46 protein-coding genes and 1 tRNA gene (1 of these 47 running past the window's edge) are annotated in these 57,671 nt (G+C 62.1%); 24 read left to right on the top strand and 23 right to left on the bottom strand.

What is annotated here, in order from left to right; genetic code table 11:
• A protein-coding gene (locus HMPREF2912_RS12145; RefSeq protein ID WP_070562924.1) for a DNA primase crosses the window boundary here: on the top strand, window positions 1-470 show its 3' portion. Its footprint begins 379 nt before the window's first position; only the last 470 of its 849 coding nucleotides appear in the window; its start codon lies beyond the left edge, outside the window; it ends in the stop codon at window positions 468-470.
• 63 nt (window positions 471-533) lie between these two features.
• Window positions 534-1,385: an ECF transporter S component gene (locus HMPREF2912_RS12140; RefSeq protein WP_070562927.1), complete on the top strand. Its 852-nt coding sequence runs from the start codon at window positions 534-536 to the stop codon at window positions 1,383-1,385.
• Window positions 1,386-1,421: 36 nt separating this feature from the next.
• Here HMPREF2912_RS12140 and HMPREF2912_RS12135 read toward each other — a convergent pair whose 3' ends face one another.
• A complete protein-coding gene (locus HMPREF2912_RS12135) occupies window positions 1,422-1,943 on the bottom strand; it encodes a hypothetical protein (RefSeq protein WP_245168466.1) in 522 nt (173 codons plus the stop codon).
• Between the two features lie 106 nt (window positions 1,944-2,049).
• On the opposite strand from HMPREF2912_RS12135, the gene HMPREF2912_RS12130 reads away from it, so the two are divergent.
• The gene (locus tag HMPREF2912_RS12130) at window positions 2,050-3,285 is read left to right on the top strand and encodes an MFS transporter (RefSeq protein ID WP_070684356.1); all 1,236 of its coding nucleotides are present in this window, start codon (window positions 2,050-2,052) and stop codon (window positions 3,283-3,285) included.
• 354 nt (window positions 3,286-3,639) lie between these two features.
• Here the strand turns inward: HMPREF2912_RS12130 and HMPREF2912_RS12125 are convergent, their stop codons facing one another.
• From HMPREF2912_RS12125 to HMPREF2912_RS12110, 4 genes are read right to left on the bottom strand one after another with little or no spacing between them, the layout of a single operon-like run.
• A complete protein-coding gene (locus HMPREF2912_RS12125; protein WP_070597108.1) occupies window positions 3,640-6,756 on the bottom strand; it encodes a DUF3427 domain-containing protein in 3,117 nt (1,038 codons plus the stop codon).
• A complete protein-coding gene (locus HMPREF2912_RS12120; RefSeq protein WP_070524965.1) occupies window positions 6,753-7,145 on the bottom strand; it encodes a (deoxy)nucleoside triphosphate pyrophosphohydrolase in 393 nt (130 codons plus the stop codon). Before HMPREF2912_RS12120 ends, HMPREF2912_RS12125 begins: the two co-directional genes overlap by 4 nt.
• Before the next feature lie 33 nt (window positions 7,146-7,178).
• Entirely contained in the window at window positions 7,179-8,147 is a 969-nt protein-coding gene (gene hutG / locus HMPREF2912_RS12115) for a formimidoylglutamase (protein WP_070597107.1), read from the bottom strand.
• 2 nt (window positions 8,148-8,149) lie between these two features.
• Complete coding sequence (locus HMPREF2912_RS12110; RefSeq protein ID WP_070531231.1) at window positions 8,150-9,532, bottom strand: amino acid permease; 1,383 nt, start codon at window positions 9,530-9,532, stop codon at window positions 8,150-8,152.
• A 367-nt stretch (window positions 9,533-9,899) separates the two neighbouring features.
• On the opposite strand from HMPREF2912_RS12110, the gene HMPREF2912_RS12105 reads away from it, so the two are divergent.
• The 7 genes from HMPREF2912_RS12105 to HMPREF2912_RS12075 all read left to right on the top strand — a co-directional run bounded on the left by HMPREF2912_RS12105 (window position 9,900) and on the right by HMPREF2912_RS12075 (window position 20,403).
• Window positions 9,900-11,246 (top strand): YjiH family protein, encoded by a 1,347-nt coding sequence (locus HMPREF2912_RS12105; protein ID WP_070684348.1) that lies wholly within the window; start codon window positions 9,900-9,902, stop codon window positions 11,244-11,246.
• Between the two features lie 37 nt (window positions 11,247-11,283).
• Complete coding sequence (locus tag HMPREF2912_RS12100; RefSeq protein ID WP_070684346.1) at window positions 11,284-12,012, top strand: IclR family transcriptional regulator; 729 nt, start codon at window positions 11,284-11,286, stop codon at window positions 12,010-12,012.
• A 190-nt stretch (window positions 12,013-12,202) separates the two neighbouring features.
• Window positions 12,203-13,756 (top strand): histidine ammonia-lyase, encoded by a 1,554-nt coding sequence (gene hutH / locus HMPREF2912_RS12095; protein ID WP_070684344.1) that lies wholly within the window; start codon window positions 12,203-12,205, stop codon window positions 13,754-13,756.
• Between the two features lie 254 nt (window positions 13,757-14,010).
• Window positions 14,011-14,910, top strand: coding sequence for an endonuclease domain-containing protein (locus tag HMPREF2912_RS12090; protein ID WP_070684342.1), 900 nt, complete (start codon window positions 14,011-14,013; stop codon window positions 14,908-14,910).
• Window positions 14,911-15,223: 313 nt separating this feature from the next.
• A complete protein-coding gene (locus HMPREF2912_RS12085) occupies window positions 15,224-16,900 on the top strand; it encodes a urocanate hydratase (RefSeq protein WP_070531219.1) in 1,677 nt (558 codons plus the stop codon).
• Between the two features lie 21 nt (window positions 16,901-16,921).
• Window positions 16,922-18,100, top strand: a complete 1,179-nt coding sequence (gene hutI / locus HMPREF2912_RS12080; RefSeq protein ID WP_070684340.1) for an imidazolonepropionase — start codon at window positions 16,922-16,924, stop codon at window positions 18,098-18,100.
• A 290-nt stretch (window positions 18,101-18,390) separates the two neighbouring features.
• Window positions 18,391-20,403 carry a DEAD/DEAH box helicase gene (locus HMPREF2912_RS12075; RefSeq protein ID WP_070597102.1) on the top strand — a complete coding sequence of 671 codons (2,013 nt, stop codon included), beginning with the start codon at window positions 18,391-18,393 and terminating at the stop codon, window positions 20,401-20,403.
• Between the two features lie 112 nt (window positions 20,404-20,515).
• Here the strand turns inward: HMPREF2912_RS12075 and HMPREF2912_RS12070 are convergent, their stop codons facing one another.
• From HMPREF2912_RS12070 to putP, 3 genes are all read right to left on the bottom strand, one after another.
• Window positions 20,516-20,959, bottom strand: a complete 444-nt coding sequence (locus tag HMPREF2912_RS12070; RefSeq protein WP_070597101.1) for a DUF2269 domain-containing protein — start codon at window positions 20,957-20,959, stop codon at window positions 20,516-20,518.
• A 47-nt stretch (window positions 20,960-21,006) separates the two neighbouring features.
• Window positions 21,007-21,549: an HNH endonuclease family protein gene (locus tag HMPREF2912_RS12065; RefSeq protein ID WP_070597100.1), complete on the bottom strand. Its 543-nt coding sequence runs from the start codon at window positions 21,547-21,549 to the stop codon at window positions 21,007-21,009.
• A 313-nt stretch (window positions 21,550-21,862) separates the two neighbouring features.
• Window positions 21,863-23,425, bottom strand: coding sequence for a sodium/proline symporter PutP (putP, locus tag HMPREF2912_RS12060; RefSeq protein ID WP_070597099.1), 1,563 nt, complete (start codon window positions 23,423-23,425; stop codon window positions 21,863-21,865).
• 243 nt (window positions 23,426-23,668) lie between these two features.
• Here putP and HMPREF2912_RS12055 point away from each other — a divergent pair, with 243 nt between their 5' ends.
• The 8 genes from HMPREF2912_RS12055 to HMPREF2912_RS12020 all read left to right on the top strand — a co-directional run bounded on the left by HMPREF2912_RS12055 (window position 23,669) and on the right by HMPREF2912_RS12020 (window position 33,385).
• Window positions 23,669-26,755, top strand: a complete 3,087-nt coding sequence (locus HMPREF2912_RS12055) for a DEAD/DEAH box helicase (protein WP_070684338.1) — start codon at window positions 23,669-23,671, stop codon at window positions 26,753-26,755.
• Complete coding sequence (locus HMPREF2912_RS12050; RefSeq protein ID WP_070684335.1) at window positions 26,756-27,589, top strand: SWIM zinc finger family protein; 834 nt, start codon at window positions 26,756-26,758, stop codon at window positions 27,587-27,589.
• A 62-nt stretch (window positions 27,590-27,651) separates the two neighbouring features.
• Window positions 27,652-28,776 (top strand): metallophosphoesterase family protein, encoded by a 1,125-nt coding sequence (locus HMPREF2912_RS12045; RefSeq protein WP_070597096.1) that lies wholly within the window; start codon window positions 27,652-27,654, stop codon window positions 28,774-28,776.
• A 2-nt stretch (window positions 28,777-28,778) separates the two neighbouring features.
• Window positions 28,779-31,352: an AAA family ATPase gene (locus tag HMPREF2912_RS12040; RefSeq protein ID WP_070684333.1), complete on the top strand. Its 2,574-nt coding sequence runs from the start codon at window positions 28,779-28,781 to the stop codon at window positions 31,350-31,352.
• A 24-nt stretch (window positions 31,353-31,376) separates the two neighbouring features.
• Window positions 31,377-31,886, top strand: a complete 510-nt coding sequence (locus HMPREF2912_RS12035) for a MarR family winged helix-turn-helix transcriptional regulator (protein WP_070531202.1) — start codon at window positions 31,377-31,379, stop codon at window positions 31,884-31,886.
• Between the two features lie 66 nt (window positions 31,887-31,952).
• Window positions 31,953-32,246 (top strand): molecular chaperone GrpE, encoded by a 294-nt coding sequence (locus HMPREF2912_RS12030; RefSeq protein WP_070684331.1) that lies wholly within the window; start codon window positions 31,953-31,955, stop codon window positions 32,244-32,246.
• A gap of 182 nt (window positions 32,247-32,428) precedes the next feature.
• The gene (locus HMPREF2912_RS12025; RefSeq protein WP_154737117.1) at window positions 32,429-32,635 is read left to right on the top strand and encodes a hypothetical protein; all 207 of its coding nucleotides are present in this window, start codon (window positions 32,429-32,431) and stop codon (window positions 32,633-32,635) included.
• A gap of 309 nt (window positions 32,636-32,944) precedes the next feature.
• A complete protein-coding gene (locus HMPREF2912_RS12020) occupies window positions 32,945-33,385 on the top strand; it encodes a hypothetical protein (RefSeq protein ID WP_070624856.1) in 441 nt (146 codons plus the stop codon).
• Window positions 33,386-33,587: 202 nt separating this feature from the next.
• Here the strand turns inward: HMPREF2912_RS12020 and HMPREF2912_RS12015 are convergent.
• The 6 genes from HMPREF2912_RS12015 to HMPREF2912_RS11990 all read right to left on the bottom strand — a co-directional run bounded on the left by HMPREF2912_RS12015 (window position 33,588) and on the right by HMPREF2912_RS11990 (window position 40,398).
• Window positions 33,588-33,661: transfer RNA gene (locus HMPREF2912_RS12015), tRNA-Arg, on the bottom strand.
• Between the two features lie 137 nt (window positions 33,662-33,798).
• A complete protein-coding gene (locus HMPREF2912_RS12010) occupies window positions 33,799-35,400 on the bottom strand; it encodes an alpha/beta fold hydrolase (protein ID WP_070684329.1) in 1,602 nt (533 codons plus the stop codon).
• Window positions 35,401-35,504: 104 nt separating this feature from the next.
• Complete coding sequence (locus tag HMPREF2912_RS12005) at window positions 35,505-36,134, bottom strand: LutC/YkgG family protein (RefSeq protein WP_070684327.1); 630 nt, start codon at window positions 36,132-36,134, stop codon at window positions 35,505-35,507.
• Window positions 36,131-37,636: a LutB/LldF family L-lactate oxidation iron-sulfur protein gene (locus HMPREF2912_RS12000; protein WP_070684325.1), complete on the bottom strand. Its 1,506-nt coding sequence runs from the start codon at window positions 37,634-37,636 to the stop codon at window positions 36,131-36,133. The genes HMPREF2912_RS12005 and HMPREF2912_RS12000 overlap by 4 nt, the downstream gene beginning before the upstream one ends.
• Window positions 37,636-38,421 (bottom strand): (Fe-S)-binding protein, encoded by a 786-nt coding sequence (locus HMPREF2912_RS11995; RefSeq protein ID WP_070525136.1) that lies wholly within the window; start codon window positions 38,419-38,421, stop codon window positions 37,636-37,638. The genes HMPREF2912_RS12000 and HMPREF2912_RS11995 overlap by 1 nt, the downstream gene beginning before the upstream one ends.
• A gap of 324 nt (window positions 38,422-38,745) precedes the next feature.
• Window positions 38,746-40,398, bottom strand: coding sequence for an L-lactate permease (locus tag HMPREF2912_RS11990; RefSeq protein WP_070684323.1), 1,653 nt, complete (start codon window positions 40,396-40,398; stop codon window positions 38,746-38,748).
• 236 nt (window positions 40,399-40,634) lie between these two features.
• Here HMPREF2912_RS11990 and argS point away from each other — a divergent pair, with 236 nt between their 5' ends.
• The 4 genes from argS to thrB all read left to right on the top strand — a co-directional run bounded on the left by argS (window position 40,635) and on the right by thrB (window position 46,060).
• A complete protein-coding gene (gene argS / locus HMPREF2912_RS11985) occupies window positions 40,635-42,296 on the top strand; it encodes an arginine--tRNA ligase (protein ID WP_070684321.1) in 1,662 nt (553 codons plus the stop codon).
• A 12-nt stretch (window positions 42,297-42,308) separates the two neighbouring features.
• Window positions 42,309-43,646 carry a diaminopimelate decarboxylase gene (lysA, locus tag HMPREF2912_RS11980; protein WP_070684319.1) on the top strand — a complete coding sequence of 446 codons (1,338 nt, stop codon included), beginning with the start codon at window positions 42,309-42,311 and terminating at the stop codon, window positions 43,644-43,646.
• A gap of 151 nt (window positions 43,647-43,797) precedes the next feature.
• Entirely contained in the window at window positions 43,798-45,120 is a 1,323-nt protein-coding gene (locus HMPREF2912_RS11975) for a homoserine dehydrogenase (protein WP_070684317.1), read from the top strand.
• Between the two features lie 16 nt (window positions 45,121-45,136).
• Complete coding sequence (thrB, locus tag HMPREF2912_RS11970) at window positions 45,137-46,060, top strand: homoserine kinase (protein WP_070563217.1); 924 nt, start codon at window positions 45,137-45,139, stop codon at window positions 46,058-46,060.
• On the opposite strand, the gene HMPREF2912_RS11965 is transcribed toward thrB, so the two are convergent.
• The 4 genes from HMPREF2912_RS11965 to HMPREF2912_RS11950 are packed head-to-tail and all read right to left on the bottom strand — an operon-like array spanning window position 46,057 to window position 49,567.
• A complete protein-coding gene (locus tag HMPREF2912_RS11965; RefSeq protein WP_070563220.1) occupies window positions 46,057-46,764 on the bottom strand; it encodes a helix-turn-helix transcriptional regulator in 708 nt (235 codons plus the stop codon). The genes thrB and HMPREF2912_RS11965 overlap by 4 nt on opposite strands.
• A gap of 58 nt (window positions 46,765-46,822) precedes the next feature.
• Window positions 46,823-48,553, bottom strand: a complete 1,731-nt coding sequence (locus HMPREF2912_RS11960) for an ATP-binding cassette domain-containing protein (protein ID WP_246816553.1) — start codon at window positions 48,551-48,553, stop codon at window positions 46,823-46,825.
• A gap of 9 nt (window positions 48,554-48,562) precedes the next feature.
• Window positions 48,563-49,285 (bottom strand): molybdate ABC transporter substrate-binding protein, encoded by a 723-nt coding sequence (modA, locus tag HMPREF2912_RS11955; RefSeq protein ID WP_070684311.1) that lies wholly within the window; start codon window positions 49,283-49,285, stop codon window positions 48,563-48,565.
• A gap of 21 nt (window positions 49,286-49,306) precedes the next feature.
• On the bottom strand, window positions 49,307-49,567 hold the full coding sequence (locus tag HMPREF2912_RS11950; protein ID WP_070563016.1) for a DUF2249 domain-containing protein: 261 nt from the start codon (window positions 49,565-49,567) through the stop codon (window positions 49,307-49,309).
• A gap of 93 nt (window positions 49,568-49,660) precedes the next feature.
• Here HMPREF2912_RS11950 and HMPREF2912_RS11945 point away from each other — a divergent pair, with 93 nt between their 5' ends.
• The gene (locus tag HMPREF2912_RS11945) at window positions 49,661-50,860 is read left to right on the top strand and encodes a beta-carotene 15,15'-monooxygenase (protein ID WP_070563019.1); all 1,200 of its coding nucleotides are present in this window, start codon (window positions 49,661-49,663) and stop codon (window positions 50,858-50,860) included.
• Window positions 50,841-52,214 carry a multicopper oxidase domain-containing protein gene (locus HMPREF2912_RS11940; protein ID WP_070563023.1) on the top strand — a complete coding sequence of 458 codons (1,374 nt, stop codon included), beginning with the start codon at window positions 50,841-50,843 and terminating at the stop codon, window positions 52,212-52,214. Before HMPREF2912_RS11945 ends, HMPREF2912_RS11940 begins: the two co-directional genes overlap by 20 nt.
• Here HMPREF2912_RS11940 and HMPREF2912_RS11935 read toward each other — a convergent pair.
• From HMPREF2912_RS11935 to HMPREF2912_RS11915, 5 genes are all read right to left on the bottom strand, one after another.
• The gene (locus tag HMPREF2912_RS11935) at window positions 52,201-52,767 is read right to left on the bottom strand and encodes a molybdenum cofactor guanylyltransferase (RefSeq protein ID WP_070563026.1); all 567 of its coding nucleotides are present in this window, start codon (window positions 52,765-52,767) and stop codon (window positions 52,201-52,203) included. The two genes, HMPREF2912_RS11940 and HMPREF2912_RS11935, sit on opposite strands and share 14 nt — an antisense overlap.
• A 5-nt stretch (window positions 52,768-52,772) precedes the next feature.
• Window positions 52,773-53,258, bottom strand: a complete 486-nt coding sequence (moaC, locus tag HMPREF2912_RS11930; protein ID WP_070563029.1) for a cyclic pyranopterin monophosphate synthase MoaC — start codon at window positions 53,256-53,258, stop codon at window positions 52,773-52,775.
• Between the two features lie 128 nt (window positions 53,259-53,386).
• Window positions 53,387-54,604: a molybdopterin molybdotransferase MoeA gene (locus HMPREF2912_RS11925; RefSeq protein WP_070684308.1), complete on the bottom strand. Its 1,218-nt coding sequence runs from the start codon at window positions 54,602-54,604 to the stop codon at window positions 53,387-53,389.
• 10 nt (window positions 54,605-54,614) lie between these two features.
• A complete protein-coding gene (gene moaA / locus HMPREF2912_RS11920; RefSeq protein WP_070684306.1) occupies window positions 54,615-55,748 on the bottom strand; it encodes a GTP 3',8-cyclase MoaA in 1,134 nt (377 codons plus the stop codon).
• Window positions 55,749-55,798: 50 nt separating this feature from the next.
• Window positions 55,799-57,550, bottom strand: a complete 1,752-nt coding sequence (locus tag HMPREF2912_RS11915) for a long-chain fatty-acid--CoA ligase (protein ID WP_070525166.1) — start codon at window positions 57,548-57,550, stop codon at window positions 55,799-55,801.
• Between the last annotated feature and the right edge of the window lie 121 nt (window positions 57,551-57,671).

The following is a 57,671-nucleotide window of genomic DNA, read 5'->3' as shown; positions in this document are numbered from 1 at the left end:
ATTCGGAACTGCGCGTGCTGGTGGAGACCATCGACGGTGTTCCGAGCGCGGTCGTGCGTTTCCTCTCCTTCGACTTTGATGAGGAAGAGCTCGATGAGCTGGAGGATGAGGCAATCAGCAAGCTCTGGGACATCGAGACTCCAGAGGACTTGAGCGAAGAAGAGCGCGTTGCCATCTTCGGCGACGCGGAAGACGTGGACGGCGGGCTAGCCCCCATCATCGAGGTTCCTGCCGAGGCCCTCGAACTGGGCACCTACACCGATTTTGACCGTCTCTTTGACGTGCTGAGCCTTGTCTCCGATCAGGCCTTGGATTGGGAAGCCCAGCTGGTCAGCATCGATGATTCCGATATTGACGAGCCTGAGGTCTATGACATTTTCGGCGCCGATGATGAGGACGAGGATGACGTTCTTTTCGACGACGATGATGACGATGACTCCGACATCGAGGAAGGCGACGCCGACGACTAAAAGCGTCCGGGGTAGGGTAGGAGCGTACTTTTCCCTGGCGTTGAAGAGGAGCAACCAAGACAAATGCCGAATGACAAGGCATCGCTGTACCAGCGTCTGTGTGTTGGCTCAGCGCTAGTGTGTGTGGCTTTGTCTTGGGTGCTGTCGTTGAATCCGGACTATGGCCATCGGGATTTTGTCTTTTCCTCCGTGCTTTCGACCGGCGTGTGGTGCCTGAGTCTGCTCGGCGCAATTTTCTTCATTGCTGCACAGTGGCGGTCCTTGGGTAACCACGCACTGTTCAACCCTTTGCTTGCAGTGGCGGCAAACCTCCTCTTGTCGTCGTTGATCTTCAACATCAACATCCCCTTGTACCTCGACATGATGGGCACGGCTTTCATAGCAATCGTTTACGGCCCTGTCTTGGGAATGGGCACCGCAGTTTTGAGCGCTTGCCTGGCTAGTATCAATAACCCGTCGCTCTTGGCGTATTTGCCAACAGCCGTGGTGGTGGCCTATTTGTTTGGCTGGCTTGCGCGCCGTGGTGCGTTTAAACGAACGCTGGCCATGATGCTTGCTGGTACCGGGCTGGGCATTGTCGCAGGATTGTTGTCCGCAGTTTCTACGTGGTTACTTCCCAGCGATTACGGCCAGCGCGGCCCCGCTGAACTTATAGCGCTGTGGGAGCTCATACTGCACGATGAACACCTCGCCATACTGCTTCAGAACCTGTGCTCTGACGTCATTGACAAGACGTTTACGGCGCTTGTGGTGTGCATTGCAATCCGCTTGGCGCCGAAACCCATCCTCCGCCTTTATGACTACCCGGAGACGCGCCCAGCATTGGATCGCGTGCTGACGGAGGATAGGTTCTCACTTTCTCTTGATGAGGAACCGCCCAAAGGTTTCCTGGACCGGATCCAGCGCTACTTCTAGCGGCTGAGCATCTCGACCTGATGAGGCCCACCGGTACTAGGCGGCCTGACTAAGCCCTTCGAAAAGGGAAAGCGGGGAATGCACCGGTGTGTAGGTGCTATCCACCAGCCACACAAACGTAGCTGCGCTGCTGCTGGAAATCTCATGCACTGCGGAGACGAGTTCTTCAGGAACTAGGGCCCGCACCCACGCTTCCGCTAGTGAGGGGGCGACGGGGCGGCCAGTGGGATCAGTAATGCGCACCGTAACGAGGTAGGAGGGCACGCGCTTTTCGCCATACCCCAGAACGCGGGCCTTAGCCCGCTCACCCACGCGGTGGCGCGAAATGGTAAGCGTCAGCGGGAGTGCTTCACCGCCATATGTCTTTACCGGTGGCAGCACTTTTGATGGTGGGCGCCACTGTGGCGTCGGCCGCGCAAGCGAGCGCGGATGGCGGATGATGCTCTCTATGGAGCGAAGCGTTTCGTGGTGGTGGTAGAGGATATCCGCGGTGAGTTCACCGGTGCTGAGAGCGGACGGGGACTGAACGGAAGTGTGAATGCTGCTGTAGTTCTTCATGGCCCACACACTAGAAATCCACGCGGACATCACCGAACCTTTAAGGGAACATATGTTCGATGTAGCGTTCGACGATTTGACGGGGTGGGATACAGTGAATGGCGATATGAAAAGTACTGCAGCTCCGCAGGTTAAGATCCCGCGGGAATTTTGGGTCATGGTCACCGCCGGGTTCATCATCGCCTTGGGGTACGGGCTCATTGCGCCGCTGCTTCCACAGTTCATCGTTAGCTTCGACGTCTCGATGGCCGCAGCCGGCCTCGTTGTCTCCGTCTTTTCCGCTAGCCGCCTAGTCTTCGCCCCGGCTGCCGGCTTCCTCATTGACCGCGTGGGCACGCGCCGCGTGTACGTGACAGGTTTGTTCACCGTGGCGCTCACCACCGGCTTGGTGGGGATGGCGCAGGAATACTGGCAGATCGTCGCCTTGCGGGCTATCGCCGGCATTGGTTCGACGATGTTTACTGTCGCAGCAATGGGCCTCATCGTGCGCCTGGCACCGCCCAGCATCCGCGGGCGCTGTTCGGCCACCTACGCCACATCCTTCCTTCTCGGCAACGTGATTGGTCCGCTCGTGGGTGCGAGCCTTTCCTTCCTGGGGTTCCGGTGGCCCTTCTTTATTTACGGCACCGGTGTGGCCATCGCCGCGCTGGTTGTGTGGATCCTCATGCCGTCGGTCAATCGCGCCGATGAGCGCCGGCGCCAACTCCGTCCGATGCACTTGGCGGAAGCCTGGGAGGATACCGCCTACCGGGCGGTACTGACGTCGAATTTTGCCCAAGGCTGGATCAACATGGGCGTGCGCGTGGCTGTCCTCCCTCTGTTCGCAGCCGCCATTTTTGCCAACGGCGCCTCGACGTCGGGCGTCGCTCTGGCGGCCTTCGCCGCCGGCAACGCCATTGTCCTGCAGTTCTCCGGATCATGGTCTGACCGGGTCGGACGTCGCCCGCTCATCATTGCAGGACTGGTGGGTTCCGCATTGTTCGTTGGCACGCTGGGCTTGGCGACGAACATCGTATCCCTCCTCATCCTCTCCGCCCTGTCCGGCGCGGCATCGGGCCTCATCGCTCCGTCGCAGCAAGCAGCCGTGGCGGACATCGTCGGCTCGCAGCGCTCGGGCGGACAGGTGCTGTCGACGTTCCAGATGGCGGGTGACTTCGGGCAGATTTTAGGCCCGATTTTCATCGGGCTGCTGGCGGATAGGTACGGATTTGAGACCGCTTTCGGGTTCTGCGCGCTCGTGGCTGCGGCCGGCATTGTTGCGTGGGCATTCGGCCGCGACACCTTGGGTGAGCGGAAGATCATTCTGCGTGGGTTGCGCCGCCGCTACCACCCGCGGCGATAGAGAGCAGAATAGTCCGACTGCGAATTGCTAGCGGAGTTGTGCTGACGGAGTTTCGGGGCGGGACTAATGCTACTTAGCTCGTGTGGCGCGCTTTCTTGCTGCATGCAGCCCAGCGTGGGGTGGTGCCAGTCTTGAAGCTGCGTTCCCTAAAACGCGTAAACCCATACACGGAAGTTTCGGAACCGGTATCTGGGCGGTTCCAGCGCTTTTGGCTACGCTCGCTCGCGGCTCCCATAACCGACCTCCATTTTTCTGCACCAAGGCAACAGAGATTAATTACTTCTTAATCTGCTAAGAAAAGATTAATTTATGGTGGTTACGGCGTCAACTTCCTGGTTTAACTCAATGTGAGGTTTAAGCCACAGTGCGCCCGGCTGCATAAAGCTGCTTGGGCATGTCACGGCGGAGGCTCCATTCGAACTGGATCGGCTTCTCACCGCTGTGCGTGACGTAATCGACGTTTCCTAGGAAGGTATATGCCGAAGCCGTATCCACCTTGTTCTTCTTATTAAAACGGGTTGCGATGATGATGTTGCCGTTGAGCTCATGGTGGTGGATGTAGCGGCGGGCCATCGCGGACTTAAGTGATGTGGTGGATTGGGATTCCCAGTGCAAACGATCCGGTGCTAGCGGGTAATCGCGGTAGTTTGTCGAAGCACTAACGTTCTCATCCTTTTGGAAAGTAACCAGGAAAAGATCAGTGTTAGAGGCATCGAAGCGGCGTACCCCTTCGCGTGGGAGGTTGGCGAGCTTGCGCAGAGAGCCGTCGTCCAAAGCGCCGACGAGTTCGGCGAGGCTGTAATCCGCGTGTGTTTCCAAGACACTATTCGTCGATTTCTCTGGGATGACTCGGGAGCGGTCGAGTGTGAGCCGCATAACCTGAGTTACTTCGGCGACGAAGGCAGGGCAGGCGCGGATGATGCCCAGGGCCTGGTCAATGGTCTCTGGGATTGCCGTATTTGAGTTCGCCCACAGAGCCAGCACAAGCATGGTGGCGTACCGGACTTGCTCGGGAGTCATATCGTTCTCATATGGCCCATCCGGAGAAACCAGGAGACTGTAGGCCGCTACGCGGTTGAGATCGTTGATGTGTAGCAGCACCCGGATTCGGCTGAGTAGAAACTCTTCGTGCTCGCTCGCAGGGCCGAAGGGCAGCAGGTTCTCGTCGCGAAGCAGCGTGGTCCACGTAATGCCCTTGCGACGGTAGATGTCTTCCACGGGGACGCCAGAGCTATTTATGAAGCTTGCGAGGTCGGTCGAGCCGTAGTCAGTAATGAGTGCTCGTATCTTCTTAACGGTGTTCCGGGCCAAGCGTTTGATGTTCTTTAGAACGCGCTCGGTCGTCACGCGGTCCAAGGTGATGCTAGAGCCAGGCGGGGCAGTAGGGAATCCTTGCTCTACCTCCTTGGCGAGGTTCTTTCCGCGAGCGGCGGTAAGCACCTTGAAGCGCTCTTCGAAATCGAATTCCTCGTGCTGGAGACCTAAGAAATCAAAGACGGTACAGGCGTTCTTTCCTTCGTTGAGGCGCAGACCTCGGCCAAGCTGTTGGACGAAGAGCACCGGGCTTTGCGTCGGGCGCAGAAGCAACAGCGTGTTGACCGCTGGGATGTCGATGCCTTCGTTGAAAATATCGACCGCGAAGATGATCTTGATCGTGCCTTCGCGAAGCTGCTCGATGGCGCGACGACGCTCATCAATGTTGAGCTTGCTGCTGACCGCTAGGGCAGGGATACCGAAAAGGTTGAATTGCTCCGCCATGTATTCGGCGTGGGCGATGGTCACACAGAAGCCAAGGGCTTTCATCTCGGAGAGATCGAAAATGCGACGGTTGAGCTCATTGATGATGAACCTGGTGCGCTTTTCTCCGGCCTTGATATAAAACTCGCTCAGCTCCGAAGCTTGATAGTCCTTCTTTCCACGGTTCCAGGTTAGGCTCGTCAGGTCAGTAGCATCGTCGACTCCGTAGTAGTGCAACGGTGCGAGGAGCTGGAGGCGCAACGCATCCCAGAGGCGAAGCTCATGGGCTACGCGATAATCGAAATACTTCTGGACGTTCTCACCGTCACCGCGCTCCGGTGTAGCCGTGAGGCCAAGGAGCTCACGCGGCTGCAGGTAGTCCAGAACAGCGCGATACGTTGCGGCTTCGGCGTGGTGGAACTCATCAATGACGACGACTTCAAAATGGTCCGGCGCAATCTGGGCCAGGCGCTTGCCATGCAGCGACTGGATGCTCGCGAAGACATGGTCCCACTGGGCGGGCTGATCACCGCTTAGGAGGAGCTCGCCAAAGCTGGCAGTGCGAAGAACCTCGCGGTACGTCCGCTGGGCCTGGGTGAGAATCTCACGCCGGTGGGCAATGAAAAGTAGTCGTGGCCTTCGCCCCAGTTTCTCGCATAGGCGGCGGTAGTCAAGTGCAGCCACGACCGTCTTGCCTGTACCGGTGGCGGCAATGAGGAGGTTGCGGTGACGACCGTGAACTTCGCGCTCGGAGTCTAAAGCTTCGAGCATCTCCTCCTGATAAGGATAGGGCTCGACGCGAAGGCCTGATAGCTCGAGCTTTTCGCCGGGCTTTGATTCGAGGAATTTGGCGCTGCCTAGCGCGTCCTTGAGGCGCTCGTAGTCCTTCTCGGGATCAAATGCTTTGAAGTGGGCATCGTACCAATAGCTGTCGAAGGTTTTGATGAACTTCTCAATGATCTCCGGCGTGGAGGAACGAGAACCTCGGACGTTCCACTCCCAGCCGTCAACAAGCGCTGAGCGCGAAAGGTTTGAGCTGCCGATGAAGGCGGTGTCGAACCCGGACTTTCGCCGGAAGAGCCAGGCCTTGGCATGCAAACGTGTGCTCTTGTGTTCGTAGCAAATGCGGACTTCAGCACCGTAATCTTCCACGAGTCGGCGCACTGCGGCTGCTTCGGTCGCCCCGCAGTAAGTGGACGTAATGACTCGCAACGGAATCTGGTGATCCCTGAGGTATTCCAGTTCATCGCTGATGATCGCAATGCCCGAGCTCTTGATGAAAGCGCACAGCAGATCGACGGAGTCCGCCGTTCTAATCTCACGGGCGATCTCAACCGACATATTGGTGTCGTCCACGCTGTTGGTGAACAAGGCACTGGTGTTGAGCGAGACTTCCGGAAGCTCCGGGGCCTCCTCGAGCTCTGATCGATAGATGGCGTAGAGCAGCTGTTCTGCGGCGATAGACTCATCCGCACCAAGATGTTGTGCTAGCGCATTGATGAGGGCAACGCGGTCTTCCGCCTTCGTCATCTCGGTGAGTTTTTGTTCAAGTGCTTTGGCGAAATGCTGAGACACTGCCGCGGCGAAGCGCGGATTGACGTCCTTCGTGGACTCGTGAGCGATGCCAGTAGCAGCCGTGGGGCGAGCCCGTTTGGTCTCCTCGATCCGCTCCTGAATACGAGCGGTGACCGGGGTTTCGTAGATGCCGAAGGGCAGGATGGATTCGGAGCTCATAGGCGCGAAGAAATGAGTTTGACGGTGGGAATGTCTGCGGGAGCCCAGTCGAGTTCCCGTGCCTCAGGTGAGGTCACCCAACGCGTCTCGTCGTGATCACTAAGGGTTAGTTCACCGGACTCGATGCGGCACAGGAATGTAGTTAGCTCAATGGTGGCGAAGTCATACTCGTACAAGGTCGAGGTGACCTTGTCGCCAACGGTTGCGGTTACGGAAAGCTCTTCCTTGATCTCACGCGCCAGCGCCTGCTCCGGGGTTTCGCCCGACTCAACCTTGCCGCCCGGAAACTCCCACATGCCGGCGAGGGACTTTCCAGGAGCCTTTCGACAGGCCAGGAAACGATTGCCGTCTGTGAAGACGGCGCCGACAACACGAATCGGTGAACTCATGGGGACCAGTATGCCGGCTAGCCCCGGTCTTATCTAGGAATTCGCGCCCGTGGCAGCAGAAATATGCGCAGTCACAATGTCATCAATCAACCGCGCGGCCAGCTTGGCGGTGTGGGCGTCGATGTCGAAGGTGGGGTTGAGCTCGACGACGTCGACAAGCGCCAGGCGTCCCGTGGCGGCGATGGTGAGTGCGAGTTCTCGGATGATGTTTACCGGGACGCCGAGGCCTGCGGGGGCGGAGACGCCAGGGGCTTGGTCGGCGGGCAGAACGTCCAAGTCGATGGAGAGGTGGATGGGTGTGGTACCGGCGCAGATGCGCGCGGCGGTGTCGCGCACCTGGGCGAGGTCCATGCTGAGCAGTTCCTCGTCGAGGACGACGGTGACGCCGAGGGCGGCGGCTTCGTCGAAAAGCACGGGCGTGTTGTTGGGGCGGGAGATTCCCAGGACGGAATAGTCGAAGTCTTCGCGGCCGACCAGCTCAGAAATCTGCTTGAACGGGGTGCCGGAGGTGGGCACGTCCGCGGTGCGGAGATCGAAATGCGCGTCCAGGTTGATGATCTGCAGTGGGCCCTGGGCGCGGAAGGCGCCGCGGTGGGAGCCGAAGGCCGTCTCATGGCCGCCGCCGAGGATGATGGGCAGGTGCCCGGCGCGCGAGAGTGATTCCACTGCATCGGAGAGGCGCTCGTGGGAGCCCTCCAGGTCGGTGCCTTGAGTGGTGATCGTGCCGGCGTCGTAAAGCGGGTGCGTATGGTGCAGCGCCAGGGAACCCAGGGCGCTGCGCAGGGCGGCCGGGCCTGCAGCCGCGCCGGGGCGTCCATGGTTGCGCTCAACGCCCTCGTCGGAGGCAAAACCAAGGAGTGCGACGCCGGGTTCTGCCTGGGGCTTGGCGACGTCCAGCGGGCGAACCACGCTGTGCCACCGCGCATGCTCGGGGCCCGGGCCATCGGAGCGGCCGGACCACTCGGGGGCGGGGGAGTAGGCGGGGGCATCAACGGTGTTCATGGTTATCCTTTCGCGTCTGTTCCTTGCGTGGTACCTGCGGCGGTGCGGCGGCCGGTGAGGTAGAAGATGGCAGTCATGAGGAGGATGAAGATAACGCCCGTGGCGAGTGCCGGGCGGTACTGCTCCTGCCATACCATGATGCCAAAAGTGAAGATGATGAAGACGATCGAGAAGTATTGGCCCCAGGGCCAAAAGGGGACGGTGTATTCCAGGCTGGCACGCTCTTCGGTGGGCATCTGGCGGCGGGAGGCCACGTGGGCCAGGAGGATCATCAACCACACGTAGATGGTGGCGAAGGTAGCCAGGGAAGCGATGATTTCGAAGACATTCTCCGGGATGAGCGCGTTGAGCGCGGTGCCGATGATCATGACGATGAGCAGGATGATCATGGTCATGACGGGCACACCCCGAGTCTTCTTCGCCATGATCTGCGGCGCGAGGTTCTGGCGTGCCAAGCCGGTGAGGACGTTGCCGGCGCCGAAGAGATCGGCGTTGATGGCAGAAACCGCCGCGGTGATGACGACGACGTTGAGGGCGGCCGCGGCCCAGGTGACGCCGAGGGTGGAGAAGATTTGGACGAAGGGGCTTTCCTCGCCGGTGATGCTGCGCCAGGGGTTGATCATCAGGATGACCAGGATAGCCAAGACATAGAAGAGCAGGATGCGCACCGGGATGGTGTTGACGGCCTTCGGCACGGACTTGGCGGGGTCCTCGGCCTCCGCGCTGGCGACGCCGACGATCTCCGTGCCGCCGAAGGCGAAGAGGACCAGGATGAAGGAAGCGACCATGCCGGAAATACCGTTGGGGAAGAAGCCGCCATCGTTGACCAGGTTGGCCGGGCCGGTGGTCTCCGCTGTGGAGAGGCCGAAGACGAGCACGGCCACGCCGCCTAAGATCATGGCGATGACGGCGCCGACCTTGACGATGGTGAAGGCGAATTCCAGCTCACCGAAGGCCTTAACCGTGGCGAGGTTGGCGCCGCCGACGAGGAGCAGCGTGGCCGCAACCCAGACCCATTTGGGCGAGCCGGGGAACCAGAATTGCATGTAGACGCCGATGGCGGTCAGATCCGCCAGGGCCACGATGACCATCTCGAAGGCGAACATCCAGCCGGTGATGTAACCCGCCCAGGGGCCTAGGAAGGCGCGGGCGTATTCGGCGAAGGAGCCGGTGACGGGGTGGTGCACGGACATCTCACCGAGCGCGCGTAGGAGGAAGTAAACCACGGCGCCGCCGAGGAGGTAGACCAAGAGGACCGAGGGGCCGGCGGCTTGGATGGCGCCGGCGGAGCCGTAGAACAGGCCGGTGCCGATGGCCGAGCCCAGGGCGATGAAGTGCAGGTGCCGGTGTTTCAAGCCGGGGCGCTTGGCGGTGGTTTCTGCCACGGGGATGCGTCCTCCTCAGTTCCCCTATGCGGTGCTCGTTGGTTCCGGCGCCGCGGATGAAGGGGAGTGGTTGGTGCGGGTGGGTCTGGGAGTTACTTTCCTCTAGTTCAGACGTGGGGTCAATTTTGTGGTGGGGGTGGCACGGTTGGGCTCTATGGCGGGGGACTCATTCCGCTTGTGGGGGTGACGTGCGTGACAAGTGTGTGTGGTGCCGCTAGTATGTGGAAGACCTGCGTGTGGCTGTCGCGTGGGCACGGCTTCAAGCAACCGCCTTTTCTTGGCGTGTGCTTGATCGGCGCGATCATTTAAGAGAACGCGTTTGTGGCCGTGCTAATGACGTGTAGTTTCCACCACCGTGAGGTAGAACATGAACTCTGAAGACGCAATCGTTGACGCCTTCTACGAGAGCGACGACGATGTCCCCTCCAAGAAGGGCATCTGGCGCCTCTTTGTCTACAGCGCTATTGGCGCTTTCGTATTCTTCTTTCCCATCAGCTATGACGGAAAGAAGTCCATTCCGCTTGACCACATGGTCACCATCATCCGCACCTATGCCGATGCCTTCGTGCCCTGGTTCATCCTGGCGCTGGCGCTCTATGGCACGGTGCGCAGCATCGTGAACAAGAACTGGCGGGAGGGTCCGCTGCAAGCGGTCTTTACAGTTCTCAACGTGGTGGGCCTGGTGGTTTCCTTCCTCATGGTCATCGGAACTCTGCCGGGAGTGCTGGGCAATGAGGACATCGTGCCCTTCCTGTGGAATTCCATTGCCACCCCGGTGGGCCTCATCGTGCCGATTGGCGGCGCCTTCCTGGGCCTGCTGATTGGCTATGGCCTCCTGGAATTCGTGGGCGTGTTCATGCAGCCCATCATGCGCCCGCTGTGGCGCACGCCGGGGCGCTCCGCCATCGACGCTGTGGCTTCCTTCGTGGGCTCCTACTCGCTGGGAATCCTGATTACTGACCGCGTGTATCAGCGCGGCGGCTACACCGCGCGTGAGGCATCCATCATCGCGACGGGCTTCTCGACGGTCTCGGCGGCCTTCATGGTGATCGTCGCCAAGCAGCTCGACCTGATGGGCATGTGGGGGACCTACTTCGCGGTATCCCTCGTGGTGACCTTTGTGGTTACGGCGATTACCGTGTGGATTCCGCCGCTGAGCAGGATCCCTGATGAGTATGTGGACGGTGTGCAACCGGACCCGGAAAAACCGGTCAAGGGTAACTTCATCAAGGCCGCCTGGCGCGAGGCGCTGCTGGCGCTGGACCGCGCGCCGTCCTTGGGTGCTGCCATCTGGGAGAACCTGCGCGATGGCGTGCGCATGGCGGCGGCAATCGTGCCCTCCATCATGTCCGTGGGCCTGATTGGCCTTCTGCTGGCTAACTTCACCCCGCTCTTCGATTGGTTGGGCTACCTGTTTTATCCCTTCGCGTGGATTGTCCAGCTGCCAGAACCGGCACTCGCGGGCAAGGCAGCCGCCATGGGAATCGCGGAAATGTTCCTGCCTGCCACCGTGGCGGCTGGGTCCTCGAGCATGGTGCTCAAGTTCGTTATCGGCGTGGTCGCGATTTCCGCCATCATTTTCTTCTCCGCGCTGGTGCCCTGCATCCTGGCCACCAAGATTCCTATCAAGCTGTGGCAGCTCGTGGTCATCTGGTTCGAGCGCGTGGTGCTCACCATCATCATTACGACGCCGATTGCCTTCTTGGTGACCTAAGGAGGACTTAAACGAGGGCTCACTAGAATGTGGGCCCATGAGTACCTCCCGAGTCCCGGCGGCGCGCAACGCGCTGGAAATCCTCAGGCTGCTGTCCACTATCGACGTGCCGATTTCCGCCGCGCGCATTCGCAGCGAGCTGAACCTACCGCGCTCGTCCACCTACCACCTGCTCAAGGAGATGGTGGACGCAGGATTCGTGGTGCACCTGCCGGAGAACCAAACCTATGGGTTGGGGCTCGCTGCCTACTCCATGGCCGCGGCTTATGCCACGCAGCAGCCCCTCGTGAAGGCAACGCAGGGGCATCTTGAACGCATCGCCAGCACTGTGGGCGGCTCGGGGCACCTGTCACGTTTGGCGGGGTCGGAGATCCTCTACCTCAACGAGGTGCGCGCGCCGGGGGCGCTGTCACTGGTCACGGAGAGGGGAGTGCGCCTGCAGGCACAAAAGACGGCCTCCGGGCGCGCCATGCTGGCGCTGCTACCAGAAGCGGAATGGCGGGCGGCCTATTTCCCTGGTTCCTTAGGTTTTGGGGAGTACAAGGAGATACTGCGCCAGGTACGCGAGCGTGGTTGGGCCGAAGAAGTTGAGGTGGTGGCGCGGGGGCAGGCGTCGGTTGGCGTGGCGGTGGTAGACCACGTTGGCAGGCCCGCGGCGGCGTTGGCGGTGACTTTTCCTGTGGGCACCGTTGATGCCGCCGGAGTGGCGCAGAAATTACACGCGGCTGCGCAGCAGGTGGCGGCGAGGATGTACGGGCGCCGTTAGTGCGCGTGGGTGTGCGAGGTGCTTGCGCGCCGGGGAACCTGTTGTACTATGAGCGCAGCGCGTAAGGCTGTCGCGCGTATCACTATTTTTCTAAACTTGTGAAAGCAAGTACGTATTTTCACGTGCCTTTTCTACCCCTTATTGAAAGGGGTGAGGTGCGGGTAATGCAGTGACGTCGAAGGAGCCTTACATGTCCAATTCTTATCCCTCCACCGTGACCGTGGGTATCGGTGCGCTGAGCATCGAAGAGGTTGTAGCTGTAGCGCGCTATGGCGCAAAGGTAGAAATTTCTGAGGATGCCCTGGCGGAAATCGCCTCCACTCGCGAGCGCGTCGAGGAGCTGGCCCAGGACCCGACTCCGGTCTACGGAATTTCTACTGGTTTCGGTGCGCTGGCCCGCCGTCATATTCCGGAGGAGATGCGCGCGCAGCTGCAGCTCTCGCTCGTGCGCTCCCATGCTGCGGGCACGGGCCCGGAGGTAGAGCAAGAGGTCATCCGCGCGCTCATGTTGCTGCGCCTGTCCACCCTGTGTACTGGCCGCACCGGCGTGCGTCCGGTGGTGGCGCAGACCTATGCCGCGGTGCTCAATGCGAACATCCACCCGGTGGTCCGCGAGTACGGTTCCTTGGGCTGCTCCGGCGACTTGGCGCCGCTCGCGCACTGCGCGCTGGCGCTGCTGGGTGAGGGCGAGGTGCGCGTCGACGGCGGCGACATCATCCCTGCCGCCGAGGCCTTGTCGGCTGCCGGCATTGAGCCGCTCAAGCTGCGGGAGAAGGAAGGCCTAGCACTCATCAACGGCACCGACGGTATGCTGGGGCAGCTTTGCCTTGCTATTACAGATCTGCGAGAACTGGCCAAGACCGCGGATATCGCTACCGCAATGACGGTGGAAGGCCTGCTGGGTACGCTGGTGGTCTTCGCGGATGACCTGCAGCAGCTGCGCCCGCACCCGGGCCAGGCCGATGCCGCGGCCAATATTCTGACGGTGGCGGAAGGCTCGGAGATTCTCGAGGCGGCCCTCGAGGACTTCAAGAAGAAGCAGGTCCAGGACGCCTATTCGGTGCGCTGCGCCCCGCAGGTGGCCGGTGGTTTCCGCGATACTTTGGCGCACACCGCCTTGGTTGCGGAGCGGGAGCTTGCTGCGGCCGTCGACAACCCGGTTGTGGCCAAGGATGGGCGCGTGGTTTCCAACGGTAACTTCCATGGCGCGCCGGTGGCCTATGCGCTGGACTTTTTGGCCATCGTTGTGGCTGACCTGGCTTCCATTTCTGAGCGCCGGACCGACCGCTTCCTCGACGTCGCTCGCAACCGCGGACTCAACGCCTTCCTGGCCGATGACCCAGGCGTGGACTCCGGCCACATGATTGCGCAGTATGCGCAGGCGGGTATCGTCTCTGAGCTCAAGCGCCTGGCCAACCCGTCCTCGGCGGATTCCATCCCGTCTTCGGCGATGCAGGAAGACCACGTTTCTATGGGTTGGTCGGGTGCCCGCAAGCTGCGTAAGGCAGTCGATGGCCTGCAGCGCGTGCTCGCCATCGAAATTCTCACCGCCGCCCGCGCTATTGATATGCGTGAGGGCCAGCCGGCCAAGGGTACTGGCGCGGTCATCGACGCTCTGCGCCAGACTGTCCAGGGTCCGGGCACCGACCGCTACCTCTCCCCGGAGATTGAGGAGACCGTGCGCCTGGTCAAGGAAGGTGCGCTGGTGGATGCGGTAGAGGGGGCCGTCGGCACGCTGCGCTAACTCCACCCCAGCCCCATGGTCCACACGGTCCATGGGGCTTTCTCGTGCGCCCTTGATTTCAAAAGTGCAGACCTAGAAGTACAGACCTGCTGGTCGTCGCAAAGCACTGCCTTGGCGCTTCACGACGCCCACCTGCATGAATGCACTTCCAGGTCTGCACTTTTGGCTGGCACCGGATTGCAGGTAGTGCGGCGGAGGCGAAGTACGGAAGCCTATCTGTGGCGAGGCGCACAAAGCTGGGTTATGAGTAGTGCATGAACAATGAACAACTCTTTAACTTCTTAGACCAGCATCTTATCGACCTTCGCAAGCTACCCAATGATGATCCCCGGTGGAAGAAGGTGCATGCTGGCAAGGTGGCCAAATTGGCGTGGTGCTTCGTACTGCCGATGATGTATTGGCACGAACTCAAGCCGTGGCAGAAGGAGACCACGAAGGCATATGTGCTCGGGTTGACCTTGCCCAAGGCAACATTAGTGGGAAAATCCGCCGCCCTTATTCACGGAATTCCGCTGGTTGTGCCGCCGACCGAATGGGAGGCAACGTTGCCTTCGAACTCGGTACCTCCACGATCTAAAGCCACTGTCCGTTATCGCCGCATGGACTTGCGCGGTAAAGAGACGGTGGTTCACGGGATTCGCGTGTCAACCCTGGAGCGCACGGCCATTGATATTGCGCGGTTCTATGGATTTGAGGAGGGACTCGTTGCCGTCGATGACGTGCGGGCGCGCAATGCTGGCCAGTTCTGGATCAGTGAGACGCTCGGCGCTATGGGGAGAGTTAAGGGTGTTGCCGCCGCGCGGCGGGCGGTTGCTGAAAGCGTCAATTGCGCGGAGTCACCGTGGGAATCCTATGCCCGTGCCTTGATTCTTGCGGCGGACTACCCGGAGCTGCGCTGGGTCAAGGCGCAGTATGTGATTGAGAACTATCGAGCAGATCTGGTCATCAATGGGTGGCTCGTGATTGAGATTGACGGGAACGTCAAGTACAGGCACGAGGTTGAAGAGGTGATTCGCGCGGAACACCGGCGCCAGCAAGCCATCCTCAATAAGGGCTACATCGTTTTGAGGTTTAGCCCAGAACAATTAAGCGCGCGCCCCGACTACTTTCAGGAGACGGTCGGCAAGCACTTGGCACGCGGCCCGCGCTTGTAAAAGTGCAGACCTGGAAGTGCAGACCTGCTGGTCGTCGTCAAGCACTGCCTTGGCGCTTCACGACGCCCACCTGCATGAATACACTTCCAGGTCTGCACTTTTGGGTTTGATGGAGGCGGGCAGCGCTCCGTGGCAGTACTGGTCGTGTGACAGTCTTGTATCTGAGACAGCTAGGCTAAAAGTGTCCTGGCTCATGGTGCTGCGTCACAGTAACTTGTCCTGTGTGACGCTGACCAAGCCTTAAAGGGACAGCCCCGGGAAACCGGCCTTGGGGGTTTGGGAGGGCGTCGAAAAGCACGAGCGAAAGGAAGTCATGTCTGAACCCCGCGAAGTACGCGCCCCGCGCGGAACCGAACTGAACGCCAAGTCTTGGCAGACCGAAGCCCCGCTGCGCATGCTCATGAACAACCTCGACCCCGAGGTTGCCGAGCGCCCCGAGGACCTCGTGGTCTACGGCGGCACCGGACGCGCTGCCCGCAGCTGGGAAGCCTTCGATGCCATCGTGGAGTCCCTCAAGGACCTCGAATCCGATGAGACCCTGCTGGTGCAGTCCGGCAAGCCGGTGGGTATTTGGAAGACCAACGAGTGGGCACCGCGCGTGCTCATTGCGAACTCCAACCTGGTCGGTGACTGGGCCAACTGGGAGCACTTCCGCAAGCTCGAGGACGAGGGCCTGATGATGTACGGCCAGATGACGGCCGGTTCCTGGATTTACATCGCCACCCAGGGCATCCTGCAGGGTACTTTTGAGACCTTTGCGGCCGTGGCCAAGAAGCGCTTCAACGGCACGCTCGCCGGCACCTTCACCCTGACCGGTGGCTGCGGCGGTATGGGCGGCGCGCAGCCGCTGTCCGTTACTTTGAACGGCGGCGCCTGCCTCATTGTCGACGTGGACGAGACCCGCCTGAAGCGCCGCCAGTCCAAGCGCTACCTCGATGAGGTCGTTACCGACCTGGATGAGGCCCTCAAGCTGGTGCTCGACGCCAAGGAAAACAAGAAGCCGCTGTCCGTGGGACTCGTGGGCAACGCCGCCGAGGTCTTCCCGGAGGTGCTGCGCCGCCAGCGCGCGGGCGAGTTCACCGTGGACATCGTCACAGACCAGACCTCCGCGCACGACCCGCTGAGCTACCTGCCAACCGAGATCACCGTCGAGGATTGGCACAACGAGGCCAAGGCGGACCCGACCACCTTCACCAAGAAGGCCCGCGAGGCCATGGCCGCCCAGGTCCAGGCCATGGTTGAATTCCAGGACGAGGGCGCCGAGGTCTTCGACTACGGCAACTCCATCCGCGACGAGGCCCGCAAGGCCGGCTACCAGCGCGCCTTCGAGTTCCCGGGCTTCGTCCCGGCCTACATCCGCCCGCTCTTCTGCGAGGGCCTTGGCCCGTTCCGCTGGGCAGCGCTTTCCGGCGACCCGGAGGACATCAAGGTCACCGACCAGGCGCTCAAGGAGCTCTTCCCGGACAACGAGCACCTGCACAACTGGCTTGATGCCGCTGAAGAGTACGTGGAGTTCGAGGGCCTGCCGGCACGTATTTGCTGGCTGGGCTACAACGAGCGTCACAAGGCTGGTCTGCTCTTCAATGACTTGGTCAAGGAAGGCAAGATCAAGGCCCCGATCGTCATCGGCCGCGACCACTTGGACTCCGGCTCCGTGGCCTCCCCGTACCGCGAGACCGAGGCCATGCTCGATGGCACCGATGCCGTGGCTGACTGGCCGCTGCTCAACGCCATGACCGCTGTGTCTTCCGGTGCCACCTGGGTGTCCATCCACCACGGCGGTGGCGTGGGCATGGGCCGCTCCATCCACGCGGGCCAGGTCACCGTCGCCGATGGCACCGAGCTGGCCGCCGCCAAGCTGCGCGCGGTGCTCACCAATGACCCGGGCATGGGCGTTATCCGCCACGTGGATTCCGGTTACACTCGCGCCAAGGAAGTCGCCGACGAGCGCGGCGTGCGTATCCCGATGGAATTCAAGGCCCGCGACTAGACACGAGAGGAAAAGAAGATCATGTCCACCCTGTTTACTGGAATCTCAGAGCTGCGCACGGTGTCGGAGGCAGGTACGCTTGCCGACGCCTCCCTCATCGCCAACACCGACGGCACCATCGCCTGGATCGGACCGGCCTCCGAGGCGCCAGCCGCGGACGAGAAGGTCGACCTTGGCGGCCGCGCAGTTCTGCCGGGCTGGGTGGATTCCCATACCCACATGATCTTCGATGGCGACCGCTCCGCCGAGTTCGAAGCCCGCATGGCGGGCGAGTCCTACCAGGCTGGCGGCATCGCCGTGACCATGGACGCGACCCGCTCGGCGGGGGAGGAGCGCCTAGAAAAACTTCTGGTCGAGCGCATCGCCGCTGCCCGCCGGGGTGGAACGACGACGCTGGAGACGAAGACCGGTTACGGCCTTAATACCGAATCCGAGGTGGAGGCCGCTCGCGTGGCGGCCCGCCACGTCGATGATGTGACCTTCCTCGGCGCGCACCTCGTGCCGCCGGGAGCAGAGGCCGAGACCTACCTCGACGAGGTGGTTGGTCCCATGCTCGATGGGGTGGCCGAGCACGTGCAGTGGATTGACGTCTTCTGCGAGCGCGGTGCTTTCGATGAGGCGCAGTCGCGCCGCGTGCTGGAGGCCGGCAAGGCCCGCGGATTGGGTGTGCGCGTGCACGGTAACCAGCTCGGCGAGGGGCCAGGCGTAGCACTCGCGGTGGAGCTGGGTGCTGCCTCCGTGGACCACGTCAACTACCTCAGCGATGCGGACGTTGAGGCGCTGGCGTCTTCGGATACGGTGGCGACCTTGCTGCCTGCCTGCGACCTTTCGACGCGTGAGCCGCTGGCACCGGGCCGCAAGCTTATTGATGCCGGCGCGACTGTCGCCATCGCCTCCAACCTTAACCCGGGCACGTCCTACACCTCCTCGATGAACTTCTGCGTGACTACGGCCGTGCTCCAGCAGCACCTCACCCTCGATGAGGCCATTGCCGCCGGCACGCTGGGCGGTGCCACCGCGTTGCGCCGCCAGGATGTCGGTGAGGGCAAGGACGCGAAGGGCCGCCCGGCCAAGGGCTCGCTGGTGGTCGGTGCAGCCGCGGATCTGCATGTCCTCGATGCCCCGAGCGCCATCCACTTGGCCTACCGCCCGGGCATGCCGATGACCTGGAAGACCTTCGTGGGTGGCCGCGAAGTCTAGGCCGGGGCAAAGGCACCATTTGAGGGGCACCTTATAAAGAAACCGACATGCATTGACGTGGGGTTTTAGATTTCGGAAGCCGCAAATGGTGCCTTTGGGTTTGGTACCTTCGCTCTTTTCGGGCCTTCGCGGACGGGGACTAAGTGTGATTCAAAGGGCTGGGTCAAAGGGGGGGGCTGAGTTAAAGGGCCTTGGCTGAAGTTCGAGGTGCCGGGGTGCCGCGTCGGGAAGAGACAGGTCGTGGGGAGAAATAGCTAATCTCACCTCAGTGCCGTACTCTGGTTTGAGCAATGAGCATTACCGATAACGCCACCGGCGGCGTCAACGAGCCGGAAGAATTCAATAAGTCGGAATCTCAGGAAAACTCGCAAGGTGGCGAAGCATTGGACGCTTCGCAGGTGTCGAACCATGACACCGGGGCTGCGAATAACCCTGAGGACACCGGCGCTGAAGAAGCTTCAGCCAACGACAACTCCCAGGGTTTTGCACACCTCGGCCTTCCCGATGACGTTCAGGAAGCCGTGTCCAAGGTGGGCTTTACCAAGCCATCCCCGATTCAGGAAGAAACCATCCCGATCCTCATGGAGGGCCGCGACGTCGTCGGCCTCGCCCAAACGGGTACGGGTAAGACCGCAGCCTTTGCGCTGCCGGTTCTCTCCCAGATCGATACCGAGGCTCGCTATCCGCAGGCCCTTGTCCTTGCGCCCACGCGCGAGCTGGCTCTCCAGGTTGCGGACTCCTTCCAGTCCTTCGCCGACCACTTGGGTCGCATCGAAGTTCTGCCTATTTACGGTGGCCAGGCTTATGGCATCCAGCTCTCTGGTCTGCGCCGTGGTGCCCAGATCATTGTGGGTACCCCGGGCCGTGTCATCGACCACCTGGAGAAGGGCTCCCTGGATATCTCCCAGTTGCGCTTCCTCGTCCTCGATGAGGCAGACGAGATGCTCAACATGGGCTTCCAGGAAGACGTTGAGCGCATTCTTGAGGACACCCCGGAGGACAAGCAGGTCGCACTCTTCTCGGCCACGATGCCGAACTCCATCCGCCGCCTGTCCAAGCAGTACCTCAACAACCCTGCCGAAATCACGGTGAAGTCGGAGCGCCGCACCAACGACAACATCACGCAGCGCTTCCTCCTGACGCCGCACCGCCATAAGATGGATGCCTTCACGCGCATCCTCGAGGTCATTGACTATGACGCCATCATCGTCTTCTGCCGCACGAAGCATGCGACCGAAGACGTGGCCGACAGCCTCAAGGAGGCCGGCTACAACGCCGCTGCCATCAACGGCGATATCGCGCAGCAGCAGCGTGAGCGTACCGTCGATCAGCTCAAGGATGGCCGCCTGGACATCCTGGTGGCTACCGACGTTGCTGCCCGCGGCCTCGACGTCGACCGCATTACTCACGTGGTCAACTACGACATCCCGAATGACACCGAGTCCTATGTGCACCGCATTGGCCGTACCGGCCGTGCTGGCCGCACTGGCGAGGCCATCCTCTTCGTCACCCCGCGTGAGCGCCGCATGCTGCGCTCCATCGAGCGCGTGACCAACGCCCGCCTGGAGGAGATGGATCTCCCGACCGCGGATGAGGTCAATGCCAAGCGCAAGGAGAAGTTCTTCGCGGCCATCGGCGCCTCCCAGCAAGACAAGCAGTTCGACTTCTTCCGTGACATGGTGCGCGAATACTCCGCGGCAGAGAACGTGGCGATGGATGACATCGCGGCCTCCCTGGCTGTGCAGCTGCAGGGCGGAACGGACTTCCTGATCAAGGAGCGCCCGGTGTCCAAGAAGGACCGCCGCGAGCGCGATCGCTTTGAGCGCGATGGCCGCGGGCGTGACCGCGACCGTGATCGTGGTGGCCGTGACCGCGATAGGGGCCGTGACCGCGGCCCGCGCCGCCCGGACGGGGACTTTGAGACGTACCGGCTGGACGTCGGCAAGCGCCAAGGCGTGCGCCCCGGCGCCATCGTGGGTGCGTTGGCCAACGAAGGTGGCCTGACCTCCAAGGACTTCGGCCGCATCACCATCGCCGTGGGGCACACCCTGGTGGACCTGCCGAAGAACCTGGACCCCGCAGTGCTGGACCGTCTCAAGGACACCCGCATTTCTGGCCAGCTCATCAAGATCCAGAAGGATACCGGACGCCCACCGCGCCGGAACTTCGACGATGACCGCGGCCGCGGCGGTTACGGCGGGCGCGGACGTGGTGGACGCGGTGATCGTGGCGGATACCGTGACCGTGACCGCGGTGGACGCGGCCGTGATCGTGGTGGACGCCGCGGCGGCTGGCGCGACTAGCCTCCGCTCGGCGCCGCAGCGGCGTTAGAGCAACACAAGAAAACCTCCCAAACTCGTTCACGCATCGTGCGAGCTTGGGAGGTTTTCGCTATTGGGGCCTAAACCGGAAGGATTAGACGTACATCAGGATGGCGCACACAACCCACAGCAGGTTGAAGATGCCGGAGAACATAGCCAGCTGCTTCTTTAGCTTGGCAACATCGGCGCTGCCTGGGGCAGCAATCGCGGACATGGCCTGGTTCTGCTTCGGGATGACCACGACGAGCAGGATAACCCAGGCGATGACGGCCAGAAGAAGAGCGATGTGGAACTGGACCTGGGACTTGTAGGTATTGAGGTCAGTAAGGAAGACAGCTAGACCAATGACCGGAACAATAGCGGAGATATAGCCATACGTCGAGGTGATCTTGTTGAGGACACCGGCGGCACCAGCTGCAGAAGCATCACCGGAGGCCGCCTTTGCCAGCTGACCGGGGAAGGCGGAGGTGGAGATGCACACGGTACCGACCAACAAGATAGCGGCGAAGGCGTGGAGGAAGATGAGCAAGCTAGTCATGGGAGGGTGCTTATACCTTTCTGTACGGGGCTTTTCCCTGCGAGAGTCTAACGGCGCGGTGAGATGAAATCGAATCGACACTGGTGGCGCATGACCACGTAGTCGCGGGAGGGCAGCGGTAGTTGGTATTTGCGGGCCACTGCGGCAAGCCGCTGCGAGTAGTCGCAACGGTCGGCGGGCGGGAGCCAATCGGCCGGCAGAGAATCGGACTTGGCCTGGTTGAGGTTGCGGGCGGTGGCGACGAGGTTGAGCGGATCGTTAGCAAAGGCCATCTTTTTATCCGGCGGCCAAACTGATGCCCCAAGGTCCCAGGCCGCCGCGAGCGGGAAGACGTGGTCAACTTCCACGCGGTCCGGCGCGGGCGCGCGGGCATAGGGATCGTAGAGGGCCCCGTCGATAGTCTGCGCGGCCTTGACGTTGTCCCGTGTTCCAGGTGCCCATCCGCCGAAGTCTTCCCGTTTATAGCCGGGGACCTCCACGCGCGCGGGCACGGTTGCCACGCCCAGATCAGGTCCGGGGAGGAGGTGATAGCCGCCGTAGACAACGGTTGCCACGGAGAGGAAGCCTATATAGACCGTGCGCAGGTTCATGCACTTTTAGACTGCGCGGGGGTGTTCGCGGTTCCCGTATGAGCAGGAAGCCTGTGAGTGCGCAGAGGGGCTACATGGATGCAGTCAAAAGGCACTTCCCAGAAGGCATTAGTAAGAAGGTTTCTTTGGGGGGGGCAAAGACACCTTTTAGAGGCTCGGACACGGCGTTCTCGAAGCAAAGGCACCTTTTGGGAAATGCCTTTTGAGTAGCGACCATGTAGAGCCATCCGATCCAATCACAAGCGAAACCCCGCCACAGCAGTAACTGGACTGCTGGAGCGGGGTTCGCGCGTGAGGGGAGAGGGGGAGAGGCCTACTTCTGAACCTGCTCCGCAGCCTCCTCGAAGTCCAAGTCATCGTTCTTCTCAACGAGCTTGGCCAGGCGGGATGCCTCCTCGAACTCCTGGGTGACCTTCTCATCCGGAGCCTTGGTGGCCAGGGAAACGCCGACAGTCACGAGCAGAGCGGAGATGAAGCCAGGTACCAGCTCGTAGAGGGTATCGCCCAGCGGGCTCATGCCCCAGCCGATGGCCACGATGGCACCGGTGAGCATGCCGGCGATGGCGCCGGTGGAGTTGAGTCGCTTCCAGTACAGCGACAGCAGCACCAGCGGACCGAAGGCGGAACCGAAGCCGGCCCAAGCGAAGCCAACCAGGCCCAGAATCGAATCCGACGGGTTAATGGCCAGCACAGCAGCGATGACGGCGATGGCCACGACGGCGGTGCGGGACAGGTTGATCAGGACGTTCTGGCTCGGCTTTTTCTTGGCGAAGATGAGGTAAAGGTCCTCAATCAGGGAGGTGGAAACAACCAGCATCTGGGAGGACATGGTGGACATGATGGCCGCCAGAACGGCGGTCAGGACCAGACCTGCGAAGAGCGGGTGGAACATAACCTGTGCCATGTCCAGGAAGATGGTCTCGTAGTTCTCCTGGTCAGTAATGGAGTGGCTGGTCTCAGTGAAGAAGACCGTGCCGGAGAGCGCGACGAAAATAGCACCGATGAGGGAGATACCCATCCAGCTGACACCGTAGAAGCGGCCTGCGCGGGCGTCGGAAGGCTTACGCAGCGCCATGAAGCGCACGATGATGTGCGGCTGGCCAAAGTAGCCCAAGCCCCAGGCCAGGTTGCCGATGATGACGGCGGCAGACACACCAGAGAACAAGGAGAAGTAGTCAGGGTTCTCAATTACACCACCGGTGGCGTACGGGTTCTCAGCGGCGAAGCTGAAAATCTCGCCCGGGTTGTCCAAGGAGAAGAGCACCATGATCGGCACGATGATGAGAGAGGCGAACATGAGCAGGCCCTGGACGGTATCGGTGTAGGACACCGCGAGGAAACCGCCGACGAAGGTGTAGAAGACCGTCACGGCAGCCACGACGAGCATGCCGACCAGGTAGTCGCCACCGAAGCTGGACTCGAAGTAGCGGCCGCCGGCCACCATGCCGGAAGAGACATAGAAGGTGAAGAAGAAGATGATGATCGCCGCCGCGATAATGCGCAGCAAGCGCGACTTATCGTGGAGGCGGTTTTCAAAGAAGGAGGGAACAGTAATCGAATTGCCGGCGATTTCGGAGTAGGAACGCAGACGCGGCGCGACCCACTTCCAGTTGGCCCAAGCACCGATGAGGAGGCCGATGGCCATCCATAGCTCGGACATGCCGGTCAGGAACAAAGCGCCCGGCAGGCCCATAAGCAGCCAGCCGGACATATCGGAGGCGCCGGCGGATAGGGCGGCTACGAACGGGTGAAGGCCGCGGCCGGCGAGAACGTAGTCGTCGTACTCATCCGTCTGCTTGTAGCTCCAGAAGCCGATGGCGGCCATGGCAAGCAGGTAGATGATCATCGCAACGACATACCAAGTGGAGTCTTGCACTGATCTCTCCTTGAGATTGAGATTAAAGAATAGGACTCACCCACGCTAACGAGGCAAATGCTCCAACCCAACTGAAAATTGGCTGGTTGACCAGTATTTGGTTACCTTGGTCACAGATTAATGCACGGTCTTACTGGTGTTACGCCGTTATGTAACGAGACTGTAACAATTGCGTATTTGGGCAGGAATCGGGAACTTTCTGCAACCCTTTCCCCACAAAGGTGTGCTGCTAAACTGGCCCCTATGGCTTCTTACCTGCTGCATGGCCTCTGGCTGCCCGTCTCCGGCCTGAGTCTATGGATCGAACAGGTCGAAGGGCACAAGATCGTCATGCCCTCAGCAGTCCCGGAGGGAACCTTTCCGGATGTGGTTGATACCATCCTGAGCAAGAAGACCTTCCGCAACCGAGCGCGCGTCTCCCTCCGCACACCGAAGGGCAAAGATGTCTCCCTCATGGTGCCCATGGCGATGTTCGCCCCGGATGAGGCAGTGGAGACGCTGGCCAAACTGGAATACCTCGATACAGACAGCCAGGCGGTTTCGGCGGAACAGCGTGCAGCTATTGCGCCGGACCTCCTGTGGCTCATCCGCGCCTATCGCGGCCTGTACCGTTTCGTCCGCGCCGGCCGCGTGACCATCCGCCTGTCCTATCAAGCAGGCGAGTGGTACCCGATGTGGCAGCTGGCATCCGGTCTGGGCGAGCGCAGCTGGCTGGCGGAAATGCTGGCTTCTGCGCCCGGCATCCTCTCCATTAATAACCGGGCGCTTTCGGATGATTTGGCCGATGAGCTTACGCACTGGATTGCCTATACCCAATTGCGCCCGCAGATCGATGCCCCACGCGCCGCGCCCTGGCATGAATTCGCGCAGGCCTTGCTGAAAACCGCGCCGGTCAAGAAGGGGCGCGCCCAGCTGCTGCGTGGGCTCAATGAGTGGAAAGATTCCATTACCTCCGTTGACCTGCAGCTCGTCTTCCTCGTGGAGGAGCCGCCAAATAGTACTGACTCCGTCGAGGATGCAGCGTGGCCCATTCGCCTGCTGGTGCGCTCCGGTACGGATTCGCCGCTGCCGGTGCGGCAGGACCAGTTGGATCGGGGGAGCGTCGAGAAGCTGCGTGAGGCCCGCCGCCATGCCTTCGACGTGGCTCCGCGGCTGAAGTACAACTCCGCCCCGGCGAGCCGGAATGCGGGGGACTGGGACGTCTACCTGACCACCGAGCAGCTCGTCGATTTTGTTACCCACGACGCCGCTGCCCTGCGCAAGGCCGGTTTCACCGTGCTGCTGCCCAAGTCTTGGTCCCATATGGAGACCAAGGCCAAGCTGGAAACCACGGAGGTCCGTGATCCGGCCGATGCTGCCACCAAGGCGCACATTGGTATGGAGAAGCTGTTCAGCTATGACTGGAAGCTCTCGGTGGGTGACACGCAGCTTACCGACGCCGAAATGCAAGAGCTCATCACTTCTAAGTCCGGGCTGATTCGTTTGCGCGGCGAGTGGGTCATGGCGGATACCCAGGCCTTGAACAAGATCTCGCAGTACATGCGCGAGTTGGCCGATACCGCACGAAAGCGCGCCCTGAAGGAGTTGGAGCAACTCGCCGCTACCGCAGAGATGGCGCGCCAGCTGGAACAGCCCGGCTGGGAAGAATTGGTGGCCGAGGTGGAGCGCCGCCGCAAGGAATTCAATGAGGGTGAGCAAGAAGAAGCGGTAACGCTTGCAGACCTGCGCGAGATGGCCTTGAAGTCCATGGCGGAGGACCCCGTGGCCTTCACCGGATCCGAGTGGCATACCTCGCTGCTCGGCGGGCTGGATAGTACGGCACCTGACCGCGTGGAGATCCCCGATACGGTCCATGCCGAGCTGCGCGAGTACCAGCGCCGAGGCGTCGACTGGCTGTACTGGATGTCCCGCAACAACATCGGCGCGGTGCTGGCAGATGACATGGGTTTGGGCAAGACCCTGCAGCTGCTGTCTTTGCTGGCGGTGGAAAAGGCTGCCCACGAGGACGCGCCGGACAAGGAAGATGGGGAGGCTGAAGCCTGGAAGCCCACCCTCGTCGTCGCGCCGACCTCCGTGGTGGGCAACTGGGCTAGGGAAGCTACGCGCTTCGTACCGGACTTTAAGGTCATGGTGCAACACGGCACTGGGCGCCTGAAGGGCGAGGAATTGGTCAGCGCAGCTCAGGAGGCCGATATCGTCATTACCTCCTATGGCACGGTGAGCCGTGACTTCCTCACATTGAGCAAGGTGGAGTGGGACCGCGTGGTCCTCGATGAGGCTCAAGCGATCAAGAACGCCTCCACGCGCTCCTCCAAGGCGGTTCGCGCCATCCCGTCACGTCACCGCGTGGCGCTGACCGGCACGCCGATTGAGAACCGGCTGTCAGAAATGCGCTCCATCCTGGACTATTGCAACCCCGGAATCCTGGGCTCGGCCTCTTTCTTCCGCAACCACTTTGCCAAGGCCATCGAGCGCGAAGGCAGCGATGTCATGGCGGAGCGCCTGCGCCTGCTCACCGGCCCGTTTATCCTGCGCCGCCTGAAGACGGACCCTAATATCATCGATGACCTGCCGGAGAAGTCCGAGCAGATCATCACCGTGCGCATGACCGATGAGCAGGCCGCCCTCTATAAGGCCCTGGTCAATGATGTGGAACAGGCCCTGGCGAAGAAGAAGGAGGGCATCTCGCGCCGCGGCCTCATCTTGGCATCGCTGACCCGCATCAAGCAGATCTGCAACCACCCAGCGCACTTCTTGGCCGATGGCAGTCCCGTGACCATCAAGGGCAAGCACCGCTCCGGCAAGGTTGAAGAACTCATGCGGATCATCGACCAAGCCATCGAATCTCAGGAGCGCGTGCTGATCTTTACTCAGTACAAGGCTTTCGGTGACGTTCTCCAGCCTTACCTGTCTGAGCAGCTGGGCTGTGAGATTCCCTTCCTCCACGGCGGGGTGAGCAAGAACCGGCGCGACCAGATGGTGGAGGAATTCCAGGCCGAGGATGGCGCACCCGTCATGCTGCTCTCGCTCAAGGCCGGCGGTACAGGCTTGAACCTCACGGCGGCGTCGATTGTCGTGCACATGGACCGCTGGTGGAATCCGGCGGTGGAGAACCAGGCCACGGACCGCGCCTTCCGCATTGGCCAGCAGCGCAACGTGCAGGTGTACAAGATGATTACCGCCGGTACCTTGGAGGAATCCATCCAGGACATTCTTGATGGTAAGACGCAGCTGGCCGGGGCCGTCGTGGGCGAGGGCGAGGGCTGGCTCACCGAACTGAGCCCCGAGCAGCTGGCGGATCTCATGAGCTATAGGGAGCAGGAGAAGTAAATGGCACCGAAGAGTCCTGAGGACAACAACGTCATCTACGCCAACTTCGGCACCCGCAAGCGCGTGAGCACGCCTGAGGAGGTCAACCGCGTCGATCGCGTGCGCACCATGCAGCCGGCGGCCACGCGCCTGCTCAACTTTGTCAACCAGCAAACGGATTCCGGCCGCATTCGCCGCGGGCGCCAGTACGCCACCGAGGGTCATGTCGTGGGCCTCGACGTGCGCAATGGTGCTGTGCACGGCAAGGTTGCGGGCTCTCAGAATGAACCTTTCGCGGTGCTCATCCAGGTGCCTTACCGCAACAACGAGGACATCGGGCGGCTGTCGGAGATGTTCGCGCGCACCCCCAACTCCGTGGCGAAGGCTAGGGAGGGCATGCTTGCCGACGCCTCCCTCGACATCCTCATCGCCGAGTACCCCGACGACCTCCGTTTCTCGTGCACCTGCCCCGATCCGGAGTACGTGTGCAAGCACGTCGTGGCGGTGGCGGACCGACTGGCCGCGCGCATGGACGCTGACCCGTCCGTCATCTTCGCCTTGCGCGGCCTCGACTTCGCGCGGCTGGAGCAAGCGGTCATGGAGCAGGCCAAGGCGGCCTCGGAGGACTCTTATTCCGCTTCCGCGGCCTCTGAAATCTCGGCCGAGGAGCGCAATGCCTTGTTCTGGGAGGGGCGAGAACTCCCGCCCTTGCCGGAGCCGAAGACCGCTCCCGCCGTCGATGATTCCGACCCGGAACTGCTGCGCAAGGCCATGAGGTCTGTCAGCCATACGAACATAGATTTGCTTCGGGCCGTCTCCGATGTCGAGGACCTTTACTATCATCTGACGCACTAGACATTGCCACCCCAGGGGAGAGGCTCAAGCGCCAGCCCTGGACCACGTTGTAGGGAGTTTGCATGGCCGCGGTTACGTTCATCCACACCTCAGATTTCCAGCTGGGAATGACACGCTGGTTTTTAAGTCCCGCCGCGCAGTCGCGCTTTGATGATGACCGCGAAGCAGCGGTCCTGCGGCTAGGGGAGTTGGCCACCGAGACAGGGGCGGAGTTCATCGTCGTGGCCGGTGATGTGTTTGAGCACAACTCCTTGAACAAATCCACGCTGCTGCGTGCCAAGGACATGTTCAAGCGCCTGCCGGTGCCGGTCTACCTGCTGCCCGGCAACCACGATCCTCTCGTGGCGGATTCCATCTTCTTCAACTCCTTTGCGGATAACGTGCACGTCATCGCGGATTCAGAGCCCATCGAGGTGCGCCCAGGCGTGGAAATCGTCGGCGCTCCCTACCTGTCCAAGCGGGCTAATTATGACCTGGTGCGCCGCGCGCTGGAGCCGCTGCAGCCTGCCGATGAGGGCACGGTTCGCATCGCGGTGGGGCATGGCCAGGTGGAGTCCCGCGCGGGCGAGGGCGAGGACTCGGACGCTGATACTATCGACCTCTCCTTCGTGGAGGAGTGCCTGGATAAAGGCGTTATTGATTATCTGGCCTTGGGGGATACGCACTCCACGGAATCGCTGGGCCGTACCGGCAAGGTGTGGTTCTCCGGCAGCCCGGAGACTACGGCCTTCGACGATAGGGAGCGCGATTCGGGCAATGCCTTGGTGGTGACCGTTGAGGGGGAGCGGGTGGACGTCGCCAAGCACCGCGTCGGTCGCTGGGACTTCCGGGCGATTGATGCGGACGTTGACTCACTCGAGGAGGTCGAAAGCTTCCTTGCGGAGCTCGAGGCCGTGCCGGAGAAGATTCGTACCGCGGTGAAATACAGCCTGCGTGGCACCGTGGGTTTGAGCGCGCAGGCTCGTCTGGAGCAGGGGCTGGCGGAGCTGGAGGAGGTCTTTGCCTCCCTCAAGCCGCGCGAGAGAACCATGGACCTGCATCTGGCGCCCTCCGAAGAGGAGCTCAGCGAGTTGAGTTTGAGCGGTTATGCCGCGGATGCCCTGGCGGAGCTGCTTGAGGACTTAGATGATCCCACCGCCCGCGACGCCGCCAACCTGCTGTTCCGCCTCAGCGCGAAGGGAGCTTAATCATGATGCAGCTACATTCTGTTGAACTCAATAATGTCCGGGGCGTGGATCACCTGGAGGTCAAGGACCTTCCAGAAACCGGTGTGGTGGTCATCGGCGGGCCGAATGAGGCTGGCAAATCCACATTGGTGGAGTCTATTGATTTTGTGCTGACGCAAAAACACACCGCCAACTCTAAGGCGGTGAGGGCGCTGCAGCCCGCCGGCCGCGATGTGGGTCCAGAGGTCACGCTGGAGGCCACCGTGGGGCCCTATCATTTCCGCATCCACAAGCGGTGGGTGAAGAAGCGCACCTCGGAGCTGCATGTGTTCTCCCCGCGCCCGGGCCAGTGGACCGGTGCGGAAGCGGATGGGGAGCTCGAGCGCATTCTCAGTGAACATATGGACCGCGCGCTTGTCGACGCCCTCTTCGTCCGCCAAGACGATAGCCACGAGGGCATCGCCGCCGTGGGCATTCCTTCCCTTACTGCGGCGCTAGAGGAGCAGACCGGGGCGAATGCCGTGGCGGAAGACTCCGAGCTGCTCACGCGCATCGAGGCGGAGTACAAGGAGTATTTCACCGCGAAGAAGGACAAGCCGGCGGGAGACTATAAGGCCGCAATCGCCGCGCTGTCAGAGGCGGAGGAGGAGCACGCGAACGCTGAGTCTGCGCTCCGTGAGCTCGACGGCGTGGTGGAGCGCTATGAAGCCGCCGAGCTGAAGAAGTCCGAGGCCGAAGCGGCTTTGCCGGAGGCCGTAGAAGAGTGCGAGCGCCGTGACGGCGAACTAGTCGCCGCCCGGGCCGCCCAGGAGAAGGTCACCGCGCAGGAGGCAGCAGTGACCCGGGCAGCGGAAGCTGTGACGCGCGCGGAGGAGGAATCGGCGCGGCGCAAGGCTGTGATTGCTGAGCACTCCGCAGCGGTTGAAGCGGCCGAGCGTGCTGCAACTGCTGTTAGCGAAGCCCGCGAGCGCGCCGAGGAAGAGTCCGCCGCGCGCACGAAGCTGGAAGAAGAACGCGCCGAGGTGCACACGCGGTACGAGGCCGTGCGCGAGGAACGCCAGCGCGCCCGCCGCGCGCAGCGGCGAGCCGAACGTGAGGCTTTGGGCACCCGCCTCGAAGCGTTGACCAAGCTGGAAGAGACCTTGGCGTCGCGCCGTCGTGAGCTGGCTGCCGCTCCAGACGTGCCAAACTTGAAAGCACTGGAAGAGGCGGCTCGTGAGGTCACTGTCCAGGAGCGCCTGCGAGCGGCGGCTGCTGCCAAGCTGTACTTTTCCGGGAAGGGCTCCGTCGCCGTCGATGGCGAGGAACGCTCTCTGGAGAGCGGTGAAGAACTTGCAGTCGAGTTGCGTGAGGGCACGACCCTTCAGGTAGGCGAGGTCACCGCCCGCTATGCCGCAGGTGCCGGCGAAAGCGGCGAGGAAGGCGTAGAGCAGGCTCGCGCTGAGCTCGCGCGCCTGCTGGAGGATGCCGGGTGCGAAGACCTCGAGTCGGCCCGTGCCGCTCACGAGAAACACACCGAACTCGCATCCGCCGCGGATTCCGCGGCGCGCGAACTGGCTGCTGCGTTGGGAGGGGAGGACCTCGGTGAATTGCGTGCGCGTTTTGAGGCCGGCGCAGAAGAGGCTGAGGACGTCGAGGGCGTTGAGGAGGCCGCGGAACCGCGAGAGCTAGACGTGGTGGAGCAGGAGGAAGAAGAGCTACGCAGGAAGCTCGATGAGCTCGACCGCGCTGTGGCTCCCTACCGTGAAAACAAGGCTGGCGCGGCATTAGAGGTAGCCACCGTGCGCGCGGAGGAGGCAATCACGCAGCGTGATGCCAAGGCCGCAGCCGTGGAGGCCGCCCGTGCTCAACTCAGTGATGCCGACGTGACCACGGCTATCGAGGCAGCACAGGCCAAGCTGCAGGAAGAAAGAGCAGTGCTGGCGGAGATGTCCGCGGTAGACGTGGACACCGCCGAGCATCTTGCCAAGGGAGCGCGTACACACGTGGATTCCCTGAAGGCAGCGGTGAATGCAGCGGTCGGTGACATGCGCGAGTTCCGGGGACTCATCGATATGCATTCCGGTGCGGCTGAGGATGCGGAGAAAGCCGCCGCCGAGCTCGAGGTTGCTCGTGAGCGCCACGCCGCTATCGAGCGTCGCGCGGAGGCTGCGCGTTATCTGCGCACACTCATGCTGCGCCACCGTGACGCCGCGCGCCAGCGCTATGCCGCGCCGTTTGTCACAGCGCTCAATAGCTTGGCGCGAACAGTCTTCGGTGGGGATGTGGACTTCGAGCTGTCGGAAGAGCTCAAGGTCGAAGCTCGCAGCCGCGACGGTGAGACCGTGTCTTTTGACGCGCTCTCTGGCGGTGCCAAAGAGCAGTTGAGCATCCTGACGCGCTTCGCCATAGCTCAGCTGGTGTCCGATGAACCGGTGCCTGTACTGATCGATGATGCGTTGGGTTCCACGGACTCCCAGCGCCTTCAGCTCATGGCGGCGCTGTTTAGTAAGGCAGGGAAAAGCACTCAGGTCATCGTGCTGACCTGTATGCCGCAGCGCTATTCCTGGGTGCCTGGGCGCATGGAGCTAGATATGGAGAAACTTACAAGGGCCTAAGTCCCGGAGTGTAGGGTATGAGCCATGACAGCGGACACTCGATGGCTCACCGAAAGCGAACAGGACCTGTGGCGCCACATTCTAGCTAGCATTCGCAAGATCAATCGCGGTATGGAGGAGACCCTTCTGGCCTGCGGCGATATCTCAGCCGCGGAGTTTTCGGTGCTTGTTTCTCTTTCGGAAGCACCCGCGCACACGCGGCGCCTGCGCGAACTCTGCACGGAGTTGGAGTGGGACCGCTCCCGCGCCTCCCACCAAATCACCCGCATGGAAAAACGGGGTTTGGTGCGCAAGGAAAAGTGTGCGGGCGATGCGCGCGGCGTGGAGGTCGTCATGACGAAGTCCGGCCGGGAGCGTCTAGAGGCGGCGGTACCTGAGCACGTCGAGTCCGTGCGCCGCATGGTTTTTGATCACCTCGATCCTGCCGACGCTCCGGCGGTCCTGCGTTTCTGCGAGGGCGTTCTTTCAGAAAGCAACCTTCCGGGATATGACGGCTTCGTGCCGGATGAGCGCTTGGGTATTCACACCGACTAGTTGTGCTTCGTACGGGTAGTGTAAGTTTTCGACCGTTTACTCACCAGGAGGTGATCTGTCCGCACCATGATGGGACAAGAACTGTTTGAGCATCCCGAGCGCCAGTACGCTACGTACGGCATTACTCCGCTGAAAGAGCTCAGCGCCAAAGTCGGCCCGGTCGATGATCTGGATGAGCTCACCGAGGAACAAGCCACAGCGCTTGAGGCGGCCCTCGAGCAGCACCCGGAGGGTGCGATGACCTTCGATGACGCCTCGCAGCTGTGGATTATCGGCGCGGATGAGGATATTGAGCGTATGTTCCAAGACCGCGAGGGATTCATCGAAGCGCTCAATAACAACGAAGACCCTGGGGTCTAGCCCACAGTCGGTGTCATACTAAAGGTGGATGGCGGCTAGATTTACTGGGTTTAACTACGGGCGGTTCTGTTTAAACTGCTAAGATACTCTGTGTTAAAGGGCGAGCATCCCCGCGCTTTTCAGAGGCAGCTTGAGCGAGAGCGCCATCTGGCTAGGGGAGCTAAGTGAAAGGACAAAACATAATGGTCGAGCGCGATTTGGCTCAGGAACAGCGCGAAGCAGCTGCACGTGACAAGGCTGACGGCTGGGTATCCGTCTTCGTTCAGTGGATTCCCTCTATGCTTCTCTCCGTGGTGATGCTGGGCGCCATGATGTTCGGCATGTACTACATCGAGCACGGCACCTTGGACATCACCCAGCCGATCGTCAACCAGTACATCACCCAGTAACCTGGTTCGCTCCCTCGCTGCCGCCTGGCAAAGGGGAGAACAGCTTGACTTTAAGCCCCAGCAGATTTGCCTGCTGGGGCTTCCTCTTTATCACCAGGCTCATCTCTCTAACTCGTGCCGTGGATCCATCAGGCGGCTTGAGCCACTGCTAAGCCTGAGAATTAATCTCCGAGTGCGATGTCTCGAGGCGTGATGACTCCTACGCCCTTCGCGCTCACCGTCGTTCCATGATCAGCCGCCGCCCGTCCTTTCGGTGAGCGCGAAGGGCGTATTCGTCCGGGAGAGCGTTAATCCGATAGCCTGAACTCCATGGACTCTCGCATCTACATTCGCTATCTCAACGGTCCGCTCCTGTGGATGGGAATAGTCGTTGGCCTTGCCGTTGTGGCAGCGGTGGTGCCCACGATGATTGATTCCACGTGGGCAGCAATCCTATTTGGTGCCCTGGTCATCATTGCAACCGTGGCCTGCCTTCTGATGCGGGTGAAGATCGTCGTCAACGATGGCGAGGTTGCGGTGTCCGTCTTTGGCGTCTTCACAAAGAGAATTCCCCTGCGCGAGATCACCGGGGTGAGTATCGGTCCGGAGACGGGGCTTAAAGAAGGTGCGGGCCCGCGCATCGTCGATGGCGCACCAGCCTATATCGTCTCTGGGCCGACGGTGCGCTTCGAGTACGGCTCAAACGCTCTTGTTGCCTCGGCGAAGAATCCAAAGCAAGTGGTCGAGGATGTAGAGGCGCGCTTGCGATAGTTCCATATCCCCAGACCTCGATCCCGAAACCTCCTGGTGGGTGGTGGGGCGTTGGTAAGCGCTAGGCGACGCCCACCTGCAGGTTGCGGGTTTCAGGTCTGGGGAGATGCAAAATGAGACAAGCCGCCCACCCGCAAACGTGGCGTCGTAAAAAATGGGCCGGGGCGTACTGGCCGATTCGAGGTAGGCGGGCATGAAAAAGTGCCCCTGACAGGGATCGAACCTGCGACCTTCGGTACCGGAAACCGATGCTCTAATCCGCTGAGCTACAAGGGCATTGCTGGCGAAATGCCAACGATGCGATTCTAACCTATAAAGGCTAGAGCGCAGTAATTGGCCTAGCGCCGATGGGGGTGTGGTGGGAAAGAAGGAGTGCTAGGACAGCCACTCCTTCATGGTTCCCGCCGTTCCTACTACTGGGCGGGCTGCTCCTGAGCCTGGGGCTGGTCAAAGAAGCCCGGCGCATCCGCGGTGTGGACTTCACCAGTGCGCAGGTAGTCCACCACAATCTGGTTCACAGCCTGGTTGCCCATGGCGAAGTGGCCGTGGCCTGGACCGTGGACGGTGACCACGTGGGACTGCATCGGGTCAGACAGCCCGCGGTAGTAGGCGTACGGGGTCTGTGGGTCGCCGGTGGACTGAATCTGCAGCGGCTTGGTGGCCAGCTGCGCGCCGCTAACTTGTACCGGCTTGGTGATGGGCGCGCGTCCACCGCAGCCGACGCCAGAGGCATACATGGAGTTAAACAGTGTGAAGGGGTCAACGGTGACGTAGTTGGACCACAGGAAGGCCGGGATGCGCGTCGGATCCATCGGGGCGGTGTTCTCGTTGCACATGATGATGTTCTGCATGCTCTGGGTATTCACCAGGCTCTGCATCGCAGCTTCCTGGTCCGCTTCGCTAGCCTGCGGCTCGACTGCATTGAAGTCGAGCGGTTCGATGCCACCGATGTGCTTGGCCATCGCGTCCCAGGCCTCTGGGCGCGGGACTACCTGGTCGCGCGTTACCTGGAGGGTGGGCGAGGTAGCCTGGATGCCCTGCGGGTTGGATGCCTTGCCCGCGAGGTGCTCGGCCTGCACGCGCAGTTCGCCCGTGGCGGTCATGATATTTGCGCCCGGCTGGCCGGCGAATTCGAGGCCCGGCGGGAGATCACCAATCTCGGCGTCCGGCGGCAATACGGTGGGGCGCACGCCGGCCTCGGCGGCGACAATCTGGGACCAGCGCTCGTAGGCCTTCAGCGGAGTCTTGCCCGCGTGGTAGGTGTCATCGTTCTTCGCCACGAAGTTAAAGAAGTCATGCAGGGCATTTTCGTAGCCTGCCTGCTGGGATGCGAAGATCTGGTTCCAGGCCATGCCCGGATTCATGCCGGAATCCAGCACCACCTTGTCGGTGTGCTGCGGGAAGAGAGTGGCGTAGGTCGACCCCAGGAAGGTGCCGTAGGACAGGCCAGCGATGTTAATGCGTTCATCGCCGAGTGCCTGGCGTACAACCTCCCAGTCGCGGGCGGTGTTCTCTGTGGTAAGGGAGTCGGTGTAGCCCGGGGTGTTCTTCTCGCAGTCGTTGCGGGTAACGGCACCTGCCTTCGTGAGAATCTCTAGCGGATTGCCTGTGGCCGCGGTCATGGAGCAGTTCAGCGCGCCGGAATCGCGCAGGCCGCGCGGCTGGACGCCGATGATGTCGAACTCCTGCTCAATCTCGTCTGGCCAATTCGCGTTGTTCACCCAGGCGTATGCATCGCCGCTCGGGCCGCCCGGGTTGGTAAACAGGCTGCCCTTGCGCTCGCCGGTGGCCTTGAGGCGGATGAAACCGACGTCGATGGTGCCCTTGTCCGGTGCGTCGTAGTACTTCGGCACGGTGACGTGGCCGCACTCGGCGCGCTGGTGGTCCACTCCCTCCGGGCACGGGCCCCAGTTGATGACGGGCTGGTCAGCGTGAGCAACGGCAGGTGCCGCAACCAAGCCAGCGGCGATGGCTACAGGTCCTAGAACCGAACCTAAAACGCGAGAAAGACGCATAGAACAAGGCTCCTAAAATCGTAAATTGGTACGAGCTTTATCCTATGCGTCAGGGGTGATGTGAGCCGAGCTCTCATACAGGGCGGGTGCCCCCGAAAGCCTCACTACTTAACAATCACCACAATGAGATCGCGCGGGCCGTGGACACCCTCCACGCGGGAGAGCTCAATATCCGAGGTAGCGGACGGCCCCGAGATCCACGTTGCCGGGCGCTCAGGGTTGATGCGGGAGACCATTTCTGGGACGCCGTAGACAATCTGGTCCTTGCGCACGATGCACACGTGACGGTCCGGCACCAAGGTCAGCGCGCGGCGGCCGCACGTCTCATTGGATTCGAGCACGATGGTGCCGGTCTGCGCGGAGGTGACGTGGGATTCGGTCACCACGGCGTCGACGGCGTCGAGCTCACGCGGGTCCTTGGCATTGTCATCAGGGGTGATGGTGCCCTCGAAGCCGGCGAGAAGCCCAGCGTCCATGCCAGGTGCGTAGACGACATTCGAGCAGCCGCGCTCCTTGAGGATGTCCACGAGGGTGGAGTTCAGGCCGGACTCATCGGTGACGTGCACATCAGCCTTGTAGTCTTCGAGGCGGTCCACCAGCATCTCGCGCAGCTCATCTTCGTTGAGCGTGCCTTCCTTCTGGTACTCGCGCGGGATTTCTACGTGCTCCGGCAAACCGGCCTGCTTTTGGGCGGCGGCAATGCGGTTGAGGATTTCCTCTTTGGCGGTGGTCACTTGATGCCCTCCTTCTTGGCTTGGGCGAGGAGTTCTTGAGCTTCGTCAGAGTTGAACCATTGGCGGAAGGACTTCTTCGGCGGAACGGCAGTATCGCGTACCTCGGACCAACCAGACATGAACAGCGGTAGCTTGTCGATGACTCCGTTGAAGCCACCGAGGACACGGCCGAGCGCCACCATGTGGGTGATCTGGTTCCAGATCTTCGGGTTCTTCCACACCAGCTCCACGACCTGGAAGAGCTTTTCCTCCACCGGCGGGGTGGCGTTAGTGACCTTCTGGTAGCGGTTCTCCAAAATGACTTGGGAGAGCGGGATGCGCACCGGGCATACCTCGTCGCAACGGCCACACAGGGAGCAGGCATAAGGCAAGCTTGCCGACGGATCGTTGTGGTCCTTCATACCAGTCAACTGCGGCGTCAGGGAGATGCCAATTGGGCCCGGGTAGACAGAGCCGTAGGCGTGTCCGCCGGCGCGCTCGTAGACCGGGCAGACGTTCAGGCAGGCAGAGCAGCGAATGCACTTGAGTGCTTCGTGGCCCTTGGGGGAGGACAGGGCTGCGGTGCGGCCATTGTCCAGAAGCACGATGTGGAAGTTTTGCGGGCCGTCGCCTTCGGTCACACCGGACCACATCGAGGTGTACGGGTTCATACGCTCAGCAGTGGAGGAGCGCGGCAGCAGCTGCAGGAAGACCTCGAGATCCTGGAAGGTCGGGACCAGCTTCTCAATGCCCATCACGGTAATGAGGGTCTCCGGCAGGGTCAGGCACATGCGGCCGTTGCCCTCGGATTCCACGATGTTGATAGTGCCGGTTTCTGCCACACCAAAGTTAGCGCCGGAGATGGCGACCTTGGCCTTCATGAACTGCTCGCGCAGGAAGCTACGGGAAGCCTCAGCCAACTCCGCCGGCTCGGCCTTGAGGGAGTCATCGGTGTTCGGCATCTTGTTGACAAAGATGTCCCGAATCTCCGCGCGGTTGCGGTGGATGGCCGGGACCAGAATGTGGGAAGGCTTATCCTCACCCAGCTGGACGATGAGCTCCGCCAAGTCAGTCTCCTGGGCGTGGATACCGACCTCTTCCAGGTGCTCGTTGAGCGCGATCTCCTGGGTGGCCATGGACTTGATCTTGACCACGTCGGTCTCACCGGTTTCGCGGATAAGGCCCTCAATGATCTTGTTGGCCTCTTTGGCATCGCGTGCCCAGTGGACAATGCCGCCGCGCTTGGTTACCTGCTCTTCGAACTGGACTAGTAGTTCGCCCATGCGGACAGCAACGTCATCCTTGAGGGCGGAACCGGCGTCACGCAGCTGCTCCCAGTCTGGGGTCTCCTCCACGGCGTGCTGGCGCTTGTTGCGAATGGTGGTGGTGGCGTGGTGCAGGTTGCGGCGCTGGGTGGCGTTATTGAGGCCAACGTGTGCCAGCGGCACGAACGCCTTCGAACCGCGCAGGTTGCCGTAGCCTTCTGGGGCGCGGGGAGGGGTGGTGTCGAGGAAGGAAGTCATTAGAGCATCTTCTCCTTGGAGTAGGCCGCGGAGGTGGGAGTCCACGGGTGTTCCTTGGTGGAGGCGAGGATTTCCGCCAGGTGGATAGCGCGAACACCGGAGCGCTGGCGAGCCAGAGCGCCTCCAATGTTCATCAGGCAGGAGGAGTCACCGCCGGTAATATATTCGGCCTCGGTTTCACGGATGTGGCGGGTCTTGTCACCGACCATCGCTGCAGAAACCTCGGCGTTCTTGAGGGCGAAGGTGCCGCCAAAACCACAGCACTCTTCGGCATTAGGCAGCTGGACGAGGTCGATTCCTTCGACCTCCTTAAGAAGCTGGTAGGGGCGGTCACCCAGTTTGAGGAAGCGCAGGCCGTGGCACGAAGGGTGGTAGGTCACGCGGTGGGGGAAGAAGGCACCGACGTTGGTGACACCGGCGACGTCGACAAGAAACTCCGGCAAGTCCAGGGTCTTGCCGGCGGCCTTCTTGGCGCCGTCCACATCGGCGGAAGTGCCGAAGCGGTTTGCGATCATCTCGTGCTGCTCGCGCACGGCGCCCACGCAGGAGCCGGAGGCAGAAACCACGTAATCAATGGAGGGATCCGCGAAGGCGTCCGCATAGGTGCGGATCATGCCCAAGGTCTGCTCCTGGTAGCCGGTGTTGATGTGCATCTGGCCGCAACAAGTCTGTTCCTCGGGGAAGACGACGTCGTAGCCCAGGCGGGAGAGGATCAGGGCCGTGGCCTTGTGGGCATCGGGGAAAAGTGAGTCACCGATGCAGGTGGAAAACAATGCTATTCGCATTTGTGAGCGCTCCTTAATCTGCCTCCATGTGGCTTGTCCCGTGCTGTGCACAGCGGAGTTGTGCTCGGATGCGCGCTACCAGGACAGCCGCACTGGGCATTTTTCGAGTGTGTACCTTTGAGCCTACCGCCCAAAACTCACATTATCGACACAGGATTACCCCTCCTACCTGGCTTTTTATCGCAACACTAATGTTGTGAAATTCCTAACGTGCGGTGATGGTCGCAGCGGTCGCGGCCGATATGAGGCAACCCCCAGACTGGGCGATGAAGACGCCCGAATCTGGGGGTAGTTAGTGGTGTAGAACTTTATGGCTAAACCCTTTTAGGGGACCAAGAAGCCCAGCACGTTGGTCATGAGGAAGACGATGACGCACACGACGGCGAGGAAGGCCACGGAGTAGCCCACGACCGCCTTGAAGATGCGGGATTCCTCGCCCTCCATCTGCACGGCGGTGGCGGCGATGGCCAGTGACTGCGGGGAGATCATCTTGCCCACAACGCCACCGGAGGTATTGGCGGCCAGCATGAGGTCCGGATTGACGCCGATGCGCTCGGCGGCGGTGACCTGCAGGTTGGCAAAGAGTGCGTTGGCGGAGGTATCCGAGCCGGTGACGGCGGTGCCGATCCAGCCCAGGACGGGGGAGAAGAGCGCGAAGATGCCGCCGACAGAAGCCACGAACTGGCCGATGGAGATGGTTTGGCCGGAGTAGTTCATGGTGTAGGCCAGTGCGAGGACCAGGATGATGGTCAGCGCGGAGAACTTCATGCGGGAGACAACCTCGCCGAACTTGGTCAGCGGCGCGGAGGCGTCCAGCTTGTAGCGGCCGTTCTCGTTGAAGGTCATGTAGATAAGGGCCACGATGATGCCGGAAATCAGCAGTAGGGTTCCCGGGTTGCCCAGCACGTTGAACGTGAAGGCGGTGTCCATGGCGTGGCCTTCGGCGTCGAAGACGGTGCCGTCGAGAAGCGGCCAGGCAACGTTGACCTGGAGGAAGCCGAAGATGGCCGGCCATGCGGTGGCGATGGCGAAGACAGCGGTGACCACGGCATAGGGCAGCAGGGCCATCCAAATGCGGCTGCTGTTGAGATCCGTGACCTCCTCCTGGGCGGGCAGCTCCATGCGCTCGCGCAGGCTGTCGACACCCTTGGGCTTCCACACACGCAGGAAGATGAAGCCCGCGCCGAGGGAGACGATGCAGGCCACGACGTTGGTGAGCTGGTAGGCGAAGAAGGTAGCCGCGGCCCACTGGGCAATGGCGAAGGAGATGCCGATGACGGCCGCGGCGGGGCCGGCCTCCTTAACACCGCGCATGCCGTCAAGGATAAAGAGGATGAAGAAAGGCACGACGGCCGCGATGAGTAGGACCTGGAGGGAAATCAACGCGGCGATGTCAGCGGTCTGCTCGGCGGTGCGCCCGCCGACCGAGCCCGCGGTGGTGACTGGGATGCCCACCGCGCCGAAGGCCACGGGCGCGGTGTTGGCAATGAGCACCGTGGTGGCCGCCTTGAGCTGCTTAACACCCAAGGCCAGGATCATGGTCGCCGTAATCGCCACGGGGGCGCCGAAGCCGGCGAGGGCCTCCAGCAGGCCGCCGAAGCAGAAGGCGATGAGGATGGCCTGGATGCGGATATCGCCATCGCCCAGCAAGTCAAAGGTCTTGCGCAGGTCATTGAATCGTCCGGAAGCCACGGTCACTTCGTAGAACCAGATGGCGGTGATGATCACCCAGACGATGGGGAAGAGGCCGAAGAGCCCGCCGCGCACCGCGGAGGACAAAGCCATGCCGGTTGGCATGCCCATGCCGAAAATGGCGATGAGAACCGCTACGAGAAGCGCTACCGCACCCGAGGTGTGGGCGCGGGCCTTGATCCCCAGGAGCATGATGAAGAACGCGATGAGCGGCAGCGTGGACACCAGCGCGGTAAGCCCCACGTTGCCAGCTATGGCGTCGGTGGTGATTGTGAATGTAGACATAACGCTCACTTCAGGTTGAGTCCCGCCGGCGTCCCTGCGGTGGTCCCCGCGGTGTGGCACCACAAGTTTCGGCCGGGCGAGAGAGGCGAAAGAATAAATCGGTTCAGATATCAAGTTTAGGGTAAAACCATGCGAGTGCTTGTGTCGCCGGATTCACACTACGGGGGTGGGTGACCTTGCTAACGTCCGCGACCTGATAGTGCCTCCCAGCGGCGGGGACGATAGACTTTGGCCCTATGAATCCTGAAGATCTTTCCGTCCTGATCAAGAACACCGCTGCCGCCGTGCTCACCGAGCATGAGCTGGACGCCTCAGTCCTGCCAGAGACCGTGACCGTGGAGCGCCCGCGCAACCCGGAGCACGGCGATTACGCCACCAACCTGGCCCTCCAGGTGGCCAAGAAGGCTGGCACCCAGCCGCGCGAGTTAGCGCAGTGGCTTGCCGACGCCCTCGCGGGCAATGACGCCATCGATGAAGCGTCCATCGCGGGCCCGGGATTCCTCAACATTCGCCTCGCTGCCGCCGCGCAAGGTGCCATCGTGGCCCAGGTTCTTAACGCCGGCTCAGAGTTCGGCAGCAATTCCACCTACCAGGGCAAGAAGATCAACCTCGAGTTTGTCTCCGCGAACCCGACTGGTCCCATCCACCTGGGTGGTACCCGTTGGGCCGCCGTTGGTGACTCACTCGGCCGCGTGCTCGAGGCCTCCGGCGCGGATGTGACCCGCGAGTACTACTTCAATGATCACGGCGGACAGATCGACCGTTTTGCTCGCTCTCTCGTGGCCGCGGCCAAGGGCGAGCCCACCCCGGAGGATGGCTACGGCGGAGACTACATCAAGGACATCGCGCAGGCGGTAGTGGAGAAGAACCCGCAGGCTCTCGAGGGCGGCGATGCCGAGGTCCAGGAGAACTTCCGCGCTGACGGCGTAGAGATGATGTTTGCCCAGATCAAGGAGTCCCTCCACGAGTTCGGCGTGGACTTCGACGTGTACTTCCACGAGAATTCCCTCTTCGAATCCGGTGCCGTGGAGAAGGCTATCCAGACGCTCAAGGACAACGGCAAGCTCTACGAAGCCGAGGGCGCGTGGTGGCTGAAGTCCACCGAATACGGCGATGATAAGGACCGCGTGGTCATCAAGTCCGATGGCAATGCCGCCTACATCGCCGGCGATATCGCTTATGTGGCCGATAAATTCGACCGCGGCCACGACCTAGCCATCTACATGCTGGGCGCTGACCACCACGGCTACATCGCCCGCTTGCGTGCCTCGGCCCAGGCTTTGGGTTATGACCCGGAGGCCGTCGAGGTGCTCATCGGCCAGATGGTGAACCTGGTCCGCGACGGTAAGGCGGTCAAGATGTCCAAGCGCGCGGGTACCGTTATCACCTTGGATGACCTCGTCGAGGCCATCGGTGTGGACGGCGCGCGCTACTCGCTGGTGCGCTCCTCCGTGGACTCCAGCCTGGACATTGACTTGGGCCTGTGGGCCTCCCAGTCGTCCGATAACCCGGTCTACTACGTGCAGTATGGCCACGCCCGCATCTGCTCGATCCTGCGCAAGGCCACGGACCTGGGCTTCGACACCGCCGCGCTTGGCGACGCCCCCCTCGACCTCCTCACCCACGACAAGGAAGGCGACCTCATCCGCACCCTGGGCGAGTTCCCCGAGGTGGTGGCCACCGCCGCCACGTTGCGTGAGCCGCACCGCATCGCGCGTTATGCCGAGGAGCTCGCCGCCGTGTTCCACCGCTTCTATGACCAGTGCCAGGTGCTGCCGAAGGCAGGCGAGGAGACCGAGCCGATCCACTCCGCGCGCCTCGCCCTGGCTTCAGCCACCCGCCAGGTCATGGCCAATGCCTTGACCATGGTGGGTGTGAGCGCGCCGGAGAAGATGTAAGAAAAGGTATCGATGACTGATTTCAATTCTCTGCCGGCCCACGTGTGGCCGCGCAACGCCGCTCGAGACTCGAATGGTGTGGTCTCGATTGGCGGTGTAGCGCTGACGGACTTGGCCGCCGAATACGGCACCCCGCTCTACGTCTTCGACGAGCAGGACTTCCGCTCGCGTTGCCGGGATATGGCCCAAGCCTTCGGCGGGCCTGAGCACGTGCACTATGCCTCCAAGGCCTTCATTACCAAGCGCATCGTGCGCTGGGTAGATGAGGAGGGCCTGTGCCTCGACGTGGCCTCCCTCAATGAGGCCAAGCTGGCGCTGGCCGCAGGTTTCCCGGCGGAGCGCATGACCGCCCACGGTAACAACAAGGAAGACGAGTACCTGCAGCTGTGCGTGGACAACGGCATCGGGCACGTCGTCCTCGACAACGAGGAGGAGTTTTCGCGCCTCAATAGCATCGCGGCATCCGCCGGCCGCGTCCAGCCGGTGATGATCCGCGTGAAGCCCGGCGTGGATGCACATACCCACGAGTTCATCGCCACGGCGCACGAGGATCAGAAGTTCGGCATTTCCCTGTCCACCGGTGCCGCCTTCAACGCCGCGCAGAAGGTGCTGGAATCCGCCAACCTTAAGCTTGTGGGCCTGCACTGCCACGTGGGGTCTTCGGTGTTTAATGCTGATGGTTTCAAGCTGGCCGCCGAGCGCGTGCTCAGCCTGTACAAGCGCATCCACTGCGAGCTCGGCGTTGCCCTCGAGGAACTGGACTTGGGCGGCGGCTTTGGCATTCCCTACATGGAATACGAGGAAGCGCTCGACGTCGCCACGCTGGCCAAGGATCTGCTCGACGCCGTGGAACGCACCGCCACCGAGCTCGACATCACGCCGCCCTTCGTGCTGGTGGAGCCCGGCCGCTCCCTGGTGGGCGCCTCCGCGGTCACCGTGTATCGCGTGGGCACGGTCAAGGATGTAGAAACCGGCAAGGCGGATCTGCCGATGCGCCGCTACCTCTCCGTGGACGGCGGCATGTCTGATAACATCCGCCCAGCGCTTTATGGCTCTGAGTACGACGTGCGCGTGGTCAACCGCCGCACCCAGGGTGAGCCGGTGGATTCGCGCATCGTGGGCTTCCACTGCGAGTCCGGTGACATTCTGGTCAACGAGCGCCGTTTCCCCTCGGATATCACCACCGGCGATCTCCTCGCCTTCGCCACCACCGGCGCCTATCAGTACATGATGGCCTCGCGCTATAACGGTGCTCTGCGCCCGGCGGTCGTGTCCGTGCGCGACGGCAAGGCCCAGCTCATGCTGCGCCGGGAGACGGTGGAGGACTTGCTGGCGTTGGACGTCGATTAGCGCGGCGTTGTCACAGCTCACCGTATTTTATTCACTATGACATGGCCGGTCGCGCCCAGTGCCGGCCATTTTGTATAGAAATAGACAGCTCGTTCTGTATAGTGATGGGCTAGCACGTAAGAATCAAACGCAACATCAACAAAGGGACACCATGACGACGAACCGTAGCAAGAAGCCCGAAGGCGAACCAGTAGGTATTGCGCTGCTTGGGTTTGGCACCGTAGGCGCCGAGGTTTTCCGCCTCGTGCAGGAGAATGCGGACGCTTTTGCGCACCGCATCGGCGGCCCGGTGGAGATCCGCGGCGTAGCCGTGCACAACAAGAACAAGCTTCGTCCGGGCGTGCCGAAGGAGCTGCTGACGGACGACGCCAAGGCGCTCGTCCTGCGCGATGATATCGACCTCGTCGTCGAGGTTATCGGCGGCATTGACTTCCCGCGCGAGCTCGTCCTCGCCGCCCTTAATGCGGGTAAATCCGTGGTCACCGCCAATAAGGCCCTCGTGGCCGCGCACGCGGATGAGCTGGCGGAGGCTGCTGAGCGCGCTGACGTCGACCTCTATTTCGAGGCTGCGGTGGCCGCCGCCATCCCGGTCGTCGGCATGCTGCGCCGTTCCCTGGCCGGTGACAAGATCCAGCGCATCTCCGGAATCGTTAACGGAACCACCAACTTTATCTTGGACGCCATGGAGACCACCGGCGCCTCCTACGAGGACGCGCTGGCTGAGGCTACCCGTCTGGGCTACGCCGAAGCCGATCCCACCGCGGACGTAGAGGGCCACGACGCCGCCTCCAAGGCCGCCATCCTGGCATCCCTTGGCTTCTACACCCGCCTGACCTTCAACGACGTCTATTGCGAGGGCATTTCCAAGATCACCGCCGATGACATCAAGGCTGCCAACCAAGCCGGTTATTCCATCAAGCTGCTCGCTATTTGTGAGCGCTTGGTTGATGAGGAAACCGGCGCGGAATCCGTCAATGCCCGCGTGCACCCGACTTTGGTCCCGAAGGATCACCCGTTGGCGTCGGTTAGTCAGTCCTACAATGCCATCTTCGTCGAGGCGGAGGCCGCCGGTTCCCTGATGTTCTACGGCAACGGTGCCGGCGGCAACCCGACGGCTTCGGCTGTGCTGGGTGACGTCATCGGCGCGGCACGCAACATTGTCCACGGCGGCCAAGCGCCGGGGGAGAACACCTACGCCAACCTACCTATTGCGGAGTTCGGAGAAGTGGAAACTCGTTATCACGTCGACATGGAAGTTGAAGACCGCACCGGCGTGCTTTCTGCCATCTCCGGTGTCTTTGCCCGCCACGGGGTGTCACTGCGCACCGTGCGCCAGGAGGACGGCGATGCCACCGCTCGCCTCATCGTGGTGACCCACGCAGCGAAGGAAGCGGTGCTCGAGGAGATCGTCGCTGCCCTCGGCGAGCTCGATGAGGTTAAGGCCGTTCACTCCGTCATCCGCCTGGGCGTATAGGGACTCAGAGAGAACAATGAGTATCGATATCGAAGTAGGCACCAAGGTCACCGTCCAGGTCCCGGCATCCTCGGCCAACCTGGGCCCGGGCTACGACACCCTGGGTATTGCGCTGAGTCTCTACGACACCGTGGAGGTGGAAGTCACCCGCTCCGGCCTGGAGGTGGAGATCTTCGGCGAGGGCGCAGACGAGCTGCCGCGCGATGGCTCCCACTTGGTTGTCAAAGCCATCCGCTCAGCGCTGAAGGCTGCCGACGTGGAGGTTTCCGGCCTGCGTGTGGTGTGCACGAACAACATCCCGCAGTCCCGTGGTCTGGGCTCCTCGGCGTCCGCCGCGGTGGCCGGCGTGGCCGCGGGCAATGGCCTGGCGGGCTTCCCACTTTCGGAGCAGCAGGTTGTGCAGCTGTCCTCGGCTTTCGAAGGGCATCCGGATAACGCCGCTGCCTCTGTGTTGGGCAATGCCGTGGTGTCCTGGACTACCGTGCCTGTCGACGGCCGCTCGCTGCCGGAGTACCGTGCCGCCACCTTGGACGTGCACCCGAGCATCAAGGCCACGGCCTTGGTCCCGGATTTCCATGCGTCGACGCAGGCCGTGCGCCGCGTTCTGCCCTCGCACGTCACGCATGGTGACGCCGCTTTTAACGTCTCCCGCACCGCAGTAAACGTGGCGGCGCTGACCACCTACCCGGACCTGCTGTGGGAGGGTACCCGCGACCGCCTGCACCAGCCCTATCGCGCTGACGTTCTGCCGGTCACCGCGGAGTGGGTCAACCGCCTGCGCAACCGCGGCTATGCCGCCTACTTGTCCGGCGCCGGCCCCACCGTCATGGTCCTGCACACCGAGCCCATCGAGGAGGAGATCCTCGATGATGCCCGCGGGCAGAACCTGCGCGTGCTGGAGCTGGAGGTCGCCGGGCCGGTCTCCGTCGAGCGCGGTTAGCCTAGCTCGCTGCTCTCTTCCACGTCGATTCGGCACACGCCGTTTCCGGCTTTGGGTATGAGCTTCAGGCTCAGCCGCCCGCCGGAATCGGCAGCCGCTTGATCTAGGTAACCATCATGGATGGCGCAGACGAAGGGGGAGGGCTGAATTCCGGCCGTGACGAACGGGCAGGCGTGGAGTTGCACTGTGGTGCGGCCTTCTTCGGCGAATTGCTCCACCGAAGTTACCGGGTCAAAGCCCATATCGCGCATCGTCTGGTAGAGAGGTGCCAGCGCCTCAGCACCGTGGCTCGTGGCCGCAGCTTGAGCCCACGCGCGGCCGATCTCTCGTGCTTGCTCGGAAGAAAAGTCATTGAGCTGCTCTTTATCCGCCAGCGCTGTGACCAAGACGCTAATCAGCGTGACGTATTCCTCCGCCACCGAACGGTTGTCGGGTACACGTACTTGGAAGATCAGGGAGGGGCGCCCGCGCCCGTGCGCTGGGGCGGTAACTACCCGCACCGCGCCGGCGTTAACGAGCTCATCTAGGTGGCCGCGCGCGGTGTTAACGTGCATCCCCAGTTCCTGTGCAATCTCGGCGGCGCGTGCTCCTTGCGGGAATGTCTGCAGGGTTGAGAGTACCTCGCTCTGCTTGGGGGAGAGCTTCATCGTGTCGGGAAAAAGCTCAGTAGACGAGCGCGGGCTATGCGCAGATGACGTAGACATAAACGGCCTCTCCTTGGACAACGCTACGAGGATCTTACATCCGCTCGCAGCTCTTCCCCTATTTCAGTGCATAAAGCCTTAAAGCAGCGGAATCGAGGAACACAGGCACAACCTCACCGGGGGCCTTGCTGCGTGCCGGTTGGTCTAGAGTCACCCGTTGGCCATCGATCTCCACCAGGGTTGAGCTGCCTAAGTCAGCAAGAATTGTGGCGCTCAGCGCCCCGGTGCTGTCGAAGTTCAGTGCGCTCTGGGGGAAGGCCGCCCAGTGGTCACCGCTGCGAGCAGGAGTGAACACCCCATCGCGGAGGCTACCCCGTAGCAGATTAACGCCTGATAGCTCTGCCATGAAATGAGTGGTGGGCTGCTCCAGTAGCTGATCCACGGGTCCTTGCGAGATGACCTCGCCGGCTTCCATTACAGCGATGTCGTCTGCCAGCGTGGTGAGGTCCACGCGGTTGTGGGTGACAATGATGGTGGTGCGGTCTGCCGCCGAGAGGCGCAACAGGTGGCGCCACCGGGCGGCTGATTCGACGTCCATGGCGGCAAAAGGCTCGTCCACGACCAGGACCTCCGGGCGCGCCGCAAGTGCGCGCAGGAGGGCAACCTGCGCGGCCTGTCCGCCGGAAAGCTCGGAAACATGGCCCAGCTCCTGCAATCCAGCTGCGTTCAGCAACTCCTGGGTCCTTTGTGCATCCTTGGTCACCATGGTCAACGCTTCAGCCACGGTGGCAGTGGAGGGTAGCCCGGGGTCCTGGGAGAGCATGACCACACGCTCGGCATTTGTCTGGGCTCCCTGTAAGCGCCCGCTAATGAAACGCATCAACGTGGTCTTTCCCGCGCCGTTGGGGCCAACCACTGCAGTCACGCGCCCGCCCCGGAACGTCGTGGTGGTGGTACCAATCGTGACGACGAGATCGCGGGGAGAAACCTGCGGGGAGGTCATCGTGCGGAGCGCAGCCGTGTCCATCGGCTGCAAAGCGCGCACAGCTTGCTCGCGGCGGCGACGCAGCAGCAGAGGCATTCCGGCGGCGGTGAGCGTGAGGATGGCTATCCCAATCAACACGGCCGAAAGCGCATAGGCATTGTCCGCGCTGACCTCACGCTCAAGGTAGATGCCGCTGGGCATGGTCCGAGTAGAACCGGGCAGGGAGCCGGCGAAGGTGATCGTCGTTCCGAATTCACCCAGCGAGCGGGCGAACGCTAGTGCTCCGCCCGTGAACACCGCAGGGAGGATTGCGGGCAGGATGATGCGCCGAAGGATGGTTCCTGTGCTCAGGCCAATGCCCCGCGCGCTGGCCACGACTTCGGGGTCGAGCTGCCGCAGCGCAGAATCCACCGCCACCACCACGAAGGGCAGGGTGACGAATAAGTGAGCTGCCACAACACCGGGAAAGGCGAAAGACACGTGCAGCCCAGCTTGCTCCAAAACCGGGCCAAGCAGTCCGCGGCGCCCGAGCAGTGCGGTGAGTGCCAACCCGCCCACCACGGGAGGCATGGCCAAAGGGAGGTAGACCACCAGCCGCACGAGGTGAGATACACGGCGTAGCTGCTGAAGCCACAGAGCCAGACAGGTGCCCAGGATCGTGGATAGCAAGGTAGACAACGCCGCCGCGGAAAGGCTGACGCGGAGGAGGTCATGGGTTGCCGGAGCGCTCAGCGTTTCGGCGAGGTTCGGCCAGGGCACTCGCAGCCCGAGGGCGAGCACCGGGGCAAGGATGTAGACCGCAGCGAGCACGCCGGCGGCGATGACCGGCCACGTTGTCCGCGGGCGCTGTTCGCGCAAAATCACGCGTGACACTTAGTCCACCGGGGTGAAACCGTATTGTTCCCAGGTGCTGTCAAAATCCGAATCGAGGAGGTTGAGGACATCCTGGGCTTCGTCGTGTCGGGGTGAATCAGTTACCACCGCGCCCATGATCTCGTTACGGAAGTCTTCCGCGTGGTCCAGCGGGATGGCCTCGACGTCCTCGCTAGCGGCGGCATCGGTGGAATAGACCCACCCGGCGTCCGCCTCACCGGAGGCGACCTTACCCAGGACGTCAGCTACCTGTCCCTCCAAGGAGGAAGCGTGCAGGTCCCAGCCGTTGGCCTCCATGATGCGCGTAGAGATGGCACCGCAGGGCACGCTTGGGTCGCAGAGCACGAGGCGTGCCGAGGGATCCAGGTCGGCTGCGGAGCGCAGTCCCAAGGGATTGCCCTTCGGCACCACCATGACCATAACGTTGCTGGCTAGGGTCACGGGGGTGTCGACGGTGCCCTGAGCAGTCGCATCATCCATGGTCTCCCGGGAAGCCGTGAGGAGCAGATCCGCGGGAGCGCCTTCATTGATTTGCTGAACTAGGGCGGACGAGCCGCCGTTGTTAAACGCCAGCGGGGTTTCGGCTGCGCCGGAGAGGTCGTCATTAAGCACGCGCGTGGAGGACGCGGCGAAAACCTGCAACGGTTCATCGGAGCTGGAGGTGCAGCCGGCGATAGTCAGTGCGGCGGCGAGAGCGGGGACAGCAATTTTGAGAAGGCGCATGCTTAGTACCTTACGGCTCCTCTACGCGGTTCGCGTGAATTTAATGTGAACTTCCTTTGGTTCCTTCTTGAGGTATTCACGGTCGAAGGATTCTTCGCGCTGGTCCACCTCTGTGAGCAACGGAAGCGGGTCGTGTGGAGCAATGAGAATCATGGATTCGCCCACGTTGAGGGTGCCCAGGGCTCCATGGATGGCGCCGTGGCGCACTGCATGAGGGATTTCGGACGCGTTAAGGGTGGGAATGTCGCGGCCCTTGGAAGTGTCGACAAGCGGCAAGTTCATTGATGGATTCCTTTCGAGTTCTAGGGCGGCGGGCGTTGCTGCCCGTGCAACTAATTTACTACGATTATATCCGTGCAAATAAGTATGTCAGATATGTCTCTGCGTGATGTCTCCCTGGCTTCGCGCCGGCGCTGGCACACCCTTGCCTTTAGTCTCGTCGCGCTCTGGATCACGGTCGGCGTGGGAATCACCGTGGCAAGTTTTTGGGGAGCACCCGTCGTGTGGTGGGACCTCATCCACCCATTTACCCTCGGCGCGCTGACCACCGCGATCCTCGTATTCAGTACCCACTTCACGGAGGCGCTCACCCGCACTCCGGCCGCCGGTTTCCGCGGGGTGGGCGCGCGGGTAGGCCTGGTTCAGGTGGGGCTGGTTCTTCTCCTTGTTGATCGCGCGGGCTATGACTGGGGCGTGCTCTCAGATAGCGGCTCCGCACTGGTCATCGTTGCCGTTGCGTGGCACCTGTGGGCGCTGTGGACCACGCTCCGGGGCTCTTTGTCTGGTTCTTTCGCCGTGACCGTGCCTTTTTATCTGGCGGCGGCCTGCTTCATGGTGTTCTCGGTGCTACTGGTCATTCTGGCTGCGCACGGGGTAGGGAATTACTCGCTGTTGGTGGCCGCGCACTCACGCGGGATGGTGTGGGGCTTCGGCCTGCTTACCATCCTGGGCACGGTCATCACGCTGTTGCCCACGTTGACCCGAACCCCAATCTCAGCGGTTGCGCGGGCGCGGTGCAGCCGGGCTTTGACCGTGCATTGCGTGGGGCTGGGGGTGGCCATGCTTGCCGACGCCTCCGGGCTCACCCGCGCCGCCGGCATGGCGCAGCTGCTCACCGTGCTTGCTGCCGTGCTCATCATCCAGCCAGTGCTGGCCGGCGCGCTTGGTGGCGAGAAGACCACGGCTAGTGTGTCCGCGATGGCGGGGCTGGTGTGGATGGTGGCTCTCTGCGCTGGTGACGCCGCAGCCACCATCGCAGGGGCCTACCCACGCGCGGTGACGTTACTGCTCATGCCGGTGTTTCTTGGCGCCGGCCTGCTGCAGCTGGTCACCGGGGTGCTCCATCACATGCTGCCCATCCTGGCGGGTGCGGCCCGTCCCGCGCACGGGCATGTTGCTGGGTTCCTGCGCGTGGCGCTCATTAACGTGGGCGGTGTGCTCAGCCTCCTCGGCATTGCCGGTGTGTCTGTGGTCGGGCTTATCATGATGGGGCTTGGACTCATCGCCAATAGTGCGGCCCTGGCATGGGCCGTCGCATCATCTCAAGGAGAAGTTCATGTCAAGCGTGCCCGTTAAGAAGGAGCATTCCGAAAAGAAGTGGGCGTCCTGGCTCATCATCATCGTCGCGCTCCTCGCTGTCATTGGACTGGCTGTGTTCAACTCGACCACAGGCAAGCAGGACCCAGCTACGGTGGCATCCGCCGACGCCGTGACTGTTGACGTCTCCGTGGACGGCATGGCTTTTGTCCCGTCCTCCATTAACGTGGCAGCGGGCAGCCACCTCGTAGTGAATTTCACCAACACCGGTGACCAAGTTCATGACCTGAAGATTGGGCGCGAGGAGACGGGCCGGGTGGAACCGGGCGAGACGGTGCAGCTCGATGCTGGAATCATCGAGGAGTCCGTGGAGGGCTATTGCACGATCGCCGGGCACAAGATGCAGGGCATGACGTTCATGGTTAACGTCGGGGAGTCAGCCTCCGGCGAAAATGATCACGCGGGGGCGTCGGCAAGCACGGGCTCCGCAGGTGCCCCGGCGACGGTACCCTCGGCTGCCGAGCGCATGGCAGCCCGCGAGAACTTTAAGGCTTTTGATGCCTCCCTTGCCCCCGCCGAAGGGGACCTCCATGAGGAAACGTGGGTGATGACCGAGGAAGAAGTCGAGGTTGCCCCAGGCGTGCGCCAAACCCGGTGGCTTTTCAACGGGCAAGCACCCGGGCCGACCTTGCGCGGCAAGGTGGGGGATAGATTCCGCATCACCATCAAAAACGAGGGCTCGATGGGGCACTCGGTGGACTTTCACGCGGGTGAGGTCAACCCGGATGAGAACATGAAGACGATCCAGCCGGGTGAATCGCTGACCTATGAATTCGTGGCACATAGGGCGGGTATCTGGATGTATCACTGCTCGACCATGCCGATGAGCCTGCACATTGCCAACGGCATGGCGGGAGCGGTCATCATCGATCCTCGCGGGGAGGACGCGCTGGCAGACGTCGATGCGGAGTACGTCATGACGGCGAACGAGGTCTTTCTAGCCTCTGCGGGTAAGGAAGCTGAGGGCGCTAACGCGCAGCGCGTCAGCGACGGCGACTATGACCTCACGGCCTTCAATTACTATCCCAACCAGTATGATGTTGCTCCGCTGCGCGCCAAGGTGGGCGATACCGTGCGCATCTGGGTGGTCAACCTCGGCCCGGATCTGCCGTTGAGCTTCCACGTCGTGGGCGAGCAATTCGACACCGTGTACAAGGAAGGCGCCTACCTGATTAAGGGCGCGAAGGATTCCGGATCCCAGGCGCTCGACCTTCTACCTGCCCAGGGCGGATTCGTGGAGATGACCTTCAACGAGCCGGGCACCTACTCTTTTGTCAACCACCTCATGACGAACGCGGAGAAGGGCCAGCACGGCCAGATTATCGTTGAGTAGCAAGGCGCTCGCGCCGTAGACGTAATTCGTCCAAGGTGTCGATATCGCGTACTGCGTGCGTTGCCTCGACCTCGGCGATGGTGCCCGCGAGCCTCAGTAAGTGCATGGCCGGCTTGTTGCGTGGATCTCCGAGCTCCTCCAGCGCGCGGGTGAGGGCCTTAGTGCGCCACAGCGCACACAGCGGTTGTAGGCTCCCGTCGAGGGTAGCCACAGCGACATCCGCGCCCGAGCTAGCCAGAGACTTGTGGAGGGCGGGCAGTACCTGCGGGGAATCCGGGGCATCGACGGCAAAGATTGCTGTGGTAGTCCTCGCGTCACCAGCCAGTGCGGCGTGGCCCGCGGCGATACCTGCAGCTGGCCCGCCGAAGAGGGGGCTTTCGCACACCTGGGGCATGCCCAAACGATAGGGCGAGACAACCGCTACCGGCGCGCCATAAGGAAGCTGGCGCAGTAGCCGGTCGATGAGGCGTTCACCGGCAAGCCTCACGCTAGCCTTGTCCACGCCTCCCATGCGCTGGCCGCGCCCGCCGGCCAAAACAATGACACCTGGCACTTTGCTTAACCTTTCGTTCCGGGCAGCTCGCGGGACCAATCACCGGAGCGGCCCCCGGACTTCGCGGTGATGCCGCAGCGCCGGATATAGGCGGAGCGGTCGACGCCTTTGACCATGTCAATGACCGCCAAGGCGGCGATGTTCACCGCGGTGAGCGCCTCCATTTCCACACCGGTGCGGTCAGCGGTGCGCACTGTGGCTTCGATGAAGACGTGGTCTTCACGCAGCTCAATGTCCACCGCACAGCCATGCACCCCAATGGTGTGGGCCAACGGAAGGAGATCGGGAACCTTCTTGGCCGCCGCGATGCCAGCCACACGCGCAACCGCAAGCACGTCCCCCTTAGGCACGGTTCCCTCCCGCAGCGCGGTGAGAACTTCTGGTGAGCACGCGACCTCGCCTTGGGCGGTAGCGGTGCGTACCGTGGGCTGCTTTTCGGTGACGTCCACCATATAGGCGGAGCCGGCGTCGTTGAGGTGAGTGAACTTCATGTCTAAACAGGGATCCTTTCCTAGCGTGGACCTAGCCTAGCTGACGAAGAGTGGACCGATCTGGGTGTTCAGATGCGCGATCTTTGGCAGCATCGGAGGGGTGGGGGATGTGGAGGTGGATTGTGAAGCTAGTAGGGGTAGACGGTAAGCTGCTCGCCGGCGGCGACCGGACTCGTCAGCAGCGCAAAGCCGTGTGTGCCCGGAAGGGCGGCAACGTGGTGGCTGCGCATACGCGGACCCGGCGGTGGGCTTGCAGTAATGGATTCCGCCATGGTGATGGAGCACGGCTGAATGAGCGGGTGGTGAGGTTCGGGGAAGTCCGCACCGGCGACGGCCGTGAGGCACGGCCGGTCCTTGACACCCATGGGGCGGGGCAGTCCGCGCAGAGAGCGCAGCAGTTGGGTGAGGTAGAGGTGTGCGGAGACAAACGCCGCCACCGGGTTGCCCGGCAAACACACCACGGGGATACCGTCCCAGAGCGCATGGCCCTGAGGCGCGCCGGGCCGTTGGTTGACGTGGCCGAACCAGTAAGAATCGCGTTCCACGGCATCCTCAATCACGGCGCGGACTACGTCAAAGGCGCCGGCCGAGACACCGCCGGTGGTGACAATGAGATCGGAATCCGCAACGGCCGCGTTGAAGCGACGGCGTAGCTCAATGGGGGAATCTCCACAGACCGTGCGGGTGATCTCGCAGAGAGCGGTGGAAGAAATAAGGGCTTCAAGCATGGGCCCATTCGAATCGGAAAGCTGGCCGTTGATCAGCTCCTCACCCGTGGCAATGATGGTCACTCGTGGGATGCGGTGAACCACGGCGCTGTCAACACCGGAGGAGAGGGCGGCGGCGATAAGGGGGGCGTCGACAAGCGTGGCAGAACCGGCGAGTTGGTGGCCGGCGTCGATGTGGGAGCCGCGCCGCCGTATATGGTTACGGTCGGGCAGGTGGTGCACCGTGACGGTTTCAGGCACAGGTCCGGGCCCCGGGGACACATCGGTGTTTTCTACTGGTATGACCAGGCCATCAAAACCCTCCGGAACCTCCCCGCCAGTCATGATTCGCACCGCGGTCCCAGGACGCGGGACCTGGGCGGGTGAGCCTGCTGGGACATCACCTATAACAGGCAGCGTGAATGGGGTGGTTAAGTCATCAGGTGACGCCGGAGTTGGGACAAGGAAGCCGTCCATCGCCGAATTATCCTGCGGCGGGAGGGGAAGACGGGCGAAGAGTGGCTCGGCCAGAACGCGGCCTTGTACAAGGGGAGCGCGTTCCGCAGGCAGGGCGCGAACCAATGCGTGGAGGCGGTCGAAATACTCCTCGATGCTTAAGTCAGTCCCAGTGCTTGTCATTGCACCCAATCTAGCCGCCGATGGCGGACATCGGGCGATCGGGCTGGAGAAATCCTTCATCATCCACACCATGGCCCGGCAGCTTCTTCCACATTTCGCCCGCCCACGCGGCGGCGAGTTCCGCGTCGCTAGCGCCGCTGCGCAACAAGTCCCGCAAGGACGTCTCTGAGTTTCCAAATAAGCAATTACGTACAGCGCCGTCCGCGGTGAGTCGCGTGCGGTCGCAATTGCCGCAGAAAGGCCTTGTCACGGATGCGATGACGCCGATTCGGCCTACCGGTATTAAGCCATCGCGCGATTGTGCGTTCCACAGCGCGGCGGGGGCTGAGCCGCGGGGACCCTGCACAGGTGTGAACTCGAATTCTTCACCCAAACGAGCCAAGATATCCTCCGCGGTCACCATCCGGGAGCGATCCCATTCTTCGCGTGGGCCCAGCGGCATCTGCTCGATGAAGCGCAGCTGCGCGCCTCGCTCGAGGCAGTAGCGTGCCAAGGGGACGATGTCCTCTTCATTTACTCCGGGCATAACTACGGCATTAACTTTGACCGTGCCCAGACGCCCTTCGCGGTGGGCGGTTGTGGCGGCTTCGATGGCGGCGAAGACATCGCCGAGCCTGTCGCGCCGGGTGAGGCGGGCGTAAAGCTCAGGATCAATGGTGTCTAGGGAGATATTGACGCGGTCCAGCCCCGCCTCAATGAGATCGTCCAGGCGGCGGGGGAGTCCCAAGCCATTGGTCGTCAGTGCGGTGGCGGGGGCCAACTTTTCGTCTGTGCGTAGCTGTGTGGTGGCGGCGATAATCTTCTCTAGCGACTTGCGCAGCAAAGGTTCGCCGCCGGTAAAGCGCACCTGGCGGATGCCCAAATGGGTTACGGCAATCCTGATGAGGCGGATGGTCTCGTCGTCGCTGAGCGTCTGTGCAGTGGGCATCCACTCGAGGCCCTCGGCGGGCATGCAATACGTACAGCGGAGGTTGCAGCGATCGGTCAGCGAGACTCGAAGGTCGCGCGCTTGGCGTCCATAACGGTCGAGCAAGTCGCGGCGACCATCGCTTAATGCAGGCGGCAGGTCCGGAGGCGTTGCGTCGGCACCGCCGCGGGTGGAACCGCGCGGGGAGGGCGTAGGCAGAAAGACGCGATCAGACATTAACCACACTTTAGCCGGAGTAATAGCAGATCTATAGTCGCTCGGCCCCTTTATTGCGGTGAGCCCTCTTCGGTATTGAGGCGCTGCGCCTCGCCCGGGCCCTTCAGCCGGATGATGTTATAGGCGCCCTCGGCAAGATGGGCACGAAGATCCTTTTTGTCGAACTTGCCCACCGAGGTCTTGTCGATGGACTTTACGAAGGTCCAGTACTCCGGCAACATCCAGGAGGGCAGCTCGGAGCGCATCCCGTCACGCAGGCGCTCGGCGGTCTCAATCGTGGGGCTGATATCCGCGGCGAGCACGGTGACGGCCAGCGGGCGCTCGACCCACTGCTTGTCGGGGTAGCCAATGACGGCGCATTCGAGCACCACCGGGTTGGCCATGATGAGGTTTTCCAACTGAACGGAGTAGATCCACTCGCCGCCGGACCGGATGACATCGCGCGCGCGATCCTCCACGGTGAGGAAGCCATCCTCGTTGACGAATCCGACGTCACCAGTGCGCAGCCAGCCATCGGCCGTGAACTTGGAGGCCGCATCTTCGACGTCCTTCCCGCGGAATTCGTGGGCGGCGCCGCCGTCCTCTGAGGTGGGTGAGTGATAGTAGGAGCCGGTCACCAGGTTGCCGCGCACCTGGATCTCGCCGGCATTACGGTCCGTGGTGTTGACCACGTGGCCGTCATTGACCACCCGGTATTCCAGGGAGGAAGGAAAGCGCCCCTGGGAAATGCGGTAGGCCCACCGGGCCTCACCCGAGGCGCCTGAGGGCGGGCGCGCCACGGTACCCACCGTGGTGGTTTCCGCCATGCCCCACACGTGAACCACGTCCACGCCATAGCGCTCCTCCCAGCTCTTGATGAGCTGCGGCGGGACGGGCGATCCGCCGGCGAAAATCTCCGTCAGCGTCATGCGCTCCGGCGGATTCTTGAGGTAGTGCACGAAGAGCTGAATCCAAATGGTGGGCACGCCATGCGCCACGCGCGGGGAGGTGGCGGCGATGATTTTGGCCAGGGTAGCGGGGGAGACGTCGGCGTCGGGAAGCACCAGCGGCGTGCCCGTCATCCACGCCGCAAAGGGAACGCCCCAGCTCAACACGTGATAGATAGGGATGCAGCACAAGAAGGTCTCACCATGGGTCACGCACAGGGAGTCGGAAGAGCGCAACTGCATCCCTTCCAAAAACAGGGCGCGGTGCGAGTAGAGCACACCTTTCGGCGCGCCGGTGGTGCCAGTGGAGTAGCACAGGGCGGCAGCGGTGTGCTCATCCAACACCGGCCAGTTGTAGACGGTGGAGCGCCCATCCAGAAGCTGTTCGTAGCTATACACCTCAACGTTGTCCGGCAGGGCAATGCTGGGCTTGTCGACGCCCGTGAATACCACCGCGCGCACGCACTCCACGCCGTCCAATACGCGCGCGAGCTGCTCCGCTAACCGGGCATCTGCGACGATGACGCGAACCTCGGCGTGGTTGATGATGTGCCGGATCTGATCATTCATGAGCTGCTTGTTGAGCGGCGTAAACACCGCTCCCTTGCAGGCAGTGCCAAAAAGTACTTCGAGGTGCTCTGCGCAATTCCACATCAGGGAGCCCACGCGTTCATCACCGGTGATGCCGAGCGTGTCATGCAGGGCGTGGGCGAAAGCGGCGGCGCGTGCACCGATATCGGCGAAGGTCGTCTCTTCGCGTTCGTTGCCGGGATTGGCGCTGTGCCACGTGACTACCTGGGTTTGGCTGTGGACGGAGGAGCCGTACTCCAGGATGCGGGTGAGGGACAGCGGGATATCCTGCATTGTGGAGAGCATGCGCACCACTTTAGCCGTGTCAGTGTGAGCGCGGTGGATGGATGCGGTATAGTTATTCGCGACTGGCGGGGAAAGCCTTCCTCGCACCTCCGAGCTCCCTCCACGGTGCGCACACCTGCGG

This window comes from Corynebacterium sp. HMSC056E09 (genome assembly GCF_001813425.1).
In the GTDB taxonomy this organism is placed as follows: Bacteria; Actinomycetota; Actinomycetes; order Mycobacteriales; family Mycobacteriaceae; genus Corynebacterium; species Corynebacterium hesseae.
The sequence above is the reverse complement of the archived record's forward strand: the minus strand, read 5'-3'. Positions and strand labels throughout refer to the sequence as shown.

Excerpts from the sequence above, each read along its gene's own strand:
- HMPREF2912_RS12140 (WP_070562927.1), top strand. The coding sequence starts at position 534 with ATGCCGAATGACAAGGCATCGCTGTACCAGCGTCTGTGTGTTGGCTCA.
- HMPREF2912_RS12135 (WP_245168466.1), bottom strand. The coding sequence starts at position 1,943 with ATGAAGAACTACAGCAGCATTCACACTTCCGTTCAGTCCCCGTCCGCT.
- HMPREF2912_RS12130 (WP_070684356.1), top strand. The coding sequence starts at position 2,050 with ATGAAAAGTACTGCAGCTCCGCAGGTTAAGATCCCGCGGGAATTTTGG.
- HMPREF2912_RS12125 (WP_070597108.1), bottom strand. The coding sequence starts at position 6,756 with ATGAGCTCCGAATCCATCCTGCCCTTCGGCATCTACGAAACCCCGGTC.
- HMPREF2912_RS12120 (WP_070524965.1), bottom strand. The coding sequence starts at position 7,145 with ATGAGTTCACCGATTCGTGTTGTCGGCGCCGTCTTCACAGACGGCAAT.
- hutG (WP_070597107.1), bottom strand. The coding sequence starts at position 8,147 with ATGAACACCGTTGATGCCCCCGCCTACTCCCCCGCCCCCGAGTGGTCC.
- HMPREF2912_RS12105 (WP_070684348.1), top strand. The coding sequence starts at position 9,900 with ATGAACTCTGAAGACGCAATCGTTGACGCCTTCTACGAGAGCGACGAC.
- HMPREF2912_RS12100 (WP_070684346.1), top strand. The coding sequence starts at position 11,284 with ATGAGTACCTCCCGAGTCCCGGCGGCGCGCAACGCGCTGGAAATCCTC.
- hutH (WP_070684344.1), top strand. The coding sequence starts at position 12,203 with ATGTCCAATTCTTATCCCTCCACCGTGACCGTGGGTATCGGTGCGCTG.
- HMPREF2912_RS12090 (WP_070684342.1), top strand. The coding sequence starts at position 14,011 with ATGAACAATGAACAACTCTTTAACTTCTTAGACCAGCATCTTATCGAC.
- HMPREF2912_RS12085 (WP_070531219.1), top strand. The coding sequence starts at position 15,224 with ATGTCTGAACCCCGCGAAGTACGCGCCCCGCGCGGAACCGAACTGAAC.
- hutI (WP_070684340.1), top strand. The coding sequence starts at position 16,922 with ATGTCCACCCTGTTTACTGGAATCTCAGAGCTGCGCACGGTGTCGGAG.
- HMPREF2912_RS12075 (WP_070597102.1), top strand. The coding sequence starts at position 18,391 with ATGAGCATTACCGATAACGCCACCGGCGGCGTCAACGAGCCGGAAGAA.
- HMPREF2912_RS12070 (WP_070597101.1), bottom strand. The coding sequence starts at position 20,959 with ATGACTAGCTTGCTCATCTTCCTCCACGCCTTCGCCGCTATCTTGTTG.
- HMPREF2912_RS12065 (WP_070597100.1), bottom strand. The coding sequence starts at position 21,549 with ATGAACCTGCGCACGGTCTATATAGGCTTCCTCTCCGTGGCAACCGTT.
- HMPREF2912_RS12055 (WP_070684338.1), top strand. The coding sequence starts at position 23,669 with ATGGCTTCTTACCTGCTGCATGGCCTCTGGCTGCCCGTCTCCGGCCTG.
- HMPREF2912_RS12050 (WP_070684335.1), top strand. The coding sequence starts at position 26,756 with ATGGCACCGAAGAGTCCTGAGGACAACAACGTCATCTACGCCAACTTC.
- HMPREF2912_RS12045 (WP_070597096.1), top strand. The coding sequence starts at position 27,652 with ATGGCCGCGGTTACGTTCATCCACACCTCAGATTTCCAGCTGGGAATG.
- HMPREF2912_RS12040 (WP_070684333.1), top strand. The coding sequence starts at position 28,779 with ATGATGCAGCTACATTCTGTTGAACTCAATAATGTCCGGGGCGTGGAT.
- HMPREF2912_RS12035 (WP_070531202.1), top strand. The coding sequence starts at position 31,377 with ATGACAGCGGACACTCGATGGCTCACCGAAAGCGAACAGGACCTGTGG.
- HMPREF2912_RS12030 (WP_070684331.1), top strand. The coding sequence starts at position 31,953 with ATGATGGGACAAGAACTGTTTGAGCATCCCGAGCGCCAGTACGCTACG.
- HMPREF2912_RS12025 (WP_154737117.1), top strand. The coding sequence starts at position 32,429 with ATGGTCGAGCGCGATTTGGCTCAGGAACAGCGCGAAGCAGCTGCACGT.
- HMPREF2912_RS12020 (WP_070624856.1), top strand. The coding sequence starts at position 32,945 with ATGGACTCTCGCATCTACATTCGCTATCTCAACGGTCCGCTCCTGTGG.
- HMPREF2912_RS12010 (WP_070684329.1), bottom strand. The coding sequence starts at position 35,400 with ATGCGTCTTTCTCGCGTTTTAGGTTCGGTTCTAGGACCTGTAGCCATC.
- HMPREF2912_RS12000 (WP_070684325.1), bottom strand. The coding sequence starts at position 37,636 with ATGACTTCCTTCCTCGACACCACCCCTCCCCGCGCCCCAGAAGGCTAC.
- HMPREF2912_RS11995 (WP_070525136.1), bottom strand. The coding sequence starts at position 38,421 with ATGCGAATAGCATTGTTTTCCACCTGCATCGGTGACTCACTTTTCCCC.
- HMPREF2912_RS11990 (WP_070684323.1), bottom strand. The coding sequence starts at position 40,398 with ATGTCTACATTCACAATCACCACCGACGCCATAGCTGGCAACGTGGGG.
- argS (WP_070684321.1), top strand. The coding sequence starts at position 40,635 with ATGAATCCTGAAGATCTTTCCGTCCTGATCAAGAACACCGCTGCCGCC.
- lysA (WP_070684319.1), top strand. The coding sequence starts at position 42,309 with ATGACTGATTTCAATTCTCTGCCGGCCCACGTGTGGCCGCGCAACGCC.
- HMPREF2912_RS11975 (WP_070684317.1), top strand. The coding sequence starts at position 43,798 with ATGACGACGAACCGTAGCAAGAAGCCCGAAGGCGAACCAGTAGGTATT.
- thrB (WP_070563217.1), top strand. The coding sequence starts at position 45,137 with ATGAGTATCGATATCGAAGTAGGCACCAAGGTCACCGTCCAGGTCCCG.
- HMPREF2912_RS11965 (WP_070563220.1), bottom strand. The coding sequence starts at position 46,764 with ATGTCTACGTCATCTGCGCATAGCCCGCGCTCGTCTACTGAGCTTTTT.
- modA (WP_070684311.1), bottom strand. The coding sequence starts at position 49,285 with ATGCGCCTTCTCAAAATTGCTGTCCCCGCTCTCGCCGCCGCACTGACT.
- HMPREF2912_RS11950 (WP_070563016.1), bottom strand. The coding sequence starts at position 49,567 with ATGAACTTGCCGCTTGTCGACACTTCCAAGGGCCGCGACATTCCCACC.
- HMPREF2912_RS11945 (WP_070563019.1), top strand. The coding sequence starts at position 49,661 with ATGTCTCTGCGTGATGTCTCCCTGGCTTCGCGCCGGCGCTGGCACACC.
- HMPREF2912_RS11940 (WP_070563023.1), top strand. The coding sequence starts at position 50,841 with ATGTCAAGCGTGCCCGTTAAGAAGGAGCATTCCGAAAAGAAGTGGGCG.
- moaC (WP_070563029.1), bottom strand. The coding sequence starts at position 53,258 with ATGAAGTTCACTCACCTCAACGACGCCGGCTCCGCCTATATGGTGGAC.
- HMPREF2912_RS11925 (WP_070684308.1), bottom strand. The coding sequence starts at position 54,604 with ATGACAAGCACTGGGACTGACTTAAGCATCGAGGAGTATTTCGACCGC.
- moaA (WP_070684306.1), bottom strand. The coding sequence starts at position 55,748 with ATGTCTGATCGCGTCTTTCTGCCTACGCCCTCCCCGCGCGGTTCCACC.
- HMPREF2912_RS11915 (WP_070525166.1), bottom strand. The coding sequence starts at position 57,550 with ATGCTCTCCACAATGCAGGATATCCCGCTGTCCCTCACCCGCATCCTG.